Consider the following 56,624-nt stretch of genomic DNA (forward strand, 5'->3'; position numbering starts at 1 on the left):
CCCCACCCCGACGCGGGTCTGGCTGCGCGGCGAGATGTACGAGTGGGCCCGCTGGGTGCTGTCCAACTCGGGCGCGGGCGAGTTGATCGACCTGTCGTACGCGATGCGGCTGCTGGAGGAGCACAAGCGGGAGGAGGCCGACCACTCCCGCAAGGTGTGGACGGTGCTGATCTTCTGCATCTGGCACGCGATCTTCGTGGCCAAGACGCTCGACCCGGGCATCCAGCGCAACCAGTCGGCGCTGCTGACGAAGCCGGTCGTCGGCTCCATGGTCCGTTAGGCCGGGCGCAGCAGACCGGGAAAGGGCCCCCGCCGACGGCGGGGGCCCTTTCGTTCACCGCGCGCCGGCTCCGCCGACGCGCGGTCAGGTCACGCGCGGACGCAGCTCACCGTCGGCAGCGAGCTTGCGCCGCTGGCGACGAAGCCGAAGGCGGTGGTCCCCTCCGGCGCGACCGTCCCGTTGTAGGGGCTGTTGGTGACCGTCACCGTCGAACCGGACGTGGTGTACGTGCCGTTCCACAGGCTGTTGATGGTCTGGCCGGTCGACCAGGTCAGGGTCGCCTTCCAGCCGGTGAACGGCGTCGAGCCGTGGTTCATGATGGCCACCTCGCCCTGGAACCCGCCGGACCAGGAGCTGACCACCTTGTAGGTCGCCATGCAGTCACCGCCGGCCGGCGGCGGCGTCGTCGGCGCGGGGGTGGTCGGGTTCGGCCCAGGCGTGGTCGGGTTCGGCCCGGGGGTGGTCGGGGTCGGCGCCGGGGTGGTCGGGTTCGGGGTGCCGCCGATGCCGGTCACCTGGCCGTTGCCGCCGTCGAAGGTGACGTCCGAGCAGCCGAAGAAGTTCTCCTGGCTGTCCGAGCGGACCCAGCGCGAGTAGATGATGTGCCGGCCGCTCTTGCCCGACGGCATGTTGCCGCTGAAGTAGTAGTGCCCCTCGTTGGTGCCCACCGGGCCGTTCTGCGGCGGGTTGGTCACCGTGAGGAAGGGCTGCTCCTCCAGGTCGCTCCAGGCCAGGGCCCGGGTCGGGCTCCAACTGTCCTTCGTCACGTAGAAGTAGAAGGTGCCCGGGTGGTGGGCCCAGTTGCTGTACTTGAAGTCGAACCGGGCACCGGCGGTCAGGTGGGTCAGCGGCCAGTCGGTGCGGGGCGCGTCGTAGCCGCTGAAGCCGGGGTTGCCACCGCTGCACAGCTTGCCGTCGGGGATGTAGCCGACGGTGCGGCCGCCGGCGTCCGAGCGCAGCACGCTGAACCAGTTGTACAGCGAGTTGGCCCCGTTCTCGGCGACCGCGGCCGAGCAGGCCGGGTTGATCGGCTTGATCTCACCCGTGGGGGTGAGGCCGTCCTTCCAGCACAGGTAGGTCCGGGCACCGGGGGTCATCGATGCGCCGTGGGCGGCGGCCGGGTCGGGGCTGGCCACGATGGTGGCGGCACCCGCGGCGAGGGTGGCGGCCGCGATGAGCAGCGCGGCCGTGCGGGAACGGGTCACGGGGTTCTCCTGACTCGCGGAACGACCGCACCGGCCGTTCCGCTGCGACGAGCGGATGTCACGATCGCGGTGCCGCGCCCCTGCCCGTGGGCCGACGGCGCGCGTCACCGACGGTCCGCCTCGGCGGACCGGTGTGCCCCTCGCGCTGGCTCTCTCCCGATGCCGGCGGACGCGACAGCCCCTCGCATCGACCGGCAGCGTCATCTCATCACGCCGATGCCGACCGCCGCAATAGTTGACCGTCGATGATATCCGGGCGTCGTCCGGGCCGTGGCCCCGTCAGGTGGGGGTTCGGTGCCGGCGTCGTCGCCACGTAGGACAGGATCGGGGGTACGGCAGCGGAGGCGACGGAAGGGCCACGATGGGATACGCGGTGGTGCTCGGCGAGGCACTGATCGACCTGCTCGACGCGGAGTGCGACGGGCAGCCCGTCTTCCGCCAGGCGATCGGCGGCGGCCCGCTCAACGTCGCCGTCGGGGTGGCCCGGCTCGGCGGGTCGGTGCAGTTCGTCGGCTCGCTCGGCGACGACGCGCTCGCCGACCGGATCCGCGCCTTCCTGACCGACGCGGGCGTCGGGCTGGCCGGGGCGGTCACCGTGCCCGCGGCGACCGCCCTGGCGGTGGCCACCCACACCGGCGCCGAGCCGGACTTCCGCTTCTACGGCGAACCGCCGTCCTACGGGCTGCTCGCCGCCGACGACCTCGACGCGGACCTGGTCGGGGGCGCCGACGTGCTCTACTGCGGCTCGATCGTGCTGCTGTCGCCGACCGTCCTGGCCGCCGCGCGCCGGGCCTGGTCCCTCGCGGGCGGGCTGCGCGTGTTCGACCCGAACGTCCGACCCCGGCTGCTCGACGGCCCTGCCGCGCTGGCCGCCCTGCGCCAGACGGTCGCGGAGTTCGCCGCCTCCGCCCACCTGGTCAAGCTCAGCGCCGCCGACGCGGAGCTGCTCTATCCCGGCGAGCCGGTCGAGGGGGTCGCGGCGTACCTGCGGGAGCTGGGGGCGGCCACCGTCGTGGTCACCCTCGGCGCGGAGGGCGCGGTCGTCGCCGCCGCCAACGCCGATCCGGTACGCGTGCCCGCGCCGAAGGTGCGCGCGGTGGACGCCACGGGCGCGGGCGACTCGGTGATGGGGGCGCTCGTCGCCGAGCTGCTGGTCGACGGGGAGCCCACCGATCCCGCCGACTGGCACCGCCGGGTCGCCTTCGCGCTGCGGGTGGCCGGCCTGGTCTGCGAGTCGCCCGGCGGCGCGGTCGCCATGCCCACCCGCGCCGAGGTCCTGACCCGCTTCCCCCACTGACCGTTTCTTTATCCCACCCCACCCCACCCCACCCCACCCTGGTCCCGCCCCTCCCTGGCCGGTGATCAAGAGAAAAGCGTCAGAGTTGATCTCTACGATGACGCAAACCTCTTGATCACCGGGGTGGGGCGGGGCGGGGTGGGGCGGGGCGGGGTGGGGCCGGGTGGGGGTTGGCGCGCGGAACGTCAGCCGGTGCCGTCCAGTTCGGCGTAGCCGCGGCGGGCGGCGGCGAGGGCGGCGCGGGCACCGAAGGGCGCCTCGGCGGCCACCCGCTCCGGTGGGGCCCCGCCGGTGTGGCCGGCCCGGATCAGCCAGGACAGCTCGGCCAGCTGCCCGTGCTGGAACCGGACGAACTCCGCGTCGACCAGGTCGCCGTGCCCCGGCACGACCACCGTGCCCGGGGTGGTGAGCCGGAGCACCTCGGCCAGCGCGTCCGGCCACTGCAACGGGTACGACTCCTCGAACGCCGGCGGACCGCTCTGCTCCACCAGGTCCCCGGCGACCAGCACGTCCGCGTCCGGCACGTGCACCACCAGGTCGGCGTCGGTGTGCCCGTGGCCCGGGTGGCGCAGCACCACCCGCCGGCCGCCCACGTCCAGCACCGTCTCCCCGCGTACGACGTGGGTCGGGGCCAGCAGCCGGGTGTTGGCCAGCTCGGCGGCCAGCTCCGGCCGGGCGGCGCGCATCTCCTCGTACGCGGCCCGGCGCACCTCGTCGGGGCGGTCCCGCAGCGCCACGGCGGCGACCTCGTGCGCGTAGACGGGGGCGGCCGGGTCACCGGCGACGACGGCGTTGCCGAAGCAGTGGTCGAAGTGGTGGTGGGTGTTCACCACCGTCCACGGGTGCGGGGTGACCGCGCGGGCGGCGGCGACCAGTTCGGCGGCCTGCCCGGCGGTGGAGAGCGTGTCCACCACCAGCGCCGCGCCGTCGCCGACGACCAGCGTGACGTTGACGTCGAGCAGCGGCTCGCGCAGCACGTACACCCGGTCGGCGACCTCGACGAACCGCGGCGTCACGGCGTGCCCGCCCCGGCCGGCGCGCCGGTGGCCCGCGCGGCGAAACGCCGCCGGTCGACCAGGACCCGTTCCACCCGTCCCCGCGCCACGCTCTGGCCGGCGTCGTCGGTGACCGTCACCTCGAAGCCCAGCCGCCGCCCGTCGACGTCGGTGAGCCGGGCCTGCACGACCACCGTCCGCCCGACCGGCGTGGGGGCGAGGTGGTCCAGCTCGACCCGGGTCCCGACCGTCGTGCCGTCGGGCGGCAGCGCCCCGGCGGTCGCCGCCACCGTGGCCGCCTCGGCCAGCGCGACCACCCGGGGGGTGCCCAGCACCGCGACGTCGCCGGAGCCGACGGCCAGCGCCGTGTCGGCGTCGGTCACGGTCAGCTCGACGCGGGCGGCCCGGCCCGGCGCGAGGGAATGCTCCGACTGCTCCTGCATGGGCACAGCCTAGGTGGTCGACGTCCGCCGTTCCGGCCGCCGCCGCGCATCGGGCGGGGCCGCCGTCGCGCATTCGGCGAGGCCGTCGTCGACCGGCGAGGCCGCCGTCGGCGGGGAGGGCGCCGCCGCTAACCTGGACGGCGATGGCCGTCGTGACTGACCCCAAGCCCCCCGCCCCCACCGGACCACCGGAGCCCTCTGACGGCGGTCGTCGCCGCGTGGTCGCCATGGCGGCCTGGGCGGTCGCCTTCGTGGCCGGCTGGCTCGTCATCGGCCTGCCCACCGACCCGGCGTACGCGTTCCTGTGGATCTGGGCGGCCACCATCGCCTGGAACTCCCGCCGCCCGTGGCGCAGCCACCTGCGCTTCGCCCGCGACTGGGTGCCCGTGGTGCTGCTGCTCGCCGTCTACAACCTGTCCCGGGGGTTCGCCGACAACGGGGCCACCCCGCACGCGATGGAGCTGATCGTCGCCGACCGGTTCATGTTCGGCTGGGCCACCGGCGGCCAGGTGCCGACCGTCTGGTTGCAGGACCACCTCTACCGCCCCGAGGTGCGCTGGTGGGACGTGGTGGCGAGCTGGGTGTACTTCTCGCACTTCGTGGTGGCGCTCGCCGCCGCCGCCGTGCTCTGGCTGCGCGACCGGCACCGCTGGGCGGCGTTCATGCGCCGCTGGGGGTTCCTGTGCGCGTCGGGACTGGTCACCTACTTCCTCTACCCGGCGGCCCCGCCCTGGTGGGCGGCGCAGAACGGCCTGCTCACCGAGGTGGCCCGGATCTCCACCCGGGGCTGGAAGGCGTTCGGCATGCACGGCGCCGGCAACCTGCTCAACGCCGGGCAGATCGCGTCCAACCCGGTGGCCGCGATGCCGTCGCTGCACACCGCGTTCGCCCTGTTCGTGGTGGTGTTCTTCCTCCGCTCGACCCGCCGCCGCTGGTGGCCGCTGCTGCTGGCGTACCCGCTGGCGATGACGTTCACCCTGGTCTACTCCGGCGAGCACTACGTCATCGACGTGCTGGTCGGCTGGGCGTACGTGGGGCTGACCTTCCTGGTCGTCGGCCTGGGCGAGCGCTGGTGGGCGGCGCGCCGGGCCCGCCGTACCCCCGGCTCGGAGCCGGCCGACGGCGGGCCGCGCGGCGCGGAGCCGGCCGACCCGGTCGCCGGACCGCCGGCGGTGCCGGCGACCCGCTGAGCCGCGCCCGCCGCATCCAACCTGGCCGCGTTGCGGCTCAGCGGGCGCGGTGGGCGGCGTGTGCCCGGGCCGTCAGCTCCGCCGCCAGCCACCACGCCTCGTCGAGGTCGCGGTCGAGGGCGGCGGCGCCCGCGCCGCCCGCCGTGTCCGCGTGCACGGTGGCCAGCCGCAACCGCCGCTGCGCCGGGCCCTGGGTCACCCGCACGCTCTGGATCCGGGCGTACGGCACGACGGTGAGCTGCCGGGTGAGCAGGCCGGACCGGGCGGCGAAGACCCGCTCGTCGAGCCCGGCACCGACCGCGCGCCAGCCCAGCGGGCGCAGCCACCGGGCCCGGGCCGGCGGGAGGCCGGTCGCCAGCCCGCTCAGCCGCACCCCCGGCAGCACCTCCGCGACGATCCGCTCGCCGGTCTCCTGGTCGCCCACCGGCAGCAGCCGGTCCGGCCGGTTCCGGTCGTCGGCCTCGCCGCCGGAGTAGCCGGCGACCTCCAGGCGCAGCCGCAGCCAGCCCTTGGCCCGCCAGAGCAGCGGCCAGGTCACCCCGACGGTCTGCACCCGGTTCAGCGGCACCGTCTGCGCCCGGGTCTCCAACAGCCCGTTGCGGACCCGCAGGGTGCCCTCGTCGCGGGCCAGCCGGAAGTTCCAGTCGTCGAGCACCCGGCGGATCGGTTGCAGCAGCACGCCGGCCATCGCGGTGATCGTGCTCGCCACCGCGATGAACGACCACGAGCCCTCGGAGAGGAACTGCGCCACGACGAAGGCCACACCGAAGGGGAGCAGGAACGCCTGCGGGGTGAGCAGCTGGCTGACCAGCAGGTCCCGGTTCGCCACGGCGTGCAGGGCCCGCCCGGGTGGCACGGGCGCGACCGTCGGCTCGGCCGAGGGGGACGGCTGCGGCGCGGCCGTCCCCGGGTGCGGCGCGGGGCCGGCGAGCGCGAGCAGGCGCTGTCGCAGGGCGGCGGCCTCGGCCACCCCCAGGTACGCCAGCGGCGCCTCGGTCTTGCCGCCGCCGACCACCTCCAGCCGCAGCTCGGCGAGGCCGGTGAGCTGGGCGAGCAGCGGGCGGACCACCTCGACGGCCTGGAGGCGTTCCAGCGGGATGGCCCGGGTGCGCCGCCACAGCAGCCCCTCGTAGACGCGCAGCTCCCGGCCGACCACGTGGTAGCCGGTGTTGTACCAGCTCACCACCGCCAGCACCGTCGCGCCGAGGGCCAGCACGGTCGCCATCGCCGCGAACCAGCCGAAGCCGACCCGCGACAGCGTCGACCAGGACAGGCCCGCGACGACCACGACCAGCGACTTGGCCCCGTGCAGGGCCGGGCTCAACGGGTGCAGCCGCCGCCGGGGTTCCACGCCGCCGACCGGGTGGTCGTGCGGTGCGGGTGGCGCGTCAGAGGGCGGGCCGTCGTGCGGTGGGGGTGGCGCGTGGTCGTCCTGGGGTGCCGGCGGCGCGTCGGTGGCCGGGCGGGGCAGCTCGGGGCCGGGGTGGGTCACAGGCCCTCCGCGCGGTCCTCGCCGAGGGCGGTGAGCCGGTCGCGCAGCCGCGCCGCCTCCGCCGGGCGCAGGCCCGGCACGCGGGCGTCGCTGGCCGCCGCGGCCGTGTGCAACTGCACCGTCGCCAGGTCGAACGCCCGCTCCAGGGGGCCGGCGCTGACGTCGACGAACTGCATCCGCGAGTACGGCACGATGGACAGCCTGCGGACCAGCAGCCCGTGCCGGACGAGCAGGTCGTTCTCGCGCTCGGCGTACCCCCAGGCGTGCACCGCCCGGACGGTCGTGACGACCCGCCACGCCCCCGCCAGCACGACCGCGCCGAGGGCTGCCCCGAACAGCCAGTGCCCGCTCACCGCCCAGCCGACCGCCAGCCCCAGCAGCACCACCCCGACCAGCGCCGCCAGGCGCAGCAGCTCGACCCAGATCAGGTCGGTGGAGACCGACTGCCAGCGCACGGTCGCCGGCCACGGCTCCAGGGGCCCGGGCGGGTACGCCGCCGGCGGCCCGGACGCCGGGTGACCCGCCGCGCCGGGCGCGCCCGGCGGGGGCGCGGTGGGGGGTGGCCCGACCGGGTGCGGTGGGGGGCCGCCGGGGGGCTCGCCGGTCACCGGGGACGTCCGCTGCGCGCGCTCACCCGTCGAGCGTAGGCGATCCGGCCAGTGGCGCGACTTCCCGGAGGAAGCCCCGTGCGTCGAGGAAGTCGCCGAGTGAGGCGCGGTGGTCGGCGCAGGCGAGCCAGGTCTTGCGCCGGTCGGGGGTGTGCAGGCGGGGATTGTTCCAGCGCAACGCCCACTGCGCCGGGGCGCGGCAACCCCGTGCCGAACAGATCGGCGCGTCACCGGGGGGACGGGGGATGCTCATCCGGGCCAGTCTAGGGGCGCGGGGCGAAGATTGAGCGCCGGGCGGCCACGGGGGGAGCCGCCCGGCGACGGGGTGAATGGTACACACGCCGGACCCCCTGCTGTAAACCCGTGACCGGCGATTCTCCAACCCCCGGACGGCGTGGCGAAAATCGGCTTCTCCCCGCCTCGGCACTCAGCCGGGCATGCGAGTCTTGATACGCACCACGCACCACGCCGCGACGATCGACCAATGCTGTGGAGGACCGGTGGCCCAGCCGACCACGCCCGACGCCCCGACGCCGAACGGCAGCGCGCCGCCCCCGCCCCCGTCCGCCGCCGCGCCGCCGACGAGCACACCGGCGCAGGACGCGACGCTGCTGGAGAAGGCGCTGTTCGAGATCAAGCGGGTGATCGTCGGGCAGGACCGGATGGTCGAGCGGATGTTCGTGGCGCTGCTCGCCCGGGGCCACTGCCTGCTGGAGGGCGTCCCCGGGGTGGCGAAGACCCTGGCCGTGGAGACCCTCGCCCGGGTGGTCGGCGGGTCCTTCGCCCGGGTGCAGTTCACCCCGGACCTGGTGCCCGCCGACATCATGGGCACCCGGATCTACCGGCAGTCCAGCGAGAAGTTCGACGTCGAGCTGGGCCCGGTGTTCGTCAACTTCCTGCTCGCCGACGAGATCAACCGTGCCCCGGCGAAGGTGCAGTCCGCCCTGCTGGAGGTGATGAGCGAGCGGCAGGTGTCCATAGGCGGGCAGACCCATCCGGTGCCCGACCCGTTCCTCGTGATGGCCACGCAGAACCCGATCGAGCAGGAGGGCGTCTACCCGCTGCCCGAGGCGCAGCGGGACCGCTTCCTCATGAAGATCGTCGTCGGTTACCCGACCGACGCCGAGGAGCGGGAGATCGTCTACCGGATGGGCGTGGCCCCGCCGGAGCCGGCGCGGGTCTTCGACACCGCCGACCTGATCGCCCTGCAACGCAAGGCCGACCAGGTCTTCGTGCACAACGCGCTGGTCGACTACGCGGTGCGGCTGGTGCTGGCCACGCGTACCCCCGCGGAGCACGGCATGCCCGACGTCGCGCAACTGATCCAGTACGGCGCCAGCCCCCGGGCCTCGCTCGGCCTGGTGCGGGCGACCCGGGCGCTGGCGCTGCTGCGCGGCCGCGACTACGCCCTGCCGCAGGACGTGCAGGACATCGCGCCGGACATCCTGCGCCACCGGCTGGTGCTCAGCTACGACGCGCTCGCCGACGACGTGCCGGCCGACCACGTCGTGCACCGGGTGATGTCGACGATCCCGCTGCCGTCGGTGGCCCCGCGCCAGCAGGCCACCCCGGGCGGCGCGCCGCCGGCCGCCGCCGGGTGGCCCGGGCAGCGGCCGTGACCCCAGCCGACCCCCACCCCTCCTCGGGTACGCGCACGGCACTCTCGCCCGCCGGCGCCCCCCGCAGCGAGGCGGTGCTGTCCCGACTCCAGTTGCTGGTCACCCGCAAGCTCGACGGCCTGCTCCAGGGCGACTACGCCGGCCTGCTGCCCGGCCCCGGCAGCGAGGCGGGGGAGTCGCGCGAGTACCGCCCCGGCGACGACGTACGCCGGATGGACTGGCCGGTGACCGCCCGCACGACGATGCCGCACGTGCGACGCACGGTGGCCGACCGGGAGCTGGAGACGTGGCTCGCCGTGGACCTGTCGGCGAGCCTCGACTTCGGCACCGGCCGGTGGCTCAAGCGGGACGTCGTGGTGGCCGCCGCCGCCGCGCTGGCCCACCTGACCGTGCGCGGCGGCAACCGGATCGGGGCGGTGGTCGGCAGCGGCGCGGACCCGCAGGCCCCGACCGGTCGCCGGCGCGGCGCGGTGCCCCCGCCCGGCCCGGGGCGGCTGGTGCGGTTGCCCGCCCGGGGCGGGCGCCGGGAGACGCAGGGCCTGCTGCGGGCGATCGCCGGCACCGAGATCCGGCCCGGGCGCAGCGACCTGGGCGCGCTGGTCGACGCGCTGAACCGGCCGCCCCGCCGCCGCGGCGTCGCGGTGGTGATCTCCGACTTCCTCGCGCCGCCGCAGCAGTGGGCGCGGCCCCTGCGCAAGCTGCGGGTTCGGCACGACGTGCTGGCGATCGAGGTGGTCGACCCGCGCGAGCTGGAGCTGCCCGACGTGGGCGTGCTGCCGGTGGTCGACCCGGAAACCGGCGAGCTGCACGAGGTGCAGACCGCCGACCCCCGGCTGCGCCGCCGGTACGCCGACGCCGCGACCGCCCAGCGGGCGGAGATCGCCGCGCAGCTGCGCGGGGCCGGCGCGGCCCACCTGCGACTTCGCACCGACACCGACTGGCTGCTCGACATGGTGCGCTTCGTCGCCGCGCAGCGGCACGCCCGCACCCGGGGGACGACACGATGATCCGTTTTCTGCAACCGTGGTGGCTGCTGGCCGTGCTGCCGGCGCTCGCCCTCGCCGCGCTGTACGTGTGGCGGCAGCGCCGCCGCCGGGCGTACGCGATGCGGTTCACCAACGTGGACCTGCTGCGCACCCTCGCGCCGAAGGGGCTGGGCTGGCGGCGGCACGTGCCGGCCGTGGCGTTCCTGCTCTGCCTGCTGGTGCTGGCCACGGCGCTGGCCCGGCCGGCGATCGACACCCGGGAGCCGCTGGAGCGGGCCACCGTCATGCTGGCGATCGACGTGTCGCTGTCGATGCAGGCCGACGACGTCGCGCCGAACCGGCTGGAGGCCGCCCAGGAGGCGGCCAAGCAGTTCGTCGGTGAGCTGCCGCAGACCTACAACCTCGGTCTCGTCTCGTTCGCGAAGGCGGCGAACGTGCTGGTCCCGCCGACGAAGGACCGGGACGCGGTGACCGCCGCGATCGACGGGCTGGTGCTGGCCGAGGCGACCGCGACCGGCGAGGCGGTCTTCACCTGCCTGGAGGCGATCCGGTCGGTGCCGGCCGACGGCGCGGCGGGCATCCCACCGGCCCGGATCGTGCTGCTCTCCGACGGGTTCCGCACCTCGGGGCGGTCGGTGGAGGAGGCGGCGGCGGCTGCGCAGGCGGCCAACGTGCCGGTCTCCACCATCGCGTTCGGCACCGACGACGGGCAGGTCGACATCGGCGGTCAGTTGCAGCGGGTGCCGGTGGACCGGATGGCGCTGGCCGAGCTGGCCGAGACGACCGAGGGCTACTTCTACGAGGCCGCCTCGGTCAGCGAGCTGAAGCAGGTCTACCAGGACATGGGCAGCTCGATCGGGTTCCGCACCGAGCCGCGCGAGATCACCCAGTGGTACGCCGGTCTGGCCCTGTTGCTGGCGCTGTGCGCGGGCGCCACCAGCCTGCTCTGGACGTCCCGGCTGATCTGAGGCCGGGCGGGACGGCCCGCCCGGGACGGCCCCGGCGCGACCGCCGCGCCGGGGCTGCCGGCCCGGTGGCCGGTGGCCGGTGCGTGGCCCTGAGCGCGGTGGCCTGGTGCGCGGCCACCGGCCACCGGGCGGGGTTTCCGTGGCGGCGCGGTCAGTGGCCGGCGCTGGCCAGCACGAAGACGACGGCCACCCAGACGGCGGCGAGGGTGAAGCCCAGCGGGGCGACGTAACGGCTCATGAGAAGGCTCCGGTGGCGACTGGACGGTCCACGCTGGCGTGGTGGACCGCGAGGGAAGGCGGGGCGCGCACACGAAGTCGTGACCGGGTGCCCCCTCCCCGTCCTGGGCGGACGGCGCTGCCCGGTCGCCACCTTCGGCCGGGGGCCGAAGGCACCACCCTCGGTCGAGGGCCGAGGGGCGGGCGGTGCGGAAGGAGCGGAGCTGGGTCAGCTCACCTGCTGAGTCGTGGCTCAGCGGGGCTGACGTTCGGCCCGGCCACGACTGGGAGGATCGCTATCTCGCACAGCGATCACCTCCTGCGGTCGGCCTGGCCCGGAACGCGGATCATCGTACATGCGGTGACGGCGTGGCCCGTACTCGGCCGGACGGTCGGTGAGCCCCGCAACCCGGTGCCACGCAAGGGCTGTGGCCGCTGCGCGACCCACCGCTGTCAACAGGGGCACCCTCTACCTCCGAAAGCGATGACAGGGAGCCCTTCCTTGCGCCGGGTCCGCGTGGCGCGGGGGTGCGTTAGCGCTTACCTGCCGGTAACGCCTAGGCTCCGGACCGACGTGGATCAGCTGAGCAAGAGGGGGACCCGTGGCCCGTACCGTGCTGGTGACCGGCGGCAACCGGGGGATCGGCCTGGCCATCGCGCAGGCGTTCGCCAAGCAGGGTGACCGGGTGGCGATCACGCACCGTAGCGGCGACGCTCCCGAGGGGCTGTTCGGCGTCGTCTGCGACGTGACCGACTCCGCCTCCGTCGACGCGGCCTTCACCGCCGTCGAGGCCGAGCTGGGCCCGGTGGAGGTGCTGGTCGCCAACGCCGGCATCACCGACGACACGCTGATCATGCGCATGTCGGAGGAGCAGTTCACCCGGGTCCTGGACACCAACCTCACCGGCGCGTTCCGCTGCGCCAGCCGGGCGTCCAAGAAGATGCTCCGCGCCCGGTGGGGCCGCATGATCTTCATCTCCTCGGTCGTCGGCCTCTACGGCGGCCCCGGGCAGGTCAACTACGCGGCGAGCAAGGCCGGCCTGGTCGGCGTGGCCCGCTCGATCACCCGGGAGCTGGGCGGGCGCAACATCACCGCCAACGTCGTCGCGCCCGGCTTCATCGACACCGACATGACCGCCGCGCTGCCCGAGGAGCGGCGGGCGGAGTACGTGAAGGCCATCCCGGCCGGCCGGCTCGCCGCGCCCGAGGAGGTGGCCGCGGTGGTCACCTGGCTGGCCTCGGACGCCGCCGGCTACGTCACCGGCGCCGTGATCCCGGTCGACGGCGGCCTCGGCATGGGCCACTGACCGGCCCCGCCCGGGTCGTCGACGCCGCCACCGCGCCCACCGCACGAATCCCAACGGAGGAACTCGCACATGTCCGGACTGCTGGCCGGTAAGCGGCTGCTGGTCACCGGCGTCATCACCGACGCCTCGATCGCCTTCTCCGTGGCGAAGCTCGCCCAGGAGAACGGCGCGCAGGTCGTGCTCACCGGCTTCGGCCGGCTCTCCCTGGTCGAGCGGATCGCCCGGCGGCTGCCCGAGCCGGCCCCGGTGATCGAGCTGGACGTGACCAACACCGAGCACCTCGCCGGCCTGGCCGACAAGGTCCGGGAGCACGTCGACGGCCTCGACGGGGTGGTGCACTCGATCGGGTTCGCGCCGCAGAGCTGCCTCGGCGGCGGCTTCCTCGACGCGCCGTGGGAGGACGTGGCCACCGCCCTGCACGTCTCGACGTACTCCTACAAGTCGCTGGCCATGGCGGCGCTGCCGCTGATGTCGCCGGGCGGCGCGGTGGTCGGGCTCACCTTCGACGCCACCAAGGCGTGGCCGGTCTACGACTGGATGGGCGTGGCCAAGGCCGGGCTGGAGTCGGCGTCGCGCTACCTGGCGCTGCACCTGGGCAAGCAGGGCATCCGCAGCAACCTGGTCGCCGCCGGGCCGCTGCGCACCATGGCCGCGAAGTCGATCCCCGGCTTCGTCCAGTTCGAGGACGCCTGGTCCGCGCGGGCGCCGCTGGGCTGGGACCTCACCGACCAGGCACCGGCGGCGCGCGCCTGCCTGGCGCTGCTGTCGGACTGGTTCCCGGCGACCACCGGCGAGATCGTCCACGTCGACGGCGGCTACCACGCCCTCGGCGCCGCCTGAGGCGCAAGGACGAACGGGCCGGGGGCGCCCCGGCGCAGCATGCGCCGCCGGCCCGTTCGTCCGGCCCCCTGTTAACGCATCCGGTACAGCAGGGGCCCCTTCTTAACGCCGGGGACCGGGGGACCTTACCGCCGGGACCAGGGGGCGTCGCAGGACCGTCGCCGGGCGCGGGGAAGAATGGGCCCATGGTGTACGACGCGTTGGTGCTGGTCTCCTTCGGTGGCCCCGAGCGGCCCGAGGACGTGCTGCCCTTCCTGCAGAACGTGACGCGGGGGCGCGGCGTGCCCCCGGAGCGGCTGGCGGAGGTCGCCGAGCACTACCTGCACTTCGGCGGGGTCTCCCCGATCAACCAGCAGTGCCGGGACCTGCTCGCGGCGATCCGGGCGGACTTCGCCGCCCACGGCGTCGACCTGCCCGTCTACTGGGGCAACCGCAACTGGGACCCGATGCTCGCCGACACCGTGGCGCGGATGCGCGACGACGGTGTCACCCGGGCCCTGGCCTTCGTGACCAGCGCGTACGGCGGCTACTCGTCCTGCCGGCAATACCAGGAGGACATCGCCGCCGCCCGGGCCGCCGTCGGCCCCGACGCCCCGGTGATCGAGAAGCTGCGCCAGTTCTGGGATCATCCCGGCTTCGTCGAGCCGCACGCCGACGCGGTGCGCGCGGCGCTGGGCCAGCTCGACCCGGCGAAGCGGGCCACCACCCGGCTGGTGTTCACCGCCCACTCGATCCCCACCTCGGCGGCCGCGAACGCCGGCCCGCACGGCGGCCGGTACGAGGCGCAGCTCGCCGAGACCGCCCGCCTGGTGCACGCGTCCGCCGCGCCCGACCTGCCGTACGACCTGGTGTGGCAGAGCCGGTCGGGCCCGCCGCACGTACCGTGGCTGGAGCCGGACGTCAACGACCACCTCGCCGCCCTCGCCGAGGCCGGGACCACCGGCGTGGTGGTGAGTCCGATCGGGTTCGTCTCCGACCACCTGGAGGTGGTCTGGGACCTCGACACCGAGGCGCTGGAGACCGCCAAGCGGCTCGGCCTGGAGTTCGCCCGGGCCGGCACCCCGGGCACCGACCCGCGCTTCGTGGCGATGGTGCGCGAGCTGGTCGCCGAGCGCACGGAGCCCGGCGGCGAGCGGCTGCGCCGCCGCCTCGGCGAGCTGCCGCTGTGGGACACCTGCCCCACGGTGTGCTGCGTGCCGGCCCGCCGCCCCTGACCCCGGGTCCCCCCGGTCCTGCCCCGCCACCCGACACCCCCTGGGACGACGAATGTACGAACGCAAGCCGGTGCAGAGCTGGCTGACAGACATGGACGGCGTGCTGGTGCACGAGGGCCAGCCGGTGCCCGGCGCGCCGGAGTTCATCAACAAGCTGCGCTCCTCCGGCAAGCCGTTCCTGATCCTCACCAACAACTCGATCTACACGCCGCGCGACCTGCAGGCGCGGCTGACCCGGATGGGCTTCGAGGTGCCCGAGCACGCGCTGTGGACGGCGGCGCTGGCCACCGCCCAGTTCCTCGCCGACCAGCGGCCGGGCGGCACCGCGTACGTGATCGGGGAGGCCGGGCTGACCACGGCCCTGCACGCCGTCGGGTACGTGCTGACCGACTTCGCCCCGGACTACGTGGTGCTGGGGGAGACCCGCACGTACAGCTTCGAGGCGATCACCAAGGCGGTCCGCCTGATCAACGACGGGGCCCGGTTCATCTGCACCAACCCGGACGTGACCGGCCCGTCGGTGGAGGGGGCGCTGCCGGCGGCCGGCTCGGTCGCGGCGATGATCTCGAAGGCGACCGGGGTCGAGCCGTACTTCGTCGGCAAGCCGAACCCGATGATGATGCGGTCGGCGCTCAACACGATCAACGCGCACTCCGAGTCGACGGCGATGATCGGCGACCGGATGGACACCGATGTCCTGTGCGGCCTGGAGGCCGGGCTGGAGACGATCCTCGTGCTGACCGGGATCAGCACCCGCACGGAGGCGGAGCGGTATCCGTACCGGCCGTCGCGGATCGTCGGCTCGGTGGCGGACCTGATGGACGAGATCTGACCCGAGCCCGCCCGACGAGGGCGGGACCGGTCAGGGGCGCAGCGGGGCGTTGCAGGCGGCGACGAGGGCCTGCCGGCAGGCCGTGGTGAGCGGGCGCAGCGCCGCGTGGCGCTGCTGGGCCTCGTAGTTGTTGACCGCCCCGCCGGGCGCGCTGTGCCCGGCCAGCGCCAGCACCCGGTCGAGCACGGCGGCGCGGGCGAACAGCCGGCGCGCCCGCGGGTCGAAGCCCGGCGGCAGGTCGGTGGTGCCGTCGGGGCGGCGCAGCGCCTCCAGCGCGCCGGCCAGCTCCGGCCGCCACTGGGCGACGTCGAGCCGGGTCAGCGCGGCGGTGGTCTCGGCGAGCGCGGTGGCCAGCTCCGCCTCCGCCTCAGCGGCGCCGGGCGAGCCGAGTGACGCGGCGGGGGCGTCGGCGGGCAGCGGGTAGCACCGCCACAGCACCGTCTCCCACGTCATCCCCGAGCCGGAGGTGTGCGTGCGGACCTCCGGGATCACCCCGATCGCCCCGGCGACGACCGCCTCGCCGGTGAGCAGCGCCGCGCCGCTGAAGTCGCCCGGCCCGGGCAGCCCCCGGGGGTCGCCCGGCACGGGCAGCACCAGCCGGATCTCGTCGGGCGAGAGCTTCGCCAGGGCGGGCAGCGCGTCGCGCAGCGGGACGTCGGTCCAGGTGCCGGGGGCGTCGGCGACGAGGTGCTCCTCGTCGCCGGCGATCTCCTCGGCGACCTCGTCGTACGGTACGAGCCCGGCGCGCCACGCGCGTACCCAGGCAACGAACCGGCTCGACCGGCGCGGCGCAACCTTGACCGCGCCCGTGGCGGGGGAGGACATGCAAGAGAGGGTACGTGGTGCGCGCCGTCCGTGTCTCGACTGCGGCTTGCCCGGCGCCCCCTGCCCCCGCCTACCCCCTACCGCCCGGCGCGTCCCGCCGCCGGCGCGTCCGTCCGGTTTCCCTGCCCACTCCGGTGATCGGCGCACCCCACTGCCATGATCGGCGCGGCTGCCGCGCCGCCGGGCGCGACGGGGGTTAGCGTGGCGGGCATGGTGGGGCGCTACGGCGAGGACGTGTTGGCGGGCGACTGGCGGCGGCGCAGGGTCGTGCCCGAGGTGGACGCGGAGGCCGACCTCGTGGTCGAGGACGCCGACTCCGGGTTCTGCGGCGCGGTCGTCGGGTTCGAGTCCGGCGCGGTGGTGCTGGAGGACCGGCACGGCCGGCGGCGCAACTTCCCGCTGTTGCCGGCGGCGTTCCTGCTCGACGGGAAGCCGGTGACGCTGCGCCGCCCGGCCCGGTCGCCGGTGCCGGCCGCCCGGCGGCGCACCGCGTCGGGCTCGATCGCCGTGGCCGGCGTGCGGGCGCAGGTCGCCAAGGCCAGCCGGATCTGGGTCGAGGGCGTGCACGACGCCGCCCTGGTGGAGCGGATCTGGGGCGACGACCTGCGGATCGAGGGCGTGGTGGTGGAGCCGCTGGACGGCATCGACGACCTCGACGCGCGGGTCCGCGACTTCGGGCCGGGGCCGACCCGGCGGCTCGGGGTGCTCGTCGACCACCTGGTGCCCGGCTCCAAGGAGAGCCGGATCGTGGCCCAGGTGACGTCTGCGCACGTGCTGGTCACCGGGCATCCGTACGTCGACGTGTGGCAGGCGGTGAAACCGGCCGCGCTGGGCATCGCGGCGTGGCCGGTGGTGCCACGGGGACGGCCGTGGAAGGAGGGGGTCTGCGCCGCCCTCGGGGTCGCCGCGCCCGCCGACATGTGGCGGCACATCCTGTCCCGGGTGGACAGCTTCGCCGACGTGGAGACCCCGCTGATCAACGCGATGGAACGGCTGATCGACTTCGTCACCGAACCCTCGGCCTGAGGCCGGGTCACCGGCCCCTCGGCCTGAGCCCGCCCGCCGGTCGGGGCGGGCCCGGGCCGGTGCGCCGGGTCAGGGCTCCTCGTCGGGGGTGCGGGTGAGCAGGAACGTGGCCACGTCGAGGGCCACCGCCCGGCCGGCGTCGTCGCGGACCACGGTGAGCAGCTCGCCGTCCTGCTCGCCCGAGCGGCCCCGCCAGCGGTCCGGCCCTTCCGGGGTGAACCGCAGCACCGGCTCGCCGGCCGGCGGGCTGGCCCACAGGTCGCCGGTGGCCGGGTCGGCGCGGAACTCGAACTCCCCGCCCATCCACCACCAGCGGCCGGTCAGCTCCGCCACGTCGGCCGCGGGCGGGGCGGTGGCCGGCAGCCACGGCGCGACGGGCTCCGGCAGCGCGTCCAGCACGGTGGTGAGCACCTCCCGGGCGAGCGCGCCGAGGTGGCCGACGCGCAGCCCGTACGAGTTTGCGAAGCCGACCACGGCGGTGCGGGCGGGCCGGTGCACGGCCAGCGCGGCGACGTACCCGGGCATGGAGCCGCCGTGCCCGACGTGCACCCGCTCGCCGACGCGGTACAACTCCAGCCCGAGGCCGTGCCCGCTGGTCCAGCCCTGCGGGTCGCTCATCGTCACCGTCGCGCACATCTCGGTGAGCGTGTCCGGGTGCAGCAGCGCCGAATCGGGGTCGGCCAGGAACGCCGCCCAGCGGCCGAGGTCGGTGACGGTGGACCAGAGCTGCCCGGCCGGCGCCATCGCCCCGGTGTCGGTGCGCGGCTCCTCGCGCAGCGTGTCGTGCCACGGGTGCACCACGTAGCCCCGGGCGAACGGCTCGACGGGGTCGTAGGTGGTGCGGGTCATGCCCAGCGGCTCCAGCAGCCGCGCCCGCAGCAGGTCGCGCCACGGCGTGCCGGTGACGGCCTCCAGCGCGCCGCCGAGCAGCCCGTACGCCAGGTTGGAGTAGTGGTAGACCCGGTGCGGCGGGTACGCGATCTTGCGCCCGTCGACCCCGGCCAGCACGGCCGCCAGGTCGCCGACGTCGACCCGTTCCCACCACGGGCCGGCGGGCTCGCGTTGCAGGCCGCTGGCGTGGCCGAGGAGCTGGCGCAGGGTGAGCTGGCCGACGCCGGTGCCCGGCAGGTGCCGTTCCAGGGGGTCGTCGAGGGCGAGCGCGCCGGCGTCGCGCTGCTGCATGATCAGCACGGCGGTCATGGTCTTGGTGATCGAGCCGAGCCGGTACTGCCGGTCGGCGTCGGGGCGGGGGTGCTCCCCGGCGGCGGCGACGTGGGTCAGCTCACCGTCGCGCACCACGCCGAGCACGAGCGAGGGGGCGCGCCCCTCGGACTGGGCGCGGGCGACCCGGGCGTCGACGCGGCGGGCGGTCTCGGGCGGCAGCGACACGGGTTCCTCCAGCTCTCGGGGCGGTTCCGCCGGGCTTCGCGGGGGCGGTCCCGCCGAGCCTACTGATCTTGCCGACGGGCCGCGCGTGCTTTGACGTGTCACCCTTGGGGGGTGGACGCGGTGTTCTGGGTCGTACTGGGTGTGGTGTTGGCGGTCGCCGAGATCTTCACGACGACGCTGTTCCTGATCATGTTCGCGGTCGGCGCGTTCGCCGCCGCGGGCGCGGCGGCCCTGGGTGCCCCGACCGCCGTGCAGGCCGTGGTCTTCGCGGTGGTCTCCGCGCTCACGGTGGCGGTGGCGCGGCCGGCGATCCGCCGGCACTCCCGCTCCACGTCCGACGGCGCCGAGCCGATCGGCCTGGCGGCGATCGAGGGTTCCACCGCGCTGGTGCTGGAACGGGTCGACGCCGAGCAGGGCCTCGTCAAGATCGACGGCGAGCTGTGGAGCGCCCGGTCGTACGACGCGACGCAGAGTTTCGACCCCGGTCGGCGGGTACGGGTGATCAAGGTCCAGGGCGCGACGGCCCTGGTGTGGGATGACGACGTTTCCACCTCGGGCGAGCTGCCCGAAGCGAGAGGGTGAAGGGTATGGAGTTTGTGTCGGTGCTGTTGATCGCCGTGGCGTTGATCGCCATGGTGACCCTGATCAAGGCGGTGCGGATCGTGCCGCAGCAGCGCCAGGACGTGGTGGAGCGGCTCGGCAGGTACAAGCGCACCCTCAATCCGGGCCTGAACCTGCTGGTGCCGTTCATCGACGCGGTGCGCACCAAGGTCGACATGCGGGAGCAGGTGGTCAGCTTCCCGCCCCAGCCGGTGATCACCTCCGACAACCTGGTGGTCTCGATCGACACGGTGCTCTACTTCAAGGTCGTCGACTCGGTCCGGGCCACGTACGAGATCTCGAACTTCCTCCAGGCCATCGAGCAGCTCACCGTCACGACGCTGCGTAACGTGATCGGCTCGCTGGACCTGGAGCGGGCGCTGACCAGCCGGGAGGAGATCAACCGGCACCTGTCGGGCGTGCTGGACGAGACGACCGGCCGGTGGGGCATCAAGGTGACCCGGGTGGAGATCAAGGCGATCGAGCCGCCGCCGAGCATCCGCGACTCGATGGAGAAGCAGATGCGCGCCGAGCGGGACCGTCGTGCCGCGATCCTGAACGCCGAGGGGCACAAGCAGTCGCAGATCCTCACCGCCGAGGGTGAGAAGCAGGCGGCGGTGCTGCGCGCCGACGGTGACCGGCAGGCCCGCATCCTCCAGGCGGAGGGCCAGGCGAAGGCGATCCGCACGGTCTTCGACGCGATCCACCAGGCCAACCCGAGCCAGAAGGTGCTCGCCTACCAATACCTCCAGGCCCTCCCGCAGATCGCCAACGGCACGGCGAACAAGGTCTGGATCGTCCCGGCGGAGCTGACCAAGGCCCTGGAGGGGATGGGCGGCGCGCTGGGCGGGCTGAGCCAGATGGTCGGCGACGCGCCGACGCCGGAGGCGGCCGGCAGCGCGAGCGAGGTGGAGCGCGAGGCCGCCGAGGCCGCGCAGGCGGCGGCCGCCGCCGCCCAGCAGATCCACGACGAGGTACGCGTCGCCGAGGCGCAGGCCACCGGCGGGAAGGCCCCGCAGGGCCTGCCGGCCCCGGAGCCGGTCTCCCCGGCGAGCCTGCTGACCGACCCGGCCGACCAGCGCGAACGGGGCTGACGCCCGGCGCTCGCGTCGCCCGCCCGTCCGCCGGGCGGGAATGCGAATAATCCTCATGCGGCGCTCCGGTGCCTGACACGATCGGTCCGACAGGACGGGTCGTGACCAGGACCGGGGCGCCGCGGCGCGTCCCGCCCCGCCGACGAGCGCAGCGAGGTGTCGCATGAAGGATCCGCTGGACAAGTTCCTCTCCCGGCCGCCGGTGCCCGGCGCACACGACCCGGCCGGTCCGCTCGGCACCCGCCGCACGGGCGGCGGGTTCGGGGTGCTGCCGTTCGTCACCGAGCCGGGCCCGGCCGCCCCCGCCACCAACGCCACCTGGGCCTGGTCGCTGCGCCGCTTCGGCCGCGCGGCGGTCTGGCTCCTGCCGGCGTACGCGCTGCTCTACGGCGCCGTCGCGATGGCCAGCGATGGCGGCGTCGGCAACGACCCGTACCCGGCCGACGGCGGTCAGCTCTACCTCGTCGGCTGGGTCGCCGCCGTCTGGCTCGGCCTGCTGGCCCTGCTGGCCCTGACCGGGCTGCTCGCCGCCACCCGCAGCCGCCGGGTGGCCGCCACGGGCCTGCTGGCCAGCATCGCCGGCACCGTGCTCATGCTGCCCTTCGCCGGGCTCGCCGAGCAGGCCCCCGTCTTCGGCACCACCGCCCGCACGCTCGTCCTGGTCGGTGCCACCTGCTACACGGCCGGCTGGTTCCTCACCGGCTGGGCGGTGGCCCGCTCCGGCATGTTCAGCCTCGGCGACGGCACGATGATGATGATCGCCGCCCCGCTGCTCGGCATCGGTGGCGCGTTGGTCGGCTCGGTGCAGACCTTCGGGGCGATCTTCGTGCTGGTCGCGGGGATCGGCATCGGCTACCGGTCCGGTCGGCTCGTGCCCGCCGCCATCGCCCGGGACGCCGCCAGCGCCAGCGTCGCGACGGCGACCGGCCCTGGGCTGGGGCCGGCGGGCGGCCCGGCCTCCGGCACCGGGTCGGCCGGCGGCCCGCTCGCCGCCGGCTGACCGGTCGTCGGCTGCCAGCTAGCTAGCGCCAGCTCCACCGCTGGTTGTCGGCGGAGCCGCACGTCCAGAGGACGATCTTCGTGCCGTTCGCCGTGGCGGCTCCGGACGCGTCGACGCACAGGCCGGACTGCGCACCCCGGATCGTCCCGTCGGCGTTGACGGTCCACTGCTGGTTGGCCTGGTCGTTGCAGTCCCAGATCACCACCCGCGTGCCGTTGGCGGTGCCCGCGTTGTACGCGTCCAGGCACTTGTTGCCGTAGACCCTGAGCTGCCGGGCGGAGGTGTACGTCCAGGTCTGGTTGCTCGCGCCGGTGCAGTCCCACAACTGGGCCTGGGTGCCGTTGGTGGTGGCGAAGTTGTTGACGTCCAGGCAGCGGCCGGACTGCCGGCCGACCAGCCCTCCGGTGCGGGTGCCGCCGCCGGTGTCCTCGGTGCCGCTGACGACGAGCAGGACGGCCTCGCGGGCGGGGACGCTCGTGGCGTAGCTGGTCGTGCGGGCGCCCAGGTCGGTGGCGGTCCACACGTTGCGTACGCTCGCGGTGCCGCCCAGCCCGAGATCGGCGAAGCGGGCCGTCACGGTGGCGGCCGACCCGGTGCGGTTGAGCAGCAGGACCGCCCGCTGGCCGCTGGTCGCGAGCACCTTGCTGTACACCTGGAGCCCGGCGGAGTCCTCGGCGACCTTGACGCCCTGCCTGCTCAGCGGGTCCTGGTCGATGGCGATGACCTCCCGGTTGCCCAGGATGGCCCGCGTCTCGGCGGACATGGTGGCCAGGTTGTTGCCGGCGAGCAGCGGGGCGCCGGAGATCGCCCACAGGCCGAGGTGGGTGCGGTTCTGGGCCGCGTTGAACCCCGGCATCCCGGCGATCAGCATGTCCGGGTCGTTGTAGTGGCCGACGCTCTGGGCGGCGGGGTGCTGGGCGGAGTCGAAGTTGGCCAGCACGCGGTCCATGGACGCCTGCTGGCCGTAGTAGATGATGTCCCCGCTGGTGCGCCACATGGTGGACATGCCCGGCGCCCAGTCCCAGGGGCTCTGCACTCCCCAGTTGCAGACCGAGAGCACCATCGGCCGGCCGGTCTGCGCGGTGGCGCGAGCGATGGAGTCGCTGATGGCCTGGTAGGTGGTCCGGGGGTTGAGCCCCTCGGCGGAGCCGCCGCACCAGTCGACCTTGACGAAGTCGAAGCCCCACTGGGAGAACGCGAGGAAGTCCTGGTCGTAGTGCCCCTCGCTGCCGGAGCCGGGGGCGGCCGGTCGGCCGGTCGGGTAGTAGTAGCCGCAGCCGTCGCGGCCGGCGTCGGTGTAGATGCCCGCCTTCAGGCCCTTGCTGTGGATGTAGTCGGCGATGGCCTTCATGCCGCCGGGCCACTCGGTGGTGTCGACGGTGATGTTGCCGGCGGCGTCCCGGGTGCCCTGCCACCAGCCCTCGTCGATGTTGACGTACTCGTAGCCGGCGTCCTTGAGGCCGCTGGAGACGAGGCTGTCGACCTGTGCCTTGATCACGTTGTAGTCGATCTTCGCGGCGAAGGTGTTCCACGACGCCCAGCCCATCGGCGGCCTGGTGACCACCTGGTTCGGGGCGGCCGCCGTCGGCGCCTCGTCCGCGACCTCCGTCGACGACGTCCTGCCCGCCGCCGACGCGACCTCCGCCGGGGCCGCGGCGGCGGGCGCGCCCGCCCCGCCCGCGCCCGCGAGCGCCGCGACCAACGCGAGGGCCACGGCCGTCGCGCCGCGCCTGACCGCTGGGGTGCCGGCCGGCCCTGGAGCTGCTCTCATCTGGCCTTCCCTTCCGTTCCGGGGAGGTTGCTGCGCTCACCTGCCGGCAACCCGGTTCATTGTTAGCGCTAACATTGCTGCAAGTCAATGTCCCCGTTCGTGCCGTCGAAGCCGGACAGGGCCGCCGACCAGGGACGATCCGCGCCCAGAACGCCGCCGGCTGCCGGTGAAATAGCCGACAACCCGCCGCCGGAGGTGGTCGGATCGCGGCTTTCGTGGCAACCCTTGGCGTCATGCCGCCACCCCGGTCGCCGCTGTCGCGGCTGTTCACCGTGCTGCTCGCCGGACTGCTCGCCGGCCTCGCGCTGGCCGCCGCCGCGCTGCCGGCCAACCTGCTGCTCGGCTACGCCGCCAAGTCGGCCGTCGGGTCCTACGCGGCACTGCCCGAGGCGCTGCGCACCCCGACCACCCCGCAGCGGTCGTACCTGTACGCCAACGACGGCAAGACGCTGATCACCACGTTCTACGACGTCAACCGCACCGACGTGCCGCTGGCCGAGATCGCCCCGGTGATGCGCGAGGCCATCGTGGCCGCCGAGGACCGGCGCTTCTACTCCCACGGCGGCACCGACCTGCGCGGCATCGCCCGCGCCCTAGTCGCCAACGTCACCGGCGGCGGCACCGAGCAGGGCGGCTCCACGCTGACCATGCAGTACGTGCGCAACGTGCTCAAGACCGACCCGAACCGCACCGCCGAGGAGCGGGCCGCGGCCACCGAGCAGACCGTCGGGCGCAAGCTCCAGGAGATCCGGTACGCCACGGCGCTGGAGCAGCGGCTCAGCAAGGACGAGATCCTCAACCGCTACCTCAACATCGCGTACTTCGGCTCCGGTGCGTACGGCATCGCGGCGGCCAGCCAGCGCTACTTCGCCAAGTCCCCGGCCGAGCTGACCCTGCCCGAGGCGGCGCTGCTCGCCGGCCTGGTGCAGTCGCCCGACGCGTACAGCCCGATCGACGGGGACGCCGACGCGGCCCTGGCCCGCCGGGCGTACGTGCTCGACGCGATGGCCGCGACCGGCAGGATCACCACCGAGCAGGCCGCCACCGCGAAGGCCGAGAAGGTGACCCTGCACCCCACCCAGCAGCCCAACGGCTGCACCGCCGTCGCCGACGGCCACGACGACTGGGGCTTCTTCTGCGACTACCTGCGCCAGTGGTGGCTCACCCAGCCCGCGTTCGGCGAGACCGTCGCCGAGCGGGAGCAGGCGCTGCGCCGGGGCGGCTACACCGTCGTCACCTCGCTGGACCCGAAGCTCCAGCAGACCGCGCAGGAGCAGGCCACGGCCGTCTACGGGTACGACGACAAGCGCGCCCTGCCCATCGCGGCCGTGCAGCCCGGCACCGGCCGGGTGCTCGCCATGGCGGTCAACCGGCACTACAGCCTCGACGCCAACCCCGACGGGCAGACCAACCACCCCAACACCGTCAACCCGCTGATCTCCGGCGGCGGCAGCGTCGACGGATACCAGGCGGGGTCGACGTTCAAGCTGTTCACCATGCTCGCCGCGCTGGAGAACGGCAAGCAGCTCGCCACCGGCTTCGACGCGCCCAGCCGGCTGCCCACCCGGTACGCCGCCGAGGGGGAGGCCAGCTGCGGCGGCAAGTGGTGCCCCGCCAACGCCAACCCGCAGTGGATGGACGGCTACCGCACCATGTGGGACGGCTTCGGCCGCTCCGTGAACACGTACTTCGTGTGGCTGTCGGAGCAGGTCGGCCCGGCGAAGGTGGTGGAGATGGCCCAGCGCCTCGGGATCACCTTCCGCGCCGAGGCCGACGCCGCCTTCGCCCGCGACAGCGCCGCCAACTGGGGATCGTTCACCCTCGGGGTGGCCGCCACCACCCCCCTCGACCTCGCCAACGCCTACGCCACCGTGGCCGCCGAGGGGACGTACTGCACGCCGTTGCCCGTGGTGTCGGTGACCGCCGCCGACGGCGACAAGGTCGACGTCGGCGAGCCGTCCTGCCGCCGGGTGCTCGACGCCGACGTGGCCCGGGCGGCCACCGACGCGGCCCGCTGCCCGGTCGGCCAGCAGACCACCTACGGCCAGTGCGACGGCGGCACCGCCACCGCCGTGGACACGATCGTCGGGCGCCCGGTCGCCGGCAAGACCGGCAGCTCGGAGGGGGCCGCCACGGAGACGTTCGTCGGTTTCACCCCGCAGGTCGCCGTCGCCGGCATCGCCGCCAACCCCGACGACCCGGGCGACGCGGTCGGCTCGGCCGTGCAGGCGAAGGTCATCGCCGCAGTGGCCCGGACGATCCGCGCCGCCGTGGACGGCCAGCCGGTGCGCGACTTCACCCCGCCCAGCCGGGAGCTGGCCGGCGAGGTGCACCGCCCCGCCCCGCAGCCCACGCCCACGCCCAGCCGGCAGGAGACCCTCCCGCCGGACGTGCTGCGCTGGCTCAACCGCGGCCGTGGCTGAGGCGCAAGGAAGGGACCCCTGTCAACGCCGCGTGCCCAATCCGGTGAGCGGCGCGACCACCCTGTCCAGCGCGGCGGCCACCTCGTCGGGGTCGCCGTCGCCGGGCAGCACGACGAACCCGCCGAACTCCGGCAGCGCCCGGTAGGCGGCGTCCAGCGCGCGCAGGTGCGTCAGCTCCTCGGTGTCGATGCCCCGGGCCAGCACCCGCCGCTGCGCGACCTCCGGCGCGACGGCCAGGAAGCAGACCACCGTCGGCGCGGGGACGATCCGGTACGCCGCGCGCACCGCCCGCCCGCCCCGGTCGCCCCGGGCCCGCATGATCACGTACTGGCAGTAGGTCCACCGGTCCAGCACCGCCGTGCGCCCGGTCGCCCACGACCAGAGCAGGGTGCGGGCCATCGCGGCCGCGCGCACCGCCGCCTCGACGACCGGATAGCAGGTACGCCCGAACAGCGCCACCCCGTCCGGCCGTCCGACCGCCCGGGCCAGCCTGTTCCACAGCGGCCGACCGCCGGCGTTCTCGAAGTACGCGGCCGGTACGCCCCGCGCGGTCAGCCGCCGCGCCAGCGCCCGCGCCTGGGTGGTCTTGCCGGAGCCGTCGACGCCGACGAGCGCGATCAGCACGGGGCGTCTCATGCCCCGCCACCCTACCCATCGCGCGCGACCCGGCCCCCGGCGTGAGAGGGGGACCCTTCTCTACCGGATGCGTTAAGAAGGGGCCCTTCCTTTCACCGCAGGCGGGGGCGCCAGGTGGACACGGCGGCAGGCAGGCCGCGGCGGACGATGCCCGCCCGGTCGGGGTCGCGCAGCACCGCCGCCGCCGTCTTGCGCGCCTGCGCGGCGGTGAAGTGCGGCGGCAGCATCAGCTCGGCCGGGTCCACCATCGCGTTGATCACCGTCGGGCGGTCGGCGGCCAGGGCGCGCCGCCAGGCGTCCGGCACCTGGTCGGGGGAGTCGACCAGGATGCCGTGCAGGCCGAGCACCTCCGCCCACCGGTGGTACGCCACGTCGGGCAGGTCCTGGCTGGCCGGGAACATCGGCGTGCCCTCGCCGGAGCGCTGCTCCCAGCTGACGAACGCCAGGTCCCGGTTGTTGAGCACCAGCACCACGAACCGGGGGTCCGGCCAGCTCCGCCAGTGCTTCGCCACGGTGATCAGCTCGTTGACGCCGTTCATCTGCATCGCACCGTCGCCGAGCAGGGCGACCAGCGGCCGGTCCGGGTGGGCGAGCTTCGCGGCGATCCCGTACGGCATGGCTCCGCCCATCGACAGCAGGGTGCCCGAGAGGCTGGCCAGCATCCCGGGGCGCAGCCGCAGGTGCCGGGCGTACCAGGCGGTGCAGGTGCCGCAGTCCACCGCGAGCATGACGTCACCGGGGAGCTGGTCGTCCAGCGCCGCGAACAGCGCCTGCGGGTTCACCGGGTCGGCGGACTGGCCGGCGATCTCCCGCTGGGCGCGGTGCCAGCCGGCGGTGGCGTCGGCGATGCGCTGCCGCCAGGCGGTCGGGGCGGTGCCGGGGCCCAGCTCGCGCAGCAGCGCCCGCAGGGTGGGGCCGGCGTCGCCGGTGAGGTTGACCTCGGTGGGGTAGCGCAGCCCCAGCCGGGAGCCGTCCACGTCGATCTGCACGCCCCGGGCCTGCCCCTGCGGTGGGTAGAACTCCGAGTACGGCATGTTGCTGCCGACGATCAGCAGCCGGTCGCAGTCGCGCATGAGCTGCCAGCTCGGCCGGGTGCCGAGCAGCCCGATCGCGCCGGTGACCCACGGCTCGCGGTGGTCCACGGCGGTGAAGCCGAGCAGGGCGGTGGCAACGCCCGCGCCGAGTCGGTCGGCGACCTGCCGCACCTCGGCCTCCGCGCCCAGGGCGCCCTGGCCGACCAGCATCGCCACCCGCTCGCCGCCGCGCAGCACCTCCGCCGCCCGGCGGACGTCCGCCTCCGGCGGCACGGTCGTGGCGCTGCTCGGCACAGCCGACGTGTGGTAGTAGCCGTGCGCGTGCGGCGGGTCCGGGACGGCCGCCTCGTCCTGCACGTCGGAGGGGAGCACCAGCGCGGTGACCGTGCGCCGGGCCAGCGCCGTCCGGCAGGCCCGGTCCACCAGGTGCCGCACCTGGGACGGGTCGTCGAGCTGGGCCAGGAACGCCGAGGCGACGTCCTTGTAGAGGGCGAGCAGGTCGACCTCCTGGTAGTAGCCGCCCCCCTCGGCGGTCAACGCGGTGTGCCCCACCAGGGCCACCACCGGCTGGTGGTCGAGCTTCGCGTCGTACAGGCCGTTGAGCAGGTGGATCGCGCCCGGCCCGCTGGTGGCCAGGGCGCAGCCGAGCGGCCCGCCGCCGTACTTGACGTGCGCCGACGCGGCGAAGCCGGCGGTCTCCTCGTGGCGCACCTGGACGAACTCCGCCCGGTCGCCGGCGCGTTGCAGCGCCGAGGTCATCCCGTTGATGCCGTCGCCGGGGTAGCCGAAGTAGCGGCGTACGCCCCACTGGGCCAGCCGGGCCACGATGTGGTCGGCGACGGTGGCGTCCCTGGGCAGCCCGCCGTGCCCGTCCGGTGCCGGCTCGCCGGCCTGGTTCGCGTTCACCCGCAGGGTCCCTCCGGTCGCGTCCGCTGTCCCGGATCACCGTTCCCCGTCGTACGCCGGGAAAACGCCGACCGGCGACCGGCGCTCGGGGCCGGCGGCGCGGTCCGGCAGAATCGCCGGATGCCCGTGCACCAGATCACCGACCCCGACGACGACCGGATCGCCGACTACCGCGCGCTGACCGACGTGGAGCTGCGCACCCGGTGGGAGCCGCCGCACGGCCTGTTCATCGCCGAGGGGGAGCTGGTGCTGCGCCGGGCGCTGCGGGCCGGCTACCCGGCGCGGTCGTTCCTGGTGGACGCCAAGCGGGTCGACCAGCTCGCCGACCTCGACACCGGCGACGCCCCCGTGTACGCGGCCACCCCGGACGTGCTGGAGAAGGCCACCGGCTTCCACGTGCACCGGGGGGTGCTCGCCTCGTTCCGGCGCAGGCCGCTGCCGGACGCCGCCGGGGTGCTCGCCGCCGCGCGGCGGGTGGCGATCCTGGAGGACGTCAACAACCACACCAACCTCGGCGCGATCTTCCGGGGGGCCGCCGCGCTCGGCATCGACGCGGTGCTGCTGTCGCCCACCTGCGCCGACCCGCTCTACCGGCGCAGCGTGCGGGTCAGCATGGGCGAGGTCTTCGCGGTGCCGTACGCCAAGTTCGCGCGCTGGCCGGACGGCCTGGACCAGGTGCGCCAGGCGGGGTTCACGGTGCTGGCCCTGACGCCGGCGGTGGACGCGGTGCCGATCCAGCGGTTGACCCCGGCGCAGCGCGCCCGGGCGGCGCTGCTGCTGGGTGCGGAGGGGCCCGGCCTCACGGCGGCGGCCCAGGCCGCCAGCGACGTGCGGGTGGTCGTGCCGATGCGGCGCGGGGTGGACTCGTTGAACGTGGCCGCCGCCGCGGCGGTGGCGTTCTGGGAGCTGGGCCGCGACGACCCGCCGTTCGGCGGGTAGCCGCGGGCGGGGAGTGACGCCCGTCGCGTCGGGCGCGTCCGCTTGCATGACCATGCGGCGTGATGAATAATCTTCCCCGTGTCCAAGGTTCTCACCTCCCTGCCCATCGGCGAACGTGTCGGCATCGCCTTCTCCGGCGGCCTCGACACCTCGGTCGCGGTCGCGTGGATGCGCGACAAGGGCGCCGTCCCCTGCGCCTACACGGCCGACATCGGCCAGTACGACGAGCCCGACATCGCCTCGGTGCCCGGCCGCGCGCTCAGCTACGGCGCCGAGGTCGCCCGGCTGGTCGACTGCCGCGCCGCCCTGGTCGAGGAGGGCCTGGCGGCGCTGACCTGCGGTGCGTTCCACATCCGCTCGGGCGGGCGGGCCTACTTCAACACCACGCCGCTGGGCCGGGCCGTGACGGGGACCCTGCTGGTGCGGGCGATGATCTCCGACGACGTGCAGATCTGGGGCGACGGCTCGACGTTCAAGGGCAACGACATCGAGCGGTTCTACCGCTACGGCCTGCTGGCCAACCCGCAGCTGCGCATCTACAAGCCGTGGCTCGACACCGACTTCGTCACCGAGCTGGGCGGGCGCAAGGAGATGTCGGAGTGGCTGCTGGAGCGCGGCCTGCCCTACCGGGACAGCACCGAGAAGGCATACTCCACCGACGCCAACATCTGGGGCGCCACGCACGAGGCCAAGACGCTCGAACACCTGGACACCGGCATCGAGACCGTCGAGCCGATCATGGGCGTCAAGTTCTGGGACCCGTCCGTGGAGATCCCCACCGAGGACGTCACGATCGGCTTCGACCAGGGCCGCCCGGTGACCATCAACGGCAAGGAGTTCGGCAGCCCCGTCGACCTGGTGCTGGAGGCCAACGCCATCGGCGGCCGGCACGGCCTGGGCATGTCCGACCAGATCGAGAACCGGATCATCGAGGCCAAGAGCCGGGGCATCTACGAGGCGCCCGGCATGGCGCTGCTGCACGCCGCGTACGAGCGGCTGGTCAACGCCATCCACAACGAGGACACCCTGGCCAACTACCACAACGAGGGCCGCCGCCTCGGCCGGCTCATGTACGAGGGGCGCTGGCTGGACCCGCAGGCGCTGATGCTGCGCGAGTCGTTGCAGCGCTGGGTCGGCGCGGCGGTCACCGGCGAGGTGACCCTGCGGCTGCGCCGGGGCGAGGACTACTCGATCCTCGACACGACCGGCCCGGCGTTCAGCTACCACCCCGACAAGCTGTCGATGGAGCGCACCGAGGACTCGGCGTTCGGCCCGTCGGACCGGATCGGCCAGCTCACCATGCGCAACCTCGACATCGCCGACTCGCGGGCCAAGCTGGAGCAGTACGCCTCCCTCGGCCTGGTCGGCGGCGCGGCACCCCAGCGGATGATCGGCGCGGCGCAGGCGGCCTCGACGGGGCTGATCGGCGCGATGCCGCAGGGCGGCGCGGAGGCCATCGCCTCCCGGGGCGTCTCCTCCGCCGACGACGCGGCACTCGACCGCGCCGCGATGGAGCTCGGCGTCGACTGAGCCCCATCGCGGCGGGGCCGCCGGGTCGCCCGGCATCGGCGGCGCGTACCCCGTCGCGGCCTGTTCAGGATCGGAGTCACGGACGGTAGCGTGTCGCCCGTGTTCCCTACCGTCCGTGAGATCCTCGCGCTCGACCCGATCCGCCACGGCGCGCCCCGCCTGGTGGCCGGGGAGGCCGGCCTGGACCGGCCGGTGCGCTGGGTGCACGTGGCGGAGGTGCCCGACATCGCGTCCCTGCTGCGCGGTGGTGAGCTGGTGCTCACCACCGGCATCGGGCTGCCCGGCGAGGACGCCGGGCTGCGTGCGTTCATCGGCGAGCTGGCCGACGTCGGTGTTTCCGGCCTCGTCGTCGAGCTGGGCCGCCGGTATGTCAGCGGCGTGCCCCGGGTGATGGCCGCCGCCGCGGCCCGGCGCGGGCTGCCCCTGGTCGAGCTGCGCCGGGCCACCCCGTTCGTGCGGGTCACCGAGGCCGTGCACGCGCTGATCGTCGACGCCCAGCTCACCGAGCTGCGGGCGACCGAGGAGATCCACCAGCGGTTCACCGAGCTGTCGGTCGAGGGCGCCGGCCCGGCCGAGGTGGTCCGGCAGGCCGCCGAGCTGTCCGGCTGCCCGGTGGTGCTGGAGAACCTGTCGCGGCAGGTGCTCGCGTACGACCCGGCGGGGCAGAGCGCCGAGCTGCTGCTGGACGGCTGGGAGCAGCACTCCCGGCGGATCAGCCCGCCGGGGCGGACCGCGTACGACAGCGACCGGGGCTGGCTGGTGACCACCGTCGGGGCCCGGGGGCAGGACTGGGGCCGGCTGCTGCTGCGCTGGCCGGGCGGCGGCGAGCTGGCCGCCCCCGCGCCGCTGCCCGACCCGGCGGCGGAGCCCGCCGACGTCGCGCCGCCGCCGGTCGCCCCGCCGACGCGGCTGACGATCCTCGTCGAGCGGGCCGCCTCCACGCTCGCGCTGGGGCGGCTGATCCGGCGCGACGCCGAGGGGCTGGAGCGGCAGATCCACCGTACGTTGCTCACCGCCCTGCTGGACCACTCCCGCCCGGTGGACGAGGTGGCCCTGCGCGCGCGGGCCCTGGGGGTGGTGCTGGACCGCCGGCACCTGGTCGGCGTGGTGGTGCGCTGGCGCACCGACGAGCCGGCCGCCGACGGGGCCCCGCCGGAGGAGCCCGGCCCGGCGGACCCGGAGGCGGGGCCGGCCCGGCTGCGGGACCTGTCCGAGGCGGTCGGGCAGGCCCTGCGCGAGGCGAAGCTGACGGGGCTGAGCAGCGCCGTCGACGACCAGGCCGTCGGGGTGCTGCTCGCCCTGTCCGACCCGGCGGCCGAGGACCGGGCGCTGGCCGCGTTCGCCGCCGCGCTGCGCCGCAACCGGGTCGACGCCGCCGGGCCGAGGACCGCCGAGCCCGCACCGGCGCGGGCCACCGGGGCGGGCGCGGTGATCGTCGCCGCCGGCTCCGGGGTGGGCAGCCTCCGGGAGGCGCGCCGCTCGCTGGTGGAGGCGCGGCAGGTCGCCGACGCGGCCCGCCGGGACCGCCGGGACCTGCCGGTCTTCCGGCTGCCGCACGTCGGGCTGGCCGGCCTGCTGCACCTGCTGCGCGACGAGCCGCGCCTGCAGACGTTCGTCGAGCGCGAGCTGGGTGCCCTGCTGGCGTACGACGCCCGGCACCCCCGCGAGCAGCTGCTCGGCACCCTGCGGGCGTACCTGGAGCAGGGGCGCAACAAGTCGGCGGCGGCCGCCGCCGCGCACCTGTCCCGGCCGGCGTTCTACGAGCGGCTGGCCCGCATCGCCCGGATCCTCGACGCCGACCTCGACTCGGTGGAGGTGTGCCTGTCCCTGCACGTGGCCCTGCTGGCCCTGGACGCCGTCCGCGCCCCCTGATCAGCCGGGCAGGAGGGCCTTCGCGTAGGCGGAGGGGACGAAGTGGGGGCCGCCGGGGGTGAAGACGTCCGAGGTGGCCGCCGCCGACCAGGCCGTCTCCGGGACCGCGTCGACCAGGGCCCGCACGACCGGGGCGGCGCGCCACTGCTCCTGCTCGGCGAGGAGGCTCAGCGCCACCACCGACTCCTCGACCTCGCCGACGCACTCGAACGGCTTGTGCCCGTCCACGCCGAGCAGCTCCCGGTAGCCGGGGATCTGGGACCCGTCGGCCAGCAGGTCGCCGCCGAAGATCCGCACGACCCGCTCGCGCGGCATGAACGGGGCCATGGCCAGGAACACGAATCGGCACTTCGGGCAGTCGCGGCACCAGCGCTCGCTCGCGTCGCGCAGCTTGAACGCGGCGTTGCAGCTGGTCACCACGTCGTCGTACCGGTCGATCTCGGCGAAGAGCCGGGCGATGTGCAGCTCGGACAGCGAGCGCAGCAGCGAGAAGTAGGGCTCGGTGAGCCCGGCGTGCTCGGCCAGCGCCGCCCGCAGCAGCCCCTCGGCCTCCACCCCCTTGGACCACTGGTGGTTGATCTCGTGGCCGTTCCAGACCAGGTTCGGGTCGGACGCGGACCGCTCGTTGGACATCACCACCGGGCCGAGCCCGTTGAGCACGGCCGTGGCGACCGCGATCAGCGAGTTGATCGCGGTGACCGGGATGTGCCCGTTGCGGGCCCCGGCGGCGTTGAGGTCGAACAGCACCGGGTCGATGCGCCGCCGCGCCGCGAGGGCGGTCAGCCCGGACGCCTCGTTGACCGCGACGATGACGTGGTTCGGGTTGACCGAGAACGGCACCGGGTCGAGGCCGGCGCGGCGCAGCGCTTCCAGGCTGACGATGGAGTCCTTGCCCCCGCCGACGGCCGACAGGGGGCGCAGGTCGGAGTTGTCGTACGCCCGCGCGGGCGACACCGAGCCCGCGGGGATCTCCGGGGTCAGCTCCAGCACGTGCGGGAGTTGGTTGCGGTAGGCGTACTCGGCGAGGCCCTTGGTGTAGACGGCCGTGACCAGCGCGGCGGCGGCCCCGCCCAGCGGCGCCGGCAGCACCAGCCGGCGGGGCGCGGCGGCCTTGTAGTAGCTGACGCCGGCGACCACGTGCAGCAGCTCCAGGACCCGGCCGAGGGTGGCGACCGTGGCGTCGGACGGCGGTTCGGCCGGCAGGGGGAGGGTGATCGCCTCGGTGAACCGCTGCTCGCCGCCCGGGCCGGTGAGGGCGTAGTCGAACAACGCCTCGCCGGTGGCGAGGTCGATCGAGTAGGACGGGAAGGTGAAGGCGTCCATCCGCCGGAGCTGCTCGTTGGGCACACGCCATACTAGGCCCTGGTTCGTCCGGCCGTGCCCGGCTGCGTCGGACCGGCCCGCCGACGTGCCCGACCGTGGAGGAGATCCCCCGTGCGCCTGTCTGACCTGCGCGGACGTACCGTCGCCGTCTGGGGCACCGGCCGGGAGGGCCGGGCGGCGGTGATCGCGATCGCCGCGCACGGCCCGGCGGGCCTGGTCGCGGTCGACGACAGCGCCAACTTCCTGGCCCTGCCCTGGGAGGGGCCGCTGGCCGAGGCTGCCCCGCTGGTCACCGGCGAGGAGGGCTTCGCCCGGCTGGCCGCCGCCGAGGTGGTGGTCCGCTCGCCCGGGGTGCCGAACACCCACCCGTGGCTGGTGGAGCTGCGCCGCCGGGGGGTCACCGTCACCCAGGGCAGCGCGCTGTGGATGGCCGACCACGCCCGGCGGACCGTCGGGGTGACCGGCAGCAAGGGCAAGTCCACCACGTCCAGCCTGATCAGTCACCTGCTCACGGCGGTCGACCGGCCGAACGTCTTCGGCGGCAACATCGGGGTGCCGCTGCTCGACCTGCCCGACGCCGACCTGTACGTGCTGGAGCTGTCCAGCTACCAGTGCGCCGACCTGACCGACTCGCCGCGCGTGGCGGTGGTCACCGCGCTCTTCCCCGAGCACCTGGACGCGCACGGCGGCGAGCGGGAATATTACCGGGACAAGCTCAACCTGCTGGCGCACGGGCCGCAGACGATCGTGGTCAACGGGGCCGACCCGAGGCTCGCCGCCGAGCTGGGCGACCGGCCGGCCGTGCGCGCCGGCTCCCCGGACACCACGCACGTGGCCCCGGGCCCGGACGGCACGCCCTGGTTCCACCTCGGCGACCGGCCCCTGTTCGCGCGCGCGGTGCTGCCCCTGGTGGGCCGGCACAACGAGGGCAACCTCTGCGTCGCCCTCGCCGTGCTCGACGCGCTCGGCGTGGACGTGGCGGCCCGCGCCGACACCCTCGCGGTCGCGGTGGCCGGGTTCCAGGGCCTGGCCCACCGGCTCACCGAGATCGCCGACCCGTCCGGGCTCACCTTCGTCGACGACACCCTGGCCACGAGCCCGTACGCGGCGATGCACGCCATCGACGCGTACGAGGGGCGGCCGTTGACGGTGATCGTCGGCGGCACCGACCGGGGGCTGGACTACGCCCCGCTGCGCGAGCACCTGGCCGAGCGGGAGATCACCGTGCTCGGCATCCCCGACAGCGGGGAACGGATCGTGGCCGCCCTGGCCGGGCTGCCGAAGGTGCGGGCCGAGGTGGTGGACGACCTGGTGGCCGCCGTGGGCCGGGCCCGGGAGGTGACCCCGGCCGGCGGGGTGGTGCTGCTCTCGCCGGCCGCGCCCAGCTACGGTCGGTTCCGCAACTTCGAGCACCGGTCCGAGGTGTTCGCCGAGGCGGTCCGGGACACCGCGACCCACCCCGCCCGCTAACCGCTGCGGGCGGCCTCGGCCGGGCGGCGGTGCGCCTTGACCGGCGTCCAGGCGAAGGCGAGGCAGCCGCCGACCAGCGCGAGCAGCATCCCGACGAAGAAGCCGCCCAGGTTGGACGTCAGCCAGGAGACCAGGGCGAGCACCAGGGAGACCAGCGCGTAGAACAGCCGCTGCGGCGGGTGGGCCAGCAGCAGCACGCCGCACAGCAGCAGGATGACCGGCACCAGGTAGCCGGCCAGGCCCTGCGGCCCGACGTGCAGGATCACCGGCAGCGGCGCGCGCAGCGTCACGAGGATCTCGGCGCCGCCGAGGGCGACGAGCAGGCCGCCCCAGAAGGGACGGCTGCGCCGCCAGGCCCGCCACCGGCCGGCCCCGCCGGCGGCCGATCCCCCGGCGGCCCGGGGCGTCGCGTCACCCCCGGCCATCTCAGCAGCCTTCGGAGGAGAAGCTCATCCGCAGGTTCGGCAGGGTGAACACCGCGGCGGTGGTGGCGTAGTTGTTCTGCCGCAGCCCGGTGATGGTCACCTTGTCGGCCTGCTGGCCGAAGACGCCCGGGTTGCCGCGCACCCCGGGCACCTTGTCCAGCGTGCTGGCGTCCTGGCCGATGTCGATCGACTGGAACGACGCGTTGCCGGAGATCTCGTCGGAGTCGACGACCATCGTGCGGGCGGTCACCGGCTTCCCGCCGGTGCCGGCGGTGAGCTTCATGTACATGCCGCCGAGGTTGATGCTCTGGCACAGGTTGGTCAGCTCGGCCTTGTCGATCGCCGAGACGAGCACGACGACCTGGCCGCCGGTGTCGCCCTGGTTGGGGCTGTCCTCGATCATCTGGTCGAGCGTGGCGAACTGCTCGAACCCGGTCCCGTCGAGCTTGTCGGCGGTGACGACGAAGGGCATTCCGGAGATCGCGAACTGCGCGCCGAGCACCCCCTGCGCGGTGAGCAGCACCATTCCGGCGGCGCCCACCCCGGCGGCGGCCAGGCTGACCGCGAACCGCCGCCAGCGCACGCCGCCGGAGGGCGGGACCGGCTCGGTGGATACGGTGTCGTCCGACATGACGGCTCCTCTTCGAGATCGATTCGTCCGCGACAATGCGGAGGCGCTGCGCGGAGCGGGGCGATGATCTGAATTGGTTCGCGTACGGCGTGTCGAGCCCGTCGCAGGGCGAAGTTACCGCTGAGTAAAGGGTGGGTCAAGATTGATGCCCAGTGGAGCCGGTCGATCTGCGAAAAATTGCCGATAGTGAGAAACCGCGACGGTTTCTGATCGCGCTGCGGTCCGGCGGCCCGCTCAGTCGTCCCCCCGTGCCGGGCGCGCCGGGTCGACCGCGCAGGGGGCGGTGACACCCGGGCCGCCCGCGTCGGCCGCCCGCGCCGCCCGGTCGCCGGCCCCGGGGCCGAGGAACGGCGCGGTCATCGCGTACGTCAGGACCGGCAGCAGCCGGGGCAGCTCGGCCGTGCGGCCCTGGCTCACCCGCAGGCGCAGGGTGCCGTAGATGCCGGCGACCACCGTCGTCACCAGCAGGTCGTCCTCCTCGGGTGACAGGGGCGACCGGGGCCGGGCGGGGTGGAAGAACCGGTGGAACCGCGACAGCAGCAGGTCGCGCTCGTCGCGGGCCGCCGGGCCGGCCGCGTCGATCTCCACGAGCGCCATCCGGGCGAACGCGGGCACGCTCGCCAGCACCTCCAGCAGGGTCCGCAGGGCGGCCCGGGCGGCGGTGGTCCAGTCCGGTCCCGCCCCGGCGTAGGCGTCGTCCATCAGGCGCAGCAGGACGGCCGTGCCGTGCCGGTAGGTGGCCAGGAAGGCGTCCTCCTTGCCGGCGAAGAGGGCGTAGAAGGCGGGGCGGGTCACGCCGGCCGCGCCGCAGATGTCGGTGACCCGGGCGTTGTCGTAGCCCCTGGCCGCCACCTCGTGCACGAGCCCGTCGAAGAGCCGGTCGCGTTGGGTCGCCGCGACCGCCTCGGCCGACTGGCGGCGCGGGCCCCGCTTGATCGCCCGCTCGGGGTCGCGCCCCGGTCGGGCCCCCGGCAGGGGCGTGGAGTCGGGCCGGGGCTCCGGCGGCAGGGGTGCGGATCCGGTCTCCGGGTGGGGTGCCAGCGACATTGACATCGACCTCCCTGAATCGACGATTGACTTTGCGACCCTCCGGGGTTTATAACTTCACCACGTTGGGTTCCGGTCGGGTCACTGATGGTCATCTTCGCCGGATGGCCGCACCGAGCAGCGCCGAAGGGGGGCTCGATGGTCGCCATTATCGCCGACCGCGCGGGCGCCCCCAAGGCCGGAAAGGTGCGGGTGACGCGGCTGCGCCGCAGTGCCCCACCCGGCACCGGCCGCTGACCGGCCGGACCCCGAGGGCCGCTCCGCCGGGTCACCGGTGACCGACCCGCACACCCCGCCCCGCCGCCGCCCGGCGGCGTCCGTCCCCGCCGCCGCCGACCGTCCACCGGTGGCGGGCCCACGGCCACGGCGTCCCTCCGTGGCCACCTCCGCGGCCGCCCGGCCGCGCCCGGCCCGCCGGGCGCGGTGACCCGCCGGTCCGGCCGCCGCCGTCGCACCACCACCCGTCGAAAGGACCCACCATGCCCAGGTACGGACGCGCCGCCGTCGGCCTCGCCGCCGTCGCGCTGCTCGGCTCCCTCGTCGCGGCGGCCCCCGCCTCCGCCGCCGGCCCGGCCGCCCTCGCCAACACGGTGCTCACCACCGGCAGCGCCGGCGGGACCGCCGTCGCCGTCGGCGACACCCTCCAGGCCAGCCTCCAGACCGGGACCACCGCCAACTTCTACTCGTCGGCCACCGGCACGACCGGCGTCAAGTGCGCCGCGTCCACCTTCACCGCCAAGGCGGTCACCAACCCGGCCGCCCCGGGCACCGCCACCGAGAGCCTCACCGGGCAGACCTTCACCAGCTGCACCAGCAACGTGGTCGGCACCCTCGGGGTCAACAGCGTGACGGTCGACAACCTGCCCTACGCCGTCTCCGTCACCAGCGCCGGCGCGGTCACCCTCACCGGGTCGATCCAGAGCACCGTCTCGCTGCGCACCCTGCTGGGCAACGTCACCTGCGTCTACAAGGCCAACGGCGGCGTCGTGCGGGGGACGGCGTCCAACGCCACCACCTCGATCGCCTTCGTCAACCAGCCGTTCACCAAGTCCGCCGGCCCGGGCACCTGCTTCTCCTCGGCGTACTTCAGCGCGACGTACGCCCCGGTCCGGGACACCACCCAGGGCGGCGCGACGGTCTACGTGAACTGATCCTCCACCGGCCCGGCCGGCGTCCGATCTCCCCGTCGGACGCCGGCCGGGCCGCCCCCGGGTCTCCCGGTCCTGGCCGCTCAGCCGTCCGCGACGGCGGCGTGCAGGGCGCGCATCGACCGGATCGCCGAGCGGATCTCCTGGAGGTAGCGCCCCGGCGTCGGGGCCGGCTCGGGCAGCCGGACCAGGTCGGGCAGGGCCGGGTCGACGCCGACGGTCTCGATCCCGCACCCGTACGGCACGGCCAGCGTGCGCAGCGCGTCGCAGTGCTGGAACGGCACGTAGACCGGCGCGGTGACCATCAGCACCGGGTCGCCCGGCGCGAGCCGGACGTGCTCGGCCCAGAACCGCTGCGTGTCGGCGGTGTGCGCGCGCCGCCGCCCGGGCTCGCTGGACGGGGCGGCGAGCACCCGCACCGGGGGTGATCCCGCCGGCCGCCAGGTGCGCGAGGACCAGGAGCGGTGCGGGTGGCCGGCGTCCACGCCGTCCGCCTCGGCCGGCCCGGCCATCCCGAAGGCGAGCCGGACCGCCGCGTCGAGGGCGTCCACCTCGGTGTCGCCGGCCGCGACGCCCGCGTCGGCCAGAGTCCGCCGCTCCGCCACCGACAGCGGGCGGAAACTGCCCAGCACGGCCACCTCGCCGGCCACCGCCGTGCCCGAGCGCACCAGGTGCGCGGCGTACGCCACCCGGCGCAGGCAGGCGTGCGCGAGCCCGCCGAGGACGACCAGGTGCGCGTACGCCCGGCGGGCCGGCGGAACCGGGCGGACCAGGCCCAGCGCGGCGGCAGCGGCGAGCACCAGCCCCGCCGTGCGGGGGTCGAACGCCGGCTCGGCGGCCTCGGGGCGTTCCCGGCCGCCCCGGAAGTCCCAGTGCCGGGCGGAGAAGTCGTCCAGCCAGGCCAGCGCCGCCGCCAGATCGCCGGAGAGCGGGTCGCCGGAGAGCGGGTCACGGGGGAGCCGGTCGCCGGAGGGCGGATCGCCCGGGGGACCGTCGCCGCCGAACCGCGCGACGAGGTCCCGCAGCGGCGGCGAGGTCACCCACGCGCGCACCTCGTCGACGATCCGTGCCGGGGGAGCGCCCGCCGCCCCGTCGGGCAGCGGCACGTCCCGCATGATCCGCACGCCCCGGATCGTACCGTGCGGATCGCGTCGCCTCCGGAGCCCGGGGCGACGGGAAACGCGCGTCGGTCGCGCCGGACGCCCCGGAAACCGCAGCCGATCGGTTGACGTGCTGTCAGCCGAAGGCCGCCGGTCCGCTACACAGTGGCAGTTGTCCCCGCCGCCGGTGGGTGGGAGCGTGCGGTGACCGCCAACGCGCTGGAGGGTGCGACGAATGACCGACGACCTGCTGGCCCGGCACCGGGCCGTGCTGCCGTCCTGGATGCCGCTCTACTACGCCGAGCCGATCGAGCTGGTCTCCGGCTCCGGTCGCCGGGTCACCGACGCGCAGGGCCGCACCTACCTGGACTTCTTCGGCGGCGTGCTGACCAACATGATCGGCTACGACATCCCCGAGATCCGCGAGGCCGTGCAGCGGCAGCTCGCCACGGGCCTCGTGCACACCTCGACGCTCTACCTGATCCGCCAGCAGGTCGAGCTGGCCGAGAAGATCGCCCGGCACTCCGGCATCCCCGACGCCCGGGTCTTCTTCACCAACTCCGGCACCGAGGCCAACGAGGCCGCCCTGCTGGCCGCCACCAACCACCGCCGCTCCCACCAGATCCTCGCCGTGCGCAACAGCTACCACGGCCGCACGTACGCGACGATGGGCGTCACCGGCAACCGGGGCTGGTCGGCCAGCGCCCTCAACCCGCTCCAGGTGGCCTGGCTGCACTCCGGCGAGCGGCTGCGCGGCCTGCTGTCCCGCCTCGACCCCGCCGACCGCCTCGACGCGGCGGTCGAGGACCTGCGCGAGGTCCTCGCCACCCAGACCGCCGGCGACGTCGCCTGCCTGATCGCCGAGCCGATCCAGGGCGTCGGCGGCTTCGTGCACGGCCCCGACGGCCTGCTCGCGGCGTGGCGGAAGGTGCTCGACGAGCACGGCATCCTGCTGATCTCCGACGAGGTGCAGACCGGCTGGGGGCGCACCGGCGAGCACTTCTGGGGCTACCAGGCGCACGGCGTCACCCCGGACCTGCTCACCTTCGCCAAGGGCATCGGCAACGGCTTCGCCCTCGCCGGGGTCGTCGGCCGGGCCGAGATCATGGAGTCGGTGCCGGCCATCAGCTTCTCCACCTTCGGCGGCAACCCGCTCGCCACGGCCGCCGGCAACGCCGTGCTGGACTACCTGCTCGACCACGACCTCCAGGCCAACGCGGCCCGCGTCGGCGCGATCCTCGCCGACGGGCTGCGGGCCGCCGTGGGCGGCCTCGACTGCGTCGCCGAGGTACGCGGCAGGGGGCTGATGCTCGGCGTCGAGTTCGTCCACCCGGGCACCGTCGAGCCCGACCCGGCCCTGACCGCCCGGGTCTTCGAGGCGTGCCGGGCCGGCGGCCTGCTCGTCGGCAAGGGCGGCCTCTACGGCAACGTGCTGCGGATGGGCCCGCCGCTGACCCTCACCGAGGACGAGGCCCGCGAGGGGCTGGCCATCCTGGTCGACGCCATCCGCTCCTGCGCCGACGGCGAGGTGGCGGCGTGACGTCCGGGGCAGGCGGCGGAGACCTCATCGGGCACTTCGTCGACGGCAAGCGGGTCGACGGCACGTCCGGCCGGCGCGGAGACGTGTTCGACCCGGCCACCGGCCGGCGTACCGGACAGGTGGCGCTGGCCTCCGCCGCGGACGTGGCGGACGCGGTCGAGGCCGCCGCCCGCGCCGCGCGGACCTGGCGCGACGCCTCCCTGGCGAAGCGGACCGCGGTGCTGTTCGCGTTCCGGGAGATCGTCAACGCCCGCCGCGACCGGCTCGCCGAGGTGATCACCGCCGAGCACGGCAAGGTGCTCGCCGACGCCGCCGGGGAGGTGCAGCGCGGCCTGGAGGTCATCGAGTACGCCTGCGGCATCCCCTCGGCCCTGCGCGGCGGGTTCAGCGAGAACGTCTCCACCGAGGTCGACTCGTACAGCCTGCGCCAGCCGCTCGGGGTGGTCGCGGTGATCTCCCCGTTCAACTTCCCGGTGATGGTGCCCCTGTGGTTCGTCCCGGTCGCCGTGGCCTGCGGCAACGCGGTGGTGCTCAAGCCCAGCGAGAAGGACCCGAGCGCGGCGCTGCTGCTGGCCGAGTGGTTCGCCGAGGCCGGCCTGCCCGACGGGGTGCTCAACGTGGTCAACGGCGACGCCGAGGCGGTCGACGCGCTGCTCGACCACCCGGGGGTGCAGGCGGTGTCGTTCGTCGGCTCCACCCCCGTCGCCCGGCACGTGCACCAGCGCGGCACCGCCGCCGGCAAGCGGGTGCAGGCCCTCGGCGGGGCGAAGAACCACATGGTGGTGCTCCCCGACGCCGACCTGGACCTCGCCGCCGACGCGGCGGTCAACGCCGGCTTCGGCTCGGCGGGGGAGCGGTGCATGGCGATCTCCGCGCTGGTCGCGGTGGAGCCGGTCGCCGACGCCCTGGTCGCCCGGATCGCCGAGCGGATGGGCCGGCTGCGCACCGGCGACGGCCGGCGCGGCTGCGACATGGGCCCCCTGGTCACCGCCGCGCACGCCGCGAAGGTCCGCGCGTACGTCGAGGCCGGGGTGGCCGCCGGGGCCGTGCCCGTCGTCGACGGGCGCGACGTCGCCCCGGACGGGGACCCGGGCGGCTTCTGGCTGGGCCCGACCCTGTTCGACCGGGTCACCCCGGACATGTCGATCTACACGGACGAGATCTTCGGGCCGGTGCTCGGCGTCCTGCGGGTCGGCTCGTACGACGAGGCGGTGGACCTCGTGAACGCCAACCCGTACGGCAACGGCACGGCGATCTTCACCAACGACGGCGGCGCGGCCCGGCGCTACCAGCACGAGGTGGAGGCCGGCATGGTCGGCATCAACGTGCCGATCCCCGTGCCGATGGCGTACTACTCGTTCGGCGGCTGGAAGGCGTCCCTCTTCGGCGACCTGCACGCCCACGGCGCCGACGGGGTGGCGTTCTTCACCCGGGGCAAGGTGGTGACCAGCCGGTGGCTGGACCCGCGTCACGGCGGGGTCAACCTCGGCTTCCCCACCCAGACCTGAGCCATCGCAGCAGCCCCGCCCCGGCCAGGTACGCCACCAGCGCCGGGGCGGGCAGCCCCAGCGGCTCGGGCGCGGCCTTCGGGGTGACGGTGTTGACCAGCAGCCCCGCGATCACGGCGGCGTACCCGGCGACCACCAGGCCGGTGTGGACCGGCCGGCGGCGACGCGCACCCTCCCCGGCGCGCCGCCGCCGGCCGGCCCGCGCCTCGACCGGCCCGAAGACGGCGACGAGCCCGGCCAGCACCACGGCGAGCAGCAACAGCCAGGGCACCCGCCAGGCCAGCCACGCGGCGGTCCCCACCGCAGGCGTGGGCAGCAGGCCGAGCGCGTCCAGCGCGCCGACCAGCAGCAAGGCCGCCGTGAGGTGCCAGAGGAAGACGGTCAGCACCACCGAGTTGACCGCGATGACCGCCTGCCACGGGCCGGGCCGGCGCAGCCACCGCTCGGCCGGGTCGCGCAGCAGCAGGACCAGCCCGAGCTGGGCGGTGGCCAGGGCGAGCAGCGCCAGGCTCGGCGGGCTCGCGTTGTCCAGCCGCTCGCCGGGCACGTGCAGCATCGCCACCGGGTACGGCCCGGCGACGGTGAGCAGCAGCAGCGCGCCGAGGCCGCCGGCGAGCAGCGCGACCGCCGCCGGGCGGGACGTCGGCAGCGGGTGCCGGGCGCCGTCGGCCGCGCCGCCGCCCCGGGGACCGCCGGCTGCGGCGTGGGCGTCGTACCAGGCGAAACCGGCCTGGTGCACGGCGAGCCAGCCGGCCAGGTAGCTGCCGTACGCGAGCGGCGCGGGCCCGACGAGCCGCCCCACGTCGCCGAGGGCGACCACGCCGACCAGGGCCACCGGCACGGCGAGCCCGAAGCGGCGGTGCAGCGCGTGCATCGGCGGGGTGAGCGCGACGGCGGCCAGGTAGGGCACGAGGAACCACAGCGGGATGGTGGCGAACCAGACCACCGTGCGGATCCGCGCCTCCCCGGCGCCCCACAGGTACGACCCGCCCGCGCCGGCCGCCAGCACCAGCAGCAGGACGGTGGTCGGCGGCACCAGCCGGGCGCTGCGCGCCAGCAGCCAGCCGGTGGCGTCGCCGCCCCGGGCCCGGTTCGCGGTCAGCGAGGCGGCGTTGGCGAACCCACCGACGAGGAAGAACACCGGCAGCACCTGCCCCACCCACGTCAGCGGGTACGCCCACGGCAGGTCGCCGAGCGCGGAGTGGCCGGTGGGCCGGCCGGCGGCGTCGCGGCCGATGACGGTGACGCCCCAGTGCCCGGCGACGACCATGCAGATGGCGACGGCCCGCAGCAGGTCGACGTAGCGTTCCCGCCCGGCCGGGGTGCGCTCGGCGAGCTGCCGCAGGCGGCGCATCAGCCCAGGCTAGGCCAGGCCGGGCCGCCCGGTGGCCGGATCGGTCAGCGCCGGGGCGTTCCCGGGCCGTCCGGGTCCAGCTCGGCGCAGATCACCGCGTCGAGGCTGGCCCGGACGCCGTCGGCCTTCGGGTCGCCGAGGTCGTCGAGGATGGCCAGCGCCTGCCGCCACGCGGCGGCGGCCCCCTCGTGGTCGCCGGCCTCGCACAGGGTGTCACCGAGGTTCGCCCCGGCCTCGGCCTCGCCGTGCCGGTCACCGAGCGCCGCGAAGAGCCCCCGGGCCCGCCGGTACAGCTCGGCGGCGCGCGCGTGCTCGCCGAGCAGCCGGTGGACGTAGCCGAGGCTGTCGAGCGTCATGGCGACCCCGTCCAGGTCGCCCAGCTCGTCGAGCAGGGCCAGAGCCTGCTCGCAGTCCGCGATCGCCCGCCGGTGGTCGCCGAGCTGGGCGTGGCACCAGCCGACCGAGTTGAGCGACGCCGCCTCGCCGCCCCGGTGGCCGGCGTGCCGGAACAGCTCCAGGGCCCGCAGGTCGTGGCCCAGCGCGGTGCGGTGGTCGTCCGACCGCTCGGCGATCCAGCCCAGGCTCCGGTGCGTGAACGCCTGGTTGATCCGGTCGTCCAGCGACTCGAACAGCACCAGTGCCCGCGACTGGTGGGCGCGGGCGTCGAGGATCCGGCCGAGCCGGGTGGCCGCGCCGCCGAGGAAGCGGTGCGCGTGGGCCTCGGCGCCCCGGTCGCCCAGCCGGCGGGCGGCGCGCAGCGCGATCTGCTGCGTCGCCGTCCAGTCGGCCCAGTGTCCGCGCAGGTCGAAGAAGCTGACGCAGGCGGCGGCGAGCTGCCAGGCGTGCGTGTCGTGGCCGGTGCCGGCGGCGTGCTCGACGGCGGCGACGAGACCGCGGTGCTCCGCGGCGAACCAGGCCAGCGCGGCGGCCCGGCCGTCGACGCGCTCCGGGGCCACCCCGGGCGCGGGATCGGCAAGCGCGATCGGGCCCCGGGGCGGGGCCAGGAATCCCTCGGCCGCGTGCGCGGTGTGCAGGTAGTGGTCGAGCATCCGCCGGGTCGCCGCCGCCCGGTCGGTCGCCGGGCCCGCGTCGGCCAGCTCCCGGGCGTACGCGCGCAGCAGGTCGTGGCAGGTGAACCGGCCGGGGCGGTGCTCGGTGACCAGGTGCGCCCCGACCAGCTCGGCCAGCGGCGGCCGGACCTCGGCGACGGACGTCCCGGCGAGGCTGGCCACGGCGGCCGTGCCGACGTCCGGCCCGGGGGACAGCCCGAGCAGCCGGAACAGCCGGGCGGCCGGCGTGCCGAGGAGCGCGTACGACCAGGACAGCACGGCCCGCACGTCGATGCCCGGGTCGGTGCCGGCGAGCGGGTCGAGGCGGCGCGGGGCCTCCCGCAGCTCGGCGGAGATCGTGGCCAGCGGGAAGCGTGGGTGGGCGGCGGCGCGGGCGGCGACGACGGCGAGCGCCAGCGGCAGGCCCGCGCACCGCCCGACGATCTCGTCGACCGCCCCCGGCTCGGCGTCCACCCGCCCGGAGCCCAGCCGGGCGGCGAGCAGCGCCCGGGACTCGGCCGGGCCGAGCAGCTCCACCGGCACCGGCCGGGCACCCTCCACCGCGACCAGACCGGGCAGCTGGCCACGGCTGGTCACCAGCACCAGGCAGCCGGACGCACCGGGCAGCAACGGGCGGACCTGGTCGGCGTCCCGGGCGTTGTCCAGCACCAGGAGCACGCGCCGGCCCGTCAGCAGGCTGCGCAGGAGGGCGGCCTGCGCGTCCGGGCCGGTCGGCACGCGGTGCCGGGGCACCTCGAAGGCGTCCAGGAAGCCCCGGACCGCCTCGGCGGGCGGCACCGGCGGCTTGCGCGGGTCGAAGCCGCGCAGGTCGACGTGCAGCTGCCCGTCCGGGAAGCGGTCGCGGACCCGCTGCGCCCAGTACGTCGCCAGCGTGGTCTTGCCGACCCCGGCCGTGCCGGTGACGACGGCGATGACCGGGGCGGCGGGGTCGGCGTCCGCGTCGGCGAGCAGCCCGTCGAGTTGCGCCAGCACGTCCTGCCGCCCGGAGAAGGCGCCGAGGGTGGGCGGCAGCTGCGCGGGCACCGGCAGCGCCGGCCCCGACTGGTCTGCGGCCGACTGCGCCTGCGGCCCGTCCCCGGGCGTCGGGTCGGCCGCCGGAGGCTCCGGTCCCGGCGCGGCGGGGCTGGTGGCCGCGCGTGGGGCGCCGCCCGGCGCGAGGCGCTCGCCGACGGCCCGTTCCCACCGGGTGGCCCACACGCCCGCCTCGGTCGGCGTCACGCCGAGGGCGAGCAGGAGCCGGTCGAGCACGTCCATCGGCATCGCGCTGTGCCCGTTGAGGTAGTTGGCCAGGCTGCTCCGGGGCACGCCGGTGGCCGTCGCCAGGTCCTGGAGGGAGAGCCGGGCCTTGCCCCGGGAGCGGGCGGCGCGAACCCGCAGCCGGTTGAGCTCCGCCAGCAGCTCGCCCTCCGTCCTGAGTGGATCGTGCGCGGACGGATCAGCGGAGCCATTGGTCACGGTCGCATCCTTCCATCGGCGTCCGACATCGTCCATGGACGTCCAGGATCGCGGTTTCGGCACTCGTCGGCTGGCAGATTCAACGCCGGAGGCGCTTCCGCCGATCCGGTGGTGGCCAAGGAGGAAGGGAGTGCTCGGATGACGAATCCCGGCATGTTCGGCAGGATCGCGGCGGTCACGGGGGCAGCCGCGCTGGTGTTCGCGGGGTTGTCCGGCCCGGCCGGGGCGGCGGAGCGGCAGTCGGCGTCCGCCGCCGCCCCCGGGCTCGGTACGTCCGCCGTGACCTGTGGAAACGCGGCTTGGCCGCACGAGCCCTACGACGGCCGGACGGGCAAGACGACCGCGAGGGCGGCCGTCCACACCGGCCCGTACGGCGACTGCACGGTCAAGGCGTACCTGCCGATCGACACGAAGGTCGTCTTCGACTGCTACACGGTCAACGACTACGGCAACACGTGGACGTGGGTGCGCGACCCCCAGGGCGCCAGCATCGGCTGGGTCTACGACGCGTACCTGAGCTCGGGCGGCTCGAACAAGCTCTGCCCGAAGCTCTGACGGGTCGACGGGGTGGCCCCGGCACGCGCATCGCGGCCGCCACGGGGGTGGCTGCGATGACGCTCGCGGGGCTGGCCGGCCCGGCGCAGGCGGCGGACCGGCAGGCGGCCCCCGCCGGGGTCGGCGCGGCGGCAGTGACCTGCGGCAACTCATACGGCAACCGCTGGACCTGGGTGCGCGGCGTGGGCGGCAACAGCATCGGCTGGGTCTACAACGAGTACCTCAACCCCAAGGGCACGACCAAGGCATGCCCGTAGCTCTGACGGGTGCCGGCCCGGCGGGCGGTCGCACCCCGCCCGCCGGGCTCGTCGACCCCCCGCAACCACCGTTCTACGTGACCATGAGAGGACGAAGATGCCGAACCTGAAGAAGCTCACCGCCACGCTGGGCGTGACCGGCGCGTTGACCGCCTCGGCCCTGCTCGGCACCGCCGGTGTCGCCAGCGCCGACGCCTGCCCCTACGAGAGGACCTGCTCCTACTCCACCACCAACTGGGGCGGCACCCCCGGCGCGGTGAAGGAGAACAACAAGGATCTGACCGCCTACTACACCTGGACCCACTCCGAGTCGATCTACAACAACGGCGCCAGCTGCAACGTCACCATCTACTCCGGCACCAACTACACCGGCACCGCCTACCCCCTCAACCGGGGCACCGGGTGGAAGACGACGTCCGGCTCGAAGATCTGGCACCACGCCTACAGCAACAAGTGGTTCTGCTGACATCCGTGCGGCGGGCCGTCGCGGCGTCCGCCGTGGCGTTGCTGGCGCTGGCGGGCCCGGTCGGATGCGGGGAAGCCTCCCCCTCCGACCGGGCCCGCCCGGCCCCGCTCCACCCGCTCAACGGCGCTGCCTACTACAGCGACGCCGAGCAGCGGACGATGGACGAGAAGGTGGAGGCGGCCACCGGGGACTGCATGCGCCGGCGCGGGTTCCACTACCCGGCGGAGCCCACCCCGCCCGCGACGGCCCCGGTCGAGTCGGAGCCGGGGAACCCGTACGGCCTGCTCGACGCCCGGGACGCGCGGACGCGGGGATACGGCATCGTGCCGGAGGAGATGCGCCGCCGCCAGGGCGGCCCGTCCGCCACGCCGTCGTCGCCCGATCCGCGCTACGCCGCCGCGCTGCTCGGCGACCAGACACGCCAGCGGACGCTCCCGCTGCCCGATGGCAACGAGGTGTCCATCGCCGTCGGCGCCTGCGTCACCGAGGCGCGCGCGGCCGTCTTCGGCGACGACTGGGACCGCCTGTTCTACACCGTGCAGGCGCTGAGCAACATGGTCATCACCCGCACCGGCGACAGCCCCGAGGTCGCGCGGGCGCTGGAGACCTGGTCGTCGTGCGTGGGCCGGGCCGGGCACCCGGCGGCGAACCCGGAGGAGCTGCGCGAGGCGCTGTACGAGCGGGCGCGGGCGGCGGCCGACGCCGAAGCCGTCCGCGCGGTGGCCCGCGCCGAGCTCGCCACGGCCGAGGCGGACGCCGACTGCCAGGAGCAGGCCGGCCTGCGGCAGGCGCTGCGTGACGCCCAGCGGCGCGTGGAGCAGCAGGTGCTCACCGACGGGTTCCGGCGCGACGTCGAGCAACTCCGGCAGCGCCGCCAGCGGGTGCTCGGCTGAGCGACGGGCCCACCCGTCACCGGCCCGGCTCGCCCGGACAGCCGGCGGGGTACCGCCGGCCGTCCGGGCGTCGGCGGCATCCCCGCCGGTCGTCAGGGCGTCGCCGGCACCAGCAGCGGGTGCAGGGCGGCCGGGTCGGCGACCCCGGGCAGGTCGCGGGCGGCGAGCCAGGCCGCCCCGGCCGCCCCGTCGCCCGCCGTGGTCAGCGGCGCGTCCGGCCACCGCCGGGCCAGCTCCGCCCGGACGGCGGCGGCCAGTGGGGTGTCGCCGGTGAGCAGCCCGCCGCCGAGGACCACCGGGTCCGCCGCGCCGGCCGGGCGGATCCGCGCGGCGCTGTCGGCCAGGTGGCCGGCGGCCGCCCCGATCAGCCCCGCCGCGACCGGTTCGTCCGCGCCGGCGGCGGCCACCACCAGCGGCGCGAGCCGGGACAGCTCGACCGGCGGCCGGCGGGTGACGGCCTGCACCACGGCGTCGACGGTGTCGCGGGGCCGGTCGGCGACCCGGTCGACGCCGAGCAGTTCGGCGAGCACCCGGCGGCCCAGCGGCCCCGGGGCGTGCCCCGCGTCCAGGTCGGCCAGGAGCCGACGGACCGCCTCCCGGCCCAGCCAGAACCCGGAGCCGGCGTCGCCGAGCAGCCAGCCGTGGCCGTCGGCGACCCGGTCCAGCCGCAGGTCGCGGACCTGCGCGGCGATCGCGCCGGTGCCGGAGATCAGTACCGTGCCGTGCGGGCTGGGCGTGCCGGAGGCGTACGCCACGAGGGCGTCGCCGTGCACCGCGTACGGGCAGCGCAGCCCCGCGTCGCGCCACGCCCCGTCGAACGCGGCCCGCCCGTCCGGGTCGGCGAGCAGTCGCCCCGCCCCGGCCAGCCCGATCGTGCCGGCCCGCACCCGGGCCGGGTCCACGCCGGACAGCGCGGCGCGCAGGGCGGTCAGGAGTTCCGCGGCGGCCCGCTCGGCGCCATGGCTGGTCGGGTTGCCGCCGCCGGCCCGGCCGGTGCCGAGGCGTTCCCCGGCCAGCGTCACGGCGAGCGCCCGGGTGGACGTACCCCCGACGTCGAGGCCGACCACGACGGTGTCGGACATCCGGTGGGCCTCCCCGGGTCGGCGGTGCGGGCGGATTCATGCTGGTAGACCCGGCCGCGCGGGGCAAGATCCCCGGCCGGGCCGGGGGCCGCGCGTCAGGTAACAGTTTGAAAACTTCGACCACGGTCTTGACACGGAGGGCCCTTCAGTAAGAACTTTTACCACTAACAGTTAACACTCTTTTCCGAAAGGCGTCGCATGGTGGATCACGAGGTCGACACCCCCCGGGGCGCCGCCGTGGTCGACGCCGACCCGGCCGACCGGCGGGGCGCGCTGCCCACCGACGGCGTGCTCGCCCGGGTCCGGGCCGGCGCGGCGGAGCTGACCGGCGCGCTGCGCCGCGTCGCCGAGCACGTGCTCAGCGACCCGGAGGCCGCCGCGCGGGCCACCATCGTCGAGCTGGCCGAGCGCAGCGGCACCTCCCCGGCCACCATCACCCGGTTCTGCCGCGCGATGGGCTTCGAGGGGTACGCCGACCTGCGCCTCGGCATCGCCGCCGAGACCGGCCGGGCCCGCTCCGCAGGCTGGACCGTCGACATCGGCCGGGAGATCCAGCCCGGCGACCCCCTGGAGCGGGTGCTCGGCCAGATCATGGCCGCCGACACCCGGGCCATGCACGACACCGCCGCGCTGCTCGACCTCGCCCAGGTGGAACGGGCGGCCGTGGCCATCGCCGGGGCCAGCCGGGTCAACATCTTCGGCGCGTCCGGCAGCGCCCTCGTCGGCGAGGAGATGCAGTTCAGCCTGCACCGCATCGGGGTGGCCGCCTGGGCCTGGAGCGACGTCCACGAGGGGCTGGCCAGCGCCGCGCTGCTCGGCCCCGGCGACGTGGCGCTCGGCATCTCGCACACCGGGCAGACCCGGGAGACCATCGAGCTGCTCGCCGAGGCCGGCAGCCGGGGCGCGACCACCGTCGCGCTCACCGGCTTCCCCCGCTCGCCGCTGGCCGAGCTGGCCGACCTGGTGCTGCTCACCGCCAGCCAGGCCACCACGTTCCGCCCCGACGCGCTGTCGGCCCGGCACCCGCAGCTCGTCGTGCTCGACCTGCTCTACATCGCCGTCGCCCAGCGCACCCACGACCGCGCCCACGCGGCCTTCCGGCGCACCGCCCAGGCCGTCGACGGGCACAAGGCCGCGAAGGGGGCCATCGCATGATCAGCGCACAGGGATACGCCGAGGCCGTCCGACCCGTCCTCGACCGGGTCGTCGACTCGCAGGCCGGGGCGGTCGGCCGCGCCGCCGACCTGATCGCCGCCGGCCTGCGTGCCGGCGGGGTGCTCCAGGCGTTCGGCGCCGGCCACTCCGAGGCGTTCGCCGCCGAACTGGTCGCCCGGGCCGGCGGGCTGGTCCCCACCAACCGGATCTCCCTGCACGACCTCGTGCTGCACGGCGACGCGCCCCGCGACGTGCTCGCCGACCCCAAGCTGGAACGCGACCCGGCCGTCGCCCACCAGCTCTACGCCCTCGCCGCCCCGCAGCCGGGCGACGTCTTCCTGATCGCGTCCCAGTCCGGCATCAACGGCTCGGTGGTCGAGCTGGCGACGCTGGTCACCGGGCACGGCCACCCGCTGATCGCGGTCACCTCGGTCGAGCACACCTCGCGGGTCGCCCCCCGGCACCCGTCGGGGCGCCGGCTCGTCGACCTCGCCGACGTCGTGCTGGACAACGGCGCGCCGTACGGTGACGCACTGCTGCCGCTCTCCGGCGGCGGCGCGGTCTGTGCGGTCTCCTCGGTCACCGCCGCGCTGCTGGCGCAGTTGGTGACGGCGGAGGTCGTACGACGGTTCCACCAGGCCGGGGAGGTACCCCCTATCTACCTCTCCGCCAACGTCCCCGGTGGGGACGAGCACAACCTCGCCCTCGAGTCGCGGTACGCCGGGCGTCTCCGGCGTACCGCCTGATTCGACACCTCAAGGAGAGACAACGATGTCGGTTACCCCCGAGCACCCGGCCGATCTGAGCCGCCGGACCCTGCTGCGCCGTGCCGCCGCGGCGGGCCTGCTCGTCACCCCCGCCGCGGGCCTGCTCAGCGCCTGCGCCGGCAGCGAGCCGAGCAAGTCCGACGACACCGGCGCCGCCAAGAGCAAGGACAACCCGTTCGGCGTCAAGGACGGCAGCGCCGTCAAGGTCGTCATCTTCAACGGCGGCCTCGGCGACCAGTGGGCCAACGAGGACAAGGCCGTCTTCGCCGCCAAGCACGCGGGCGTGACGGTCAACATGAGCTCCACCCAGAAGATCAAGACCGAAGAGCAGCCGAAGATGGCGACGCAGCCGAGCGACCTCGTCATGAACTCGGGCGCCGACATGATGGACATCAGCACCCTGGTCAACGAGGGCGCGATCGAGCCCCTGGACGACCTGCTCACCGCCCCGGCGTGGGACAGCGAGGGCACCGTCGCCGACACGCTGCTGCCCGGCACGGTCGAGGACGGCACCTTCCAGGGCAAGTTCTACGTCGTCAACGTGGCCTTCACCGTGTGGGGCAACTGGTACAACGGGGCGCTGTTCGCCAAGGAGGGCTGGCAGCCGCCGACGACGTTCGACGAGTTCTTCGCCCTCGCGCCGAAGATCAAGGCCAAGGGCATCGCCCCGTACGTGCACGACGCCGTGCACGGCTACTACCCGCGCTGGGCGCTGATGGCGACGATCTGGAAGTCCGCCGGCCGGCAGGCGGTCGTCGACATCGACAACCTGAAGGAGAACGCCTGGAAGGCCGACGGGGTGCTGCCCGCCCTCCAGGCGTGGGAGAAGCTGGTCAAGGACCGGCTGCTGCTGCCGGGCAACCTCAACCACACCCAGTCCCAGCAGGCGTGGCTCGACGGCAAGGCGGCGTTCATCCAGGTCGGCACCTGGCTGAAGAACGAGATGGCGGCGACGATCCCGCCGGGCTTCGAGATGAAGCTGTCGGACTACTGGGGCCTCGGGGCCACCGACAAGGCGCCCAAGGACGTCTTCGCCGGCGCGGGCGAGGGCCTCGTGGTGCCGAGCAAGGCCCCGAACAAGGCGGCGGCGAAGGAGTTCCTGCGGGCCGTGCTGTCGAAGTCCGGCTCCGCCAAGTTCGCCGAGCTGACCAAGTCGCTGGCCTCCACCAAGGGCTCCGGCGACGGCGTGCAGGACACGGCGCTGGCCAGCGCCAACGAGCTGATGCGCAACGCGCCGAAGGACCTGATCAAGACCAAGCTCTTCGACTTCTACGCCGACCTGGACAAGGAGAGCCAGAACCTCTCCGAGGAGCTGATGGCCGGCCGGCTCACCGCGCAGCAGTTCGTCGACAAGATGCAGGCAGCCGCCGACAAGGTCGCCAAGGACTCGTCGATCAAGAAGCAGACCCGCGCCTGATCCCGGTGGCGGCCCACTGATCCGTTCGAGAGAGTGAGTGGAATGCGGCACGGTGTCGCGCGCTTCGTCACGGGCTTCCTGGCCCTCCCCGTCGCGCTGTACCTCTTCTACGTGGTGTGGCCCTTCGCCCAGGCGGCCGGATACTCGCTGACCAACTGGGGCGGCTACTCCGACAAGCAGGAGTTCGTCGGGCTGGACAACTACGTCCGGCTGTTCTCCGACGAGCTGATCAGGAAGGCGTTCTGGCACAACGTGTTCTTCCTGGTCACCGTGCCGCTGTTCACGATCGCGCTGGCCCTGTTCCTCGCGTTCCTGCTCAACGTGGGCGGACGCGAGGACAGGGCCGGCATCCGGGGGGTCTTCGGCTCCGGGCTCTACAAGGTCATCTTCTTCTTCCCGCAGGTCCTGTCGCTCGTGGTGATCGCCGTGATGTGGCAGCAGATCTACCGCTCGGACAACCAGGGGCTGATCAACGGCCTGCTGATGAAGATCGGGCTGGTCGACGCCGACAACCCGATCGGGTTCACCGCCGACCCCGAGCCGTTCCTCGGCGTGCCCGCGGTGCTGTGGTGGCTGCTGTTCATCGCCGTGTGGAGCGGGGCCGGCTTCTACATGGTGCTCTTCTCGGCGGCGATGCAGTCGATCCCGAAGGACATCTACGAGGCGGCGCTCCTCGACGGGGCGAGCCGGTTCCACACGTTCTTCCGGATCACCCTGCCGCTGCTGCGGGACACCATCTCGGTGGCCTGGGTCTACCTGGGCTTCATCGCGCTGGACATGTACGCCCTGGTCTTCGTCATGACCCCGAGCCAGGGCGGGCCGAACCACGCCAGCGAGATCTTCGCGTCGGTGCTCAACTTCACCGCGTTCCAGAAGGGGCAGTTCGGCTACGCCTGCGCGATGGGCGTGGCGCTGGCCATCTTCACGATCCTGCTGGCCGCTCTCCAGCTCCGGATCACCCGCCGTGAGCGGATCGAGTACTGAGGAGACCCCGACGATGAGCACGGTGACCCACCCGTCCGGCGAGCGGGCCCGCCCCGGGCGTCCGGCCCCCCGCCCCGCGCCGAGCCGGGGCCTCGTCAGCCGCGGCCGGGAGCTGGGCGGACGCTTCTTCAACGGCTTCTCGCACCTGTTCCTGGTGGTCTGGGCCGTGATGGTGATCTACCCGCTGCTGTGGGTGGTGATGTCGGCGTTCAAGGACGACTCGGAGGTCATCCGCGAGCCGTTGTCGCTGATCCCCGACGAGCTGCACTGGGACAACTTCACCCGCGCCTGGGGCGAGGGGCACCTCGGCGCGTTCTTCCTCAACACGCTGCTGGTCCTGGTCGGCAGCGTCTTCCTGACCATGCTGCTCGGCTCGATGGCCGCGTACGTGCTGGCGCGCTACGAGTTCCCCGGCAACCGGCTGATCTACTACATGTTCCTGTCCGGCCTGACCCTGCCCATCTATCTCGCCGCCGTGCCGCTGTTCAAGGGCGTCTACAACATGGGGATCGTCCTGCCCCTGCTGGGCCCGAACCGGCACCTCATGCTGATCCTCGTCTACGTCGCCTGGTCGCTGTCGTTCACGGTCTTCTTCATGCACTCGTTCTTCCGGACGCTGCCCGACTCGATCGCCGAGGCGGCGATGGTCGACGGGGCCTCGCACAGCCGGCTGTTCTTCAGCATCATGCTGCCGATGGCCAAGCCGGGCCTGATCAGCATCGGCATCTTCAACGTCCTCGGCCAGTGGAACCAGTGGTACCTGCCGACGCTGCTCATGCAGTCGGTCGCCGGGGAGCCGAAGAACCAGGTGATCGCCCAGGGGCTCATCGAGCTGTCGGTCAACCAGGGCTACAAGAGCGACTGGAGCGGGCTGTTCGCCGGGGTGACGATGGCGATGCTGCCGGTGCTCATCGTCTACATCGTGTTCCAGCGCCAGGTGCAGTCCGGCCTGACCGCCGGCGTGAGCAAGTAGCCGCCGCACGCCGAGCGTCGTACGGTCGAGGCAGAATCGCGTCCGTGCTGGTGGCGGTGGAGGCGGACGACCGGGGTGGGGGAGCGCTGCTGCCCCTCGACCCCGCCGGCCGCCCCACCGGCCCGGCCGAGCAGGTCACCGACCTCGCCGCCGCCGTCGCCGCCCGGGAGGCCGCCGAGCGTCCCCGCTGGGTCTGGGGCAGCGGCGCAGGCGTCTATCCGGCGCTGCTGCGCGCCGGGGTCCGGCTCGACCGCTGCCACGACGTCGAGCTGACCGAGTCGCTGCTGCTGGGGCACGCCGGCCGCTGGGGCGAGCCCCGCTCGCCGGCCGCCGCGTGGGCCCGGTTGACCGGCGCGCCGGTGCCGCCGGATCCGCCGCCCCGCGCGGCCGAGCCGCCCGGCCACGGCCAGGGCGCGCTCTTCGACACCCTGCCCGGTCCGCCGGGCCCCGGCGTCGAGGCCCTGACCCGGGTGTACGCCGACCAGCTCGACCGCATCGCCGCCACCGCCCATCCCGGCCGGTTCCGGTTGCTGGTGGCCGCCGAGTCGGCCGGCGCGCTGATCGCGGCGGAGATGGGGGCGGCCGGCCTGCCCTGGCGGGCCGAGGTGCACGACGAGATCCTCACCGGGCTGCTCGGCGAGCCGTCCCCGGTCGGCGGCCCGCCCCGCCGGTTGGCCGAGCTGACCGCCCGCATCGCCGAGGCGTTCGGCCTGCGCCAGGTGCACGCCGACTCCCCGGCCGAGCTGCTGCGGGCGTTCGCCCGCGTCGGCGTGGAACTGCCCAACACCCGGGCCTGGGTGCTGCGCGGCGTCGACCACCCGGCCGTGCCGCTGGTGCTGGAGCACAAGGAGCTCTACCGGATCTGGACGGCGCACGGCTGGGCCTGGCGCGACGCCTGGGTGCGCGACGGCCGGTTCCACCCGGAGTACGTCCCCGGCGGCGTCGTCTCCGGGCGGTGGGCCACCCGGGGCGGCGGCGCGTTGCAGATCCCCAAGGTGATCCGGCGGGCGGTGGTGGCCGACCCGGGTTGGCGGCTCGTCGTCGCCGACGCCGGCCAGCTGGAGCCGAGGGTGCTCGCGGCGGTCTCCGGCGATGCCCGGCTGGCCGCCGCCGGCGGGGCGGGCGACCTCTACGCCGCCCTGGCCCGGGACTCCTTCGGCGGCGACCGGCCCCGGGCCAAGGTGGCCCTGCTCGGCGCCATGTACGGGCAGACCGGCGGGATGGCCGTCCCCGCCCTCGCCGTGCTGCGCCGCAACTATCCGACCGCCTTCGCGTACGTGGAGGCGGCGGCGCGCACCGGCGAGGCCGGCGGCCTGGTGCGTTCCTGGCTGGGGCGCACCTGCCCGCCCGGCACGGCCGGCTTCGCCGACGGCGACGACGCGGGGGTCGACCCGGAGGCGGCGGCCGACCCGCAGGGCCCCCGGGCGCGGGCGGCCCGGTCCCGGGGCCGGTTCACCCGCAACTTCG

General features: G+C 74.8%; 51 protein-coding genes (2 of these 51 only partly in view). 32 read left to right on the plus strand and 19 right to left on the minus strand.

Features of this window, described 5'->3' with window-relative positions:
* Positions 1-280 carry the end of an asparagine synthase (glutamine-hydrolyzing) gene (gene asnB, locus TK50_RS24925; RefSeq protein WP_043969346.1) on the plus strand. Its footprint begins 1,682 nt before the window's first position, so 280 of the gene's 1,962 nt are visible here — the last part of the coding sequence; its start codon lies beyond the left edge, outside the window; its stop codon occupies positions 278-280.
* An 89-nt stretch (positions 281-369) separates the two neighbouring features.
* Here asnB and TK50_RS24930 read toward each other — a convergent pair whose 3' ends face one another.
* Complete coding sequence (locus tag TK50_RS24930) at positions 370-1,485, minus strand: lytic polysaccharide monooxygenase (protein ID WP_043967601.1); 1,116 nt, start codon at positions 1,483-1,485, stop codon at positions 370-372.
* Between the two features lie 361 nt (positions 1,486-1,846).
* Between TK50_RS24930 and TK50_RS24935 the strand changes: the two genes are divergently transcribed.
* Entirely contained in the window at positions 1,847-2,782 is a 936-nt protein-coding gene (locus TK50_RS24935) for a carbohydrate kinase family protein (RefSeq protein ID WP_043967603.1), read from the plus strand.
* Between the two features lie 185 nt (positions 2,783-2,967).
* Here TK50_RS24935 and TK50_RS24940 read toward each other — a convergent pair whose 3' ends face one another.
* Entirely contained in the window at positions 2,968-3,798 is an 831-nt protein-coding gene (locus TK50_RS24940; protein ID WP_043967605.1) for an MBL fold metallo-hydrolase, read from the minus strand.
* Positions 3,795-4,220: a thioesterase family protein gene (locus tag TK50_RS24945; protein WP_043967607.1), complete on the minus strand. Its 426-nt coding sequence runs from the start codon at positions 4,218-4,220 to the stop codon at positions 3,795-3,797. Before TK50_RS24945 ends, TK50_RS24940 begins: the two co-directional genes overlap by 4 nt.
* Before the next feature lie 143 nt (positions 4,221-4,363).
* Between TK50_RS24945 and TK50_RS24950 the strand changes: the two genes are divergently transcribed.
* Positions 4,364-5,410, plus strand: a complete 1,047-nt coding sequence (locus TK50_RS24950) for a phosphatase PAP2 family protein (protein ID WP_082106563.1) — start codon at positions 4,364-4,366, stop codon at positions 5,408-5,410.
* 37 nt (positions 5,411-5,447) lie between these two features.
* On the opposite strand, the gene TK50_RS24955 is transcribed toward TK50_RS24950, so the two are convergent.
* The 3 genes from TK50_RS24955 to TK50_RS33140 are packed head-to-tail and all read right to left on the minus strand — an operon-like array spanning position 5,448 to position 7,763.
* Positions 5,448-6,902, minus strand: a complete 1,455-nt coding sequence (locus TK50_RS24955; protein ID WP_082106565.1) for a PH domain-containing protein — start codon at positions 6,900-6,902, stop codon at positions 5,448-5,450.
* Entirely contained in the window at positions 6,899-7,510 is a 612-nt protein-coding gene (locus TK50_RS24960) for a PH domain-containing protein (protein WP_043967610.1), read from the minus strand. The genes TK50_RS24955 and TK50_RS24960 overlap by 4 nt, the downstream gene beginning before the upstream one ends.
* A gap of 22 nt (positions 7,511-7,532) precedes the next feature.
* Entirely contained in the window at positions 7,533-7,763 is a 231-nt protein-coding gene (locus TK50_RS33140) for a hypothetical protein (RefSeq protein WP_082106567.1), read from the minus strand.
* A gap of 247 nt (positions 7,764-8,010) precedes the next feature.
* Between TK50_RS33140 and TK50_RS24965 the strand changes: the two genes are divergently transcribed.
* The 7 genes from TK50_RS24965 to TK50_RS25000 all read left to right on the plus strand — a co-directional run bounded on the left by TK50_RS24965 (position 8,011) and on the right by TK50_RS25000 (position 15,492).
* A complete protein-coding gene (locus TK50_RS24965; protein ID WP_043967611.1) occupies positions 8,011-9,129 on the plus strand; it encodes an AAA family ATPase in 1,119 nt (372 codons plus the stop codon).
* Positions 9,108-10,136, plus strand: coding sequence for a DUF58 domain-containing protein (locus tag TK50_RS24970; protein WP_043967612.1), 1,029 nt, complete (start codon positions 9,108-9,110; stop codon positions 10,134-10,136). Before TK50_RS24965 ends, TK50_RS24970 begins: the two co-directional genes overlap by 22 nt.
* On the plus strand, positions 10,133-11,083 hold the full coding sequence (locus TK50_RS24975; RefSeq protein ID WP_043967613.1) for a VWA domain-containing protein: 951 nt from the start codon (positions 10,133-10,135) through the stop codon (positions 11,081-11,083). The genes TK50_RS24970 and TK50_RS24975 overlap by 4 nt, the downstream gene beginning before the upstream one ends.
* An 818-nt stretch (positions 11,084-11,901) precedes the next feature.
* Positions 11,902-12,606 (plus strand): beta-ketoacyl-ACP reductase, encoded by a 705-nt coding sequence (fabG, locus tag TK50_RS24985; RefSeq protein WP_043967618.1) that lies wholly within the window; start codon positions 11,902-11,904, stop codon positions 12,604-12,606.
* A 69-nt stretch (positions 12,607-12,675) separates the two neighbouring features.
* Positions 12,676-13,446 carry an enoyl-ACP reductase FabI gene (gene fabI, locus TK50_RS24990; protein ID WP_043967620.1) on the plus strand — a complete coding sequence of 257 codons (771 nt, stop codon included), beginning with the start codon at positions 12,676-12,678 and terminating at the stop codon, positions 13,444-13,446.
* Between the two features lie 185 nt (positions 13,447-13,631).
* Complete coding sequence (locus TK50_RS24995; protein ID WP_043967622.1) at positions 13,632-14,660, plus strand: ferrochelatase; 1,029 nt, start codon at positions 13,632-13,634, stop codon at positions 14,658-14,660.
* Positions 14,661-14,712: 52 nt separating this feature from the next.
* The gene (locus TK50_RS25000; protein ID WP_043967624.1) at positions 14,713-15,492 is read left to right on the plus strand and encodes an HAD-IIA family hydrolase; all 780 of its coding nucleotides are present in this window, start codon (positions 14,713-14,715) and stop codon (positions 15,490-15,492) included.
* Positions 15,493-15,522: 30 nt separating this feature from the next.
* Here the strand turns inward: TK50_RS25000 and TK50_RS25005 are convergent, their stop codons facing one another.
* The gene (locus tag TK50_RS25005; RefSeq protein ID WP_043967626.1) at positions 15,523-16,317 is read right to left on the minus strand and encodes a hypothetical protein; all 795 of its coding nucleotides are present in this window, start codon (positions 16,315-16,317) and stop codon (positions 15,523-15,525) included.
* 210 nt (positions 16,318-16,527) lie between these two features.
* On the opposite strand from TK50_RS25005, the gene TK50_RS25010 reads away from it, so the two are divergent.
* Positions 16,528-17,343, plus strand: a complete 816-nt coding sequence (locus TK50_RS25010; RefSeq protein ID WP_043967629.1) for a DUF3097 domain-containing protein — start codon at positions 16,528-16,530, stop codon at positions 17,341-17,343.
* A 69-nt stretch (positions 17,344-17,412) separates the two neighbouring features.
* Here TK50_RS25010 and TK50_RS25015 read toward each other — a convergent pair whose 3' ends face one another.
* Complete coding sequence (locus TK50_RS25015; RefSeq protein WP_043967632.1) at positions 17,413-18,732, minus strand: serine hydrolase domain-containing protein; 1,320 nt, start codon at positions 18,730-18,732, stop codon at positions 17,413-17,415.
* Between the two features lie 111 nt (positions 18,733-18,843).
* Here TK50_RS25015 and TK50_RS25020 point away from each other — a divergent pair, with 111 nt between their 5' ends.
* The 3 genes from TK50_RS25020 (at position 18,844) to TK50_RS25030 (ending at position 21,426) form a co-directional block, all read left to right on the plus strand.
* Positions 18,844-19,314, plus strand: a complete 471-nt coding sequence (locus TK50_RS25020) for an NfeD family protein (RefSeq protein ID WP_043967633.1) — start codon at positions 18,844-18,846, stop codon at positions 19,312-19,314.
* 5 nt (positions 19,315-19,319) lie between these two features.
* Positions 19,320-20,426, plus strand: coding sequence for an SPFH domain-containing protein (locus TK50_RS25025; protein ID WP_043967635.1), 1,107 nt, complete (start codon positions 19,320-19,322; stop codon positions 20,424-20,426).
* Between the two features lie 163 nt (positions 20,427-20,589).
* Positions 20,590-21,426 carry a hypothetical protein gene (locus TK50_RS25030; RefSeq protein ID WP_043967636.1) on the plus strand — a complete coding sequence of 279 codons (837 nt, stop codon included), beginning with the start codon at positions 20,590-20,592 and terminating at the stop codon, positions 21,424-21,426.
* Positions 21,427-21,448: 22 nt separating this feature from the next.
* On the opposite strand, the gene TK50_RS25035 is transcribed toward TK50_RS25030, so the two are convergent.
* On the minus strand, positions 21,449-23,197 hold the full coding sequence (locus tag TK50_RS25035; protein WP_043967638.1) for a glycoside hydrolase family 27 protein: 1,749 nt from the start codon (positions 23,195-23,197) through the stop codon (positions 21,449-21,451).
* 233 nt (positions 23,198-23,430) lie between these two features.
* Between TK50_RS25035 and TK50_RS25040 the strand changes: the two genes are divergently transcribed.
* A complete protein-coding gene (locus TK50_RS25040) occupies positions 23,431-25,620 on the plus strand; it encodes a transglycosylase domain-containing protein (protein WP_241774114.1) in 2,190 nt (729 codons plus the stop codon).
* A 21-nt stretch (positions 25,621-25,641) separates the two neighbouring features.
* On the opposite strand, the gene TK50_RS25045 is transcribed toward TK50_RS25040, so the two are convergent.
* Both TK50_RS25045 and TK50_RS25050 read right to left on the minus strand, forming a co-directional pair.
* Complete coding sequence (locus TK50_RS25045; RefSeq protein ID WP_082106569.1) at positions 25,642-26,256, minus strand: dTMP kinase; 615 nt, start codon at positions 26,254-26,256, stop codon at positions 25,642-25,644.
* A gap of 92 nt (positions 26,257-26,348) precedes the next feature.
* Complete coding sequence (locus tag TK50_RS25050) at positions 26,349-28,196, minus strand: thiamine pyrophosphate-requiring protein (protein WP_043967643.1); 1,848 nt, start codon at positions 28,194-28,196, stop codon at positions 26,349-26,351.
* Positions 28,197-28,316: 120 nt separating this feature from the next.
* On the opposite strand from TK50_RS25050, the gene TK50_RS25055 reads away from it, so the two are divergent.
* From TK50_RS25055 to TK50_RS25065, 3 genes are all read left to right on the plus strand, one after another.
* Entirely contained in the window at positions 28,317-29,135 is an 819-nt protein-coding gene (locus TK50_RS25055; RefSeq protein ID WP_043967645.1) for a TrmH family RNA methyltransferase, read from the plus strand.
* A gap of 78 nt (positions 29,136-29,213) precedes the next feature.
* Positions 29,214-30,665 carry an argininosuccinate synthase gene (gene argG / locus TK50_RS25060; protein ID WP_043967647.1) on the plus strand — a complete coding sequence of 484 codons (1,452 nt, stop codon included), beginning with the start codon at positions 29,214-29,216 and terminating at the stop codon, positions 30,663-30,665.
* Between the two features lie 99 nt (positions 30,666-30,764).
* Positions 30,765-32,537, plus strand: coding sequence for a PucR family transcriptional regulator (locus TK50_RS25065; RefSeq protein WP_043967650.1), 1,773 nt, complete (start codon positions 30,765-30,767; stop codon positions 32,535-32,537).
* Here the strand turns inward: TK50_RS25065 and TK50_RS25070 are convergent, their stop codons facing one another.
* Positions 32,538-33,884 (minus strand): MurL-like N-terminal domain-containing, encoded by a 1,347-nt coding sequence (locus TK50_RS25070; RefSeq protein WP_043967652.1) that lies wholly within the window; start codon positions 33,882-33,884, stop codon positions 32,538-32,540.
* An 87-nt stretch (positions 33,885-33,971) separates the two neighbouring features.
* On the opposite strand from TK50_RS25070, the gene murD reads away from it, so the two are divergent.
* Positions 33,972-35,330 carry a UDP-N-acetylmuramoyl-L-alanine--D-glutamate ligase gene (murD, locus tag TK50_RS25075; RefSeq protein ID WP_043967655.1) on the plus strand — a complete coding sequence of 453 codons (1,359 nt, stop codon included), beginning with the start codon at positions 33,972-33,974 and terminating at the stop codon, positions 35,328-35,330.
* Here murD and TK50_RS25080 read toward each other — a convergent pair.
* The 3 genes from TK50_RS25080 to TK50_RS25090 all read right to left on the minus strand — a co-directional run bounded on the left by TK50_RS25080 (position 35,327) and on the right by TK50_RS25090 (position 37,433).
* Positions 35,327-35,755 (minus strand): DUF6114 domain-containing protein, encoded by a 429-nt coding sequence (locus tag TK50_RS25080; RefSeq protein WP_043967658.1) that lies wholly within the window; start codon positions 35,753-35,755, stop codon positions 35,327-35,329. The two genes, murD and TK50_RS25080, sit on opposite strands and share 4 nt — an antisense overlap.
* A gap of 1 nt (position 35,756) precedes the next feature.
* Complete coding sequence (locus tag TK50_RS25085) at positions 35,757-36,386, minus strand: DUF6230 family protein (RefSeq protein WP_043967660.1); 630 nt, start codon at positions 36,384-36,386, stop codon at positions 35,757-35,759.
* 234 nt (positions 36,387-36,620) lie between these two features.
* Complete coding sequence (locus TK50_RS25090) at positions 36,621-37,433, minus strand: TetR/AcrR family transcriptional regulator (protein WP_063838624.1); 813 nt, start codon at positions 37,431-37,433, stop codon at positions 36,621-36,623.
* Positions 37,434-37,912: 479 nt separating this feature from the next.
* On the opposite strand from TK50_RS25090, the gene TK50_RS25095 reads away from it, so the two are divergent.
* Entirely contained in the window at positions 37,913-38,584 is a 672-nt protein-coding gene (locus TK50_RS25095) for a hypothetical protein (RefSeq protein WP_043967661.1), read from the plus strand.
* Positions 38,585-38,664: 80 nt separating this feature from the next.
* Here TK50_RS25095 and TK50_RS25100 read toward each other — a convergent pair whose 3' ends face one another.
* A complete protein-coding gene (locus TK50_RS25100) occupies positions 38,665-39,696 on the minus strand; it encodes a hypothetical protein (RefSeq protein ID WP_241774163.1) in 1,032 nt (343 codons plus the stop codon).
* Positions 39,697-39,916: 220 nt separating this feature from the next.
* On the opposite strand from TK50_RS25100, the gene TK50_RS25105 reads away from it, so the two are divergent.
* Positions 39,917-41,221 carry an aspartate aminotransferase family protein gene (locus tag TK50_RS25105; protein WP_043967662.1) on the plus strand — a complete coding sequence of 435 codons (1,305 nt, stop codon included), beginning with the start codon at positions 39,917-39,919 and terminating at the stop codon, positions 41,219-41,221.
* Positions 41,218-42,729 carry a CoA-acylating methylmalonate-semialdehyde dehydrogenase gene (locus tag TK50_RS25110; RefSeq protein ID WP_144420380.1) on the plus strand — a complete coding sequence of 504 codons (1,512 nt, stop codon included), beginning with the start codon at positions 41,218-41,220 and terminating at the stop codon, positions 42,727-42,729. Before TK50_RS25105 ends, TK50_RS25110 begins: the two co-directional genes overlap by 4 nt.
* On the opposite strand, the gene TK50_RS25115 is transcribed toward TK50_RS25110, so the two are convergent.
* Positions 42,701-44,083, minus strand: coding sequence for an acyltransferase family protein (locus tag TK50_RS25115; protein WP_043967663.1), 1,383 nt, complete (start codon positions 44,081-44,083; stop codon positions 42,701-42,703). The two genes, TK50_RS25110 and TK50_RS25115, sit on opposite strands and share 29 nt — an antisense overlap.
* 44 nt (positions 44,084-44,127) lie before the next feature.
* The gene (locus TK50_RS25120) at positions 44,128-46,608 is read right to left on the minus strand and encodes a tetratricopeptide repeat protein (RefSeq protein ID WP_052503904.1); all 2,481 of its coding nucleotides are present in this window, start codon (positions 46,606-46,608) and stop codon (positions 44,128-44,130) included.
* Positions 46,609-46,746: 138 nt separating this feature from the next.
* Between TK50_RS25120 and TK50_RS33830 the strand changes: the two genes are divergently transcribed.
* The 4 genes from TK50_RS33830 (at position 46,747) to TK50_RS25140 (ending at position 48,779) form a co-directional block, all read left to right on the plus strand.
* Entirely contained in the window at positions 46,747-47,163 is a 417-nt protein-coding gene (locus tag TK50_RS33830) for a hypothetical protein (RefSeq protein WP_144420382.1), read from the plus strand.
* Positions 47,164-47,219: 56 nt separating this feature from the next.
* The gene (locus TK50_RS33835) at positions 47,220-47,420 is read left to right on the plus strand and encodes a hypothetical protein (RefSeq protein ID WP_043967664.1); all 201 of its coding nucleotides are present in this window, start codon (positions 47,220-47,222) and stop codon (positions 47,418-47,420) included.
* Between the two features lie 97 nt (positions 47,421-47,517).
* Positions 47,518-47,886, plus strand: a complete 369-nt coding sequence (locus TK50_RS25135; protein ID WP_043967666.1) for a peptidase inhibitor family I36 protein — start codon at positions 47,518-47,520, stop codon at positions 47,884-47,886.
* Positions 47,874-48,779 (plus strand): hypothetical protein, encoded by a 906-nt coding sequence (locus TK50_RS25140; protein WP_144420383.1) that lies wholly within the window; start codon positions 47,874-47,876, stop codon positions 48,777-48,779. Before TK50_RS25135 ends, TK50_RS25140 begins: the two co-directional genes overlap by 13 nt.
* Positions 48,780-48,871: 92 nt before the next feature.
* On the opposite strand, the gene TK50_RS25145 is transcribed toward TK50_RS25140, so the two are convergent.
* Positions 48,872-49,861: an N-acetylglucosamine kinase gene (locus TK50_RS25145; protein WP_043967668.1), complete on the minus strand. Its 990-nt coding sequence runs from the start codon at positions 49,859-49,861 to the stop codon at positions 48,872-48,874.
* Positions 49,862-50,059: 198 nt separating this feature from the next.
* Between TK50_RS25145 and TK50_RS25150 the strand changes: the two genes are divergently transcribed.
* The 6 genes in view from TK50_RS25150 to TK50_RS25175 are tightly spaced (at most 42 nt apart) and all read left to right on the plus strand, a layout consistent with a single transcriptional unit that may run on beyond the window.
* Entirely contained in the window at positions 50,060-51,016 is a 957-nt protein-coding gene (locus TK50_RS25150; protein WP_043967670.1) for a MurR/RpiR family transcriptional regulator, read from the plus strand.
* Positions 51,013-51,762, plus strand: coding sequence for a sugar isomerase domain-containing protein (locus tag TK50_RS25155; protein ID WP_043967672.1), 750 nt, complete (start codon positions 51,013-51,015; stop codon positions 51,760-51,762). Before TK50_RS25150 ends, TK50_RS25155 begins: the two co-directional genes overlap by 4 nt.
* A 25-nt stretch (positions 51,763-51,787) precedes the next feature.
* The gene (ngcE, locus tag TK50_RS25160; RefSeq protein WP_043967674.1) at positions 51,788-53,200 is read left to right on the plus strand and encodes an N-acetylglucosamine/diacetylchitobiose ABC transporter substrate-binding protein; all 1,413 of its coding nucleotides are present in this window, start codon (positions 51,788-51,790) and stop codon (positions 53,198-53,200) included.
* A gap of 42 nt (positions 53,201-53,242) precedes the next feature.
* Positions 53,243-54,184, plus strand: coding sequence for a carbohydrate ABC transporter permease (locus TK50_RS25165; protein WP_043967675.1), 942 nt, complete (start codon positions 53,243-53,245; stop codon positions 54,182-54,184).
* A 13-nt stretch (positions 54,185-54,197) separates the two neighbouring features.
* Positions 54,198-55,157, plus strand: coding sequence for a carbohydrate ABC transporter permease (locus TK50_RS25170; protein ID WP_043967677.1), 960 nt, complete (start codon positions 54,198-54,200; stop codon positions 55,155-55,157).
* A 35-nt stretch (positions 55,158-55,192) separates the two neighbouring features.
* Positions 55,193-56,624: the 5' portion of a bifunctional 3'-5' exonuclease/DNA polymerase gene (locus tag TK50_RS25175; RefSeq protein WP_422119967.1), read on the plus strand. Its footprint extends 254 nt past the window's final position; the window shows 1,432 of its 1,686 coding nt (coding positions 1-1,432); its start codon is at positions 55,193-55,195; the stop codon falls past the right edge of the window.

This window comes from Micromonospora haikouensis, from assembly GCF_000876225.1.
Lineage (GTDB): Bacteria > Actinomycetota > Actinomycetes > Mycobacteriales > Micromonosporaceae > Micromonospora > Micromonospora haikouensis.

Excerpts from the sequence above, each read along its gene's own strand:
- TK50_RS24935 (WP_043967603.1), top strand. The coding sequence starts at position 1,847 with ATGGGATACGCGGTGGTGCTCGGCGAGGCACTGATCGACCTGCTCGAC.
- TK50_RS24945 (WP_043967607.1), bottom strand. The coding sequence starts at position 4,220 with ATGCAGGAGCAGTCGGAGCATTCCCTCGCGCCGGGCCGGGCCGCCCGC.
- TK50_RS24950 (WP_082106563.1), top strand. The coding sequence starts at position 4,364 with ATGGCCGTCGTGACTGACCCCAAGCCCCCCGCCCCCACCGGACCACCG.
- TK50_RS33140 (WP_082106567.1), bottom strand. The coding sequence starts at position 7,763 with ATGAGCATCCCCCGTCCCCCCGGTGACGCGCCGATCTGTTCGGCACGG.
- TK50_RS24975 (WP_043967613.1), top strand. The coding sequence starts at position 10,133 with ATGATCCGTTTTCTGCAACCGTGGTGGCTGCTGGCCGTGCTGCCGGCG.
- fabI (WP_043967620.1), top strand. The coding sequence starts at position 12,676 with ATGTCCGGACTGCTGGCCGGTAAGCGGCTGCTGGTCACCGGCGTCATC.
- TK50_RS24995 (WP_043967622.1), top strand. The coding sequence starts at position 13,632 with ATGGTGTACGACGCGTTGGTGCTGGTCTCCTTCGGTGGCCCCGAGCGG.
- TK50_RS25000 (WP_043967624.1), top strand. The coding sequence starts at position 14,713 with ATGTACGAACGCAAGCCGGTGCAGAGCTGGCTGACAGACATGGACGGC.
- TK50_RS25005 (WP_043967626.1), bottom strand. The coding sequence starts at position 16,317 with ATGTCCTCCCCCGCCACGGGCGCGGTCAAGGTTGCGCCGCGCCGGTCG.
- TK50_RS25010 (WP_043967629.1), top strand. The coding sequence starts at position 16,528 with ATGGTGGGGCGCTACGGCGAGGACGTGTTGGCGGGCGACTGGCGGCGG.
- TK50_RS25025 (WP_043967635.1), top strand. The coding sequence starts at position 19,320 with ATGGAGTTTGTGTCGGTGCTGTTGATCGCCGTGGCGTTGATCGCCATG.
- TK50_RS25030 (WP_043967636.1), top strand. The coding sequence starts at position 20,590 with ATGAAGGATCCGCTGGACAAGTTCCTCTCCCGGCCGCCGGTGCCCGGC.
- TK50_RS25035 (WP_043967638.1), bottom strand. The coding sequence starts at position 23,197 with ATGAGAGCAGCTCCAGGGCCGGCCGGCACCCCAGCGGTCAGGCGCGGC.
- TK50_RS25040 (WP_241774114.1), top strand. The coding sequence starts at position 23,431 with ATGCCGCCACCCCGGTCGCCGCTGTCGCGGCTGTTCACCGTGCTGCTC.
- TK50_RS25045 (WP_082106569.1), bottom strand. The coding sequence starts at position 26,256 with ATGAGACGCCCCGTGCTGATCGCGCTCGTCGGCGTCGACGGCTCCGGC.
- TK50_RS25055 (WP_043967645.1), top strand. The coding sequence starts at position 28,317 with ATGCCCGTGCACCAGATCACCGACCCCGACGACGACCGGATCGCCGAC.
- TK50_RS25080 (WP_043967658.1), bottom strand. The coding sequence starts at position 35,755 with ATGGCCGGGGGTGACGCGACGCCCCGGGCCGCCGGGGGATCGGCCGCC.
- TK50_RS25085 (WP_043967660.1), bottom strand. The coding sequence starts at position 36,386 with ATGTCGGACGACACCGTATCCACCGAGCCGGTCCCGCCCTCCGGCGGC.
- TK50_RS25090 (WP_063838624.1), bottom strand. The coding sequence starts at position 37,433 with ATGTCGCTGGCACCCCACCCGGAGACCGGATCCGCACCCCTGCCGCCG.
- TK50_RS25095 (WP_043967661.1), top strand. The coding sequence starts at position 37,913 with ATGCCCAGGTACGGACGCGCCGCCGTCGGCCTCGCCGCCGTCGCGCTG.
- TK50_RS25100 (WP_241774163.1), bottom strand. The coding sequence starts at position 39,696 with ATGCGGGACGTGCCGCTGCCCGACGGGGCGGCGGGCGCTCCCCCGGCA.
- TK50_RS25105 (WP_043967662.1), top strand. The coding sequence starts at position 39,917 with ATGACCGACGACCTGCTGGCCCGGCACCGGGCCGTGCTGCCGTCCTGG.
- TK50_RS25115 (WP_043967663.1), bottom strand. The coding sequence starts at position 44,083 with ATGCGCCGCCTGCGGCAGCTCGCCGAGCGCACCCCGGCCGGGCGGGAA.
- TK50_RS33830 (WP_144420382.1), top strand. The coding sequence starts at position 46,747 with ATGACGAATCCCGGCATGTTCGGCAGGATCGCGGCGGTCACGGGGGCA.
- TK50_RS33835 (WP_043967664.1), top strand. The coding sequence starts at position 47,220 with ATGACGCTCGCGGGGCTGGCCGGCCCGGCGCAGGCGGCGGACCGGCAG.
- TK50_RS25135 (WP_043967666.1), top strand. The coding sequence starts at position 47,518 with ATGCCGAACCTGAAGAAGCTCACCGCCACGCTGGGCGTGACCGGCGCG.
- TK50_RS25145 (WP_043967668.1), bottom strand. The coding sequence starts at position 49,861 with ATGTCCGACACCGTCGTGGTCGGCCTCGACGTCGGGGGTACGTCCACC.
- TK50_RS25150 (WP_043967670.1), top strand. The coding sequence starts at position 50,060 with ATGGTGGATCACGAGGTCGACACCCCCCGGGGCGCCGCCGTGGTCGAC.
- TK50_RS25155 (WP_043967672.1), top strand. The coding sequence starts at position 51,013 with ATGATCAGCGCACAGGGATACGCCGAGGCCGTCCGACCCGTCCTCGAC.
- ngcE (WP_043967674.1), top strand. The coding sequence starts at position 51,788 with ATGTCGGTTACCCCCGAGCACCCGGCCGATCTGAGCCGCCGGACCCTG.
- TK50_RS25165 (WP_043967675.1), top strand. The coding sequence starts at position 53,243 with ATGCGGCACGGTGTCGCGCGCTTCGTCACGGGCTTCCTGGCCCTCCCC.
- TK50_RS25170 (WP_043967677.1), top strand. The coding sequence starts at position 54,198 with ATGAGCACGGTGACCCACCCGTCCGGCGAGCGGGCCCGCCCCGGGCGT.